Source organism: Cellulomonas sp. JZ18, assembly GCF_009720485.1.
Lineage (GTDB): Bacteria > Actinomycetota > Actinomycetes > Actinomycetales > Cellulomonadaceae > Cellulomonas.
In genome coordinates this window covers 2,583,799-2,640,081 of the sequence record NZ_CP045245.1, presented here as the reverse complement: position 1 = coordinate 2,640,081, position 56,283 = coordinate 2,583,799, and the positions used below count along the sequence as shown (strand labels likewise).

Here is a 56,283-nt window from a genome sequence, read left to right as displayed (position 1 = left end):
TCGAGCAGACCGAGGACGACCGTGGCGGAGCGCTCCGCGGCGTCGTCGACGTGCGCGTCGAAGTCGACGCCCGCGATCGGGCCGCACAGGTCGGAGATGCCGCGCACCGAGAGGAACGGCACGCCGAACAGGTGGGCGGCGTGCGCGAGGGCCGCCGACTCCATGTCGCACGCCAGGGCGTCCGGGAACGCTGTCCGCAGCGGCTCCACGCGCTCGGCGTCGACGAACACGTCGCTCGACAGGATCGTGCCGGTCCGCACCGTCAGGCCGTGCGGGTCGGCGGCGGCCGCGGCGGCGAGCAGCCCCGGGTCGGCGTCGTAGCGGGCCGGCATGCCCGGCACCTGGCCGAGCGCGTACCCGAAGACGCGCGCGTCCGCGGCCCCGTACACGGTCGACGCCCCGACGACGACGTCGCCCACCCGGACCTGCAGGCCCATGCCGCCGGCCGACCCCGCGCTGACGACGAGCCGGGGCGCGTGCTCGGCGAGCGCGAGCGCCGCGGCGGTCGCCGCGTTCACGAGGCCGATGCCGCACGTGACGAGCAGCACCCGGGCCTCGCCGACGTGCAGCAGCCGGCGGCGGGCGCCCGCCACCTGCGTCTCGTCGTCGACCGACGTGGCGCGCTCGAGGAACGGTGTCGCCTCCACGCCCATCGCCGTGACGACGACGGCGTCGACGCTCACGCGTCGGCCTGCGTGGTGACCTGCGCCCATCGGGCGCGCTCGGCGAGGAACGCGCGCGCGACCTCCTGCGCGCCCTCGAGCGTGTGGTTCGCGCCCCAGCCGCACTGCACCTCGTTGGCGGCCGGCACCTCCTGCGCGCCGAGGACGTCCTGCAGGGTGGCGGCCACGAGGTCCTCCACGTCGTCCTGCGTCCAGCGGCCCTCGAGCATGAGGTAGAACCCCGTCTGGCAGCCCATGGGGGAGAAGTCGAGGACGCGGTCGCTGTGGTTGCGCGAGTGCTCGGCGAACAGGTGCTCCAGCGAGTGCACGGCGGGCATCTCCAGGTGGCCCTGGTTCGGCTGCGCGAACCGGACGTCGAACTTGCTGATGACGTCGCCGTGCGGCAGCTCCTTGAGGTCGGCGAGCCGGATGTACGGCGCGGCGACCGTGCGGTGGTCGAGGTTGAACGACTCGACGTTCATGCGAGGGGTGTCCACGCCTCCAGTGTGCGCGATGCGGGCGGGTGCGCACCCGGCGGTCCGGTGCGCGGGCGGCAGCGGCCAGGCGCGCAGCGCCGGTCCCCCAGGAGAGGACCGGTCCCTCGGGTGAGGACCGGTCCCTCAGGCACCGGTGTCGTCCGTGCCCTCGTGCTCGGTCACCGCCGCGTCGAGCGCGGCGAGGTGCCCCACCTCGTCGAACGCGGTGAGCAGCCACGCCCCGTCCTCCCGGTCGAGCCGGGTGACGGACGCGTTGCGGACGCTGCGCTCGCGCACGACCGCCATGAGCGCGTCCTCGGTCATGTCCTCGAGCACGTACCGCAGCAGCATCACCACCGCGTCGTGCGCGACGACCAGCACCCGCCGCCCGTCGTCGCGCTCGGAAAGGTCGCGCAGCGCCGCGCGCAGGCGCAGCGCGACGTCCGCCCACGACTCACCGCCCGGGGGCCGGTGGTACATCTTCCCGAGCAGGCGCCGGCGCTCCGCCTCCTGCGGGTGCCGCGCCTCGACGCCCGCCCGCGTCAGCCGGTCGAGCACGCCGAGCTCACGGTCGCGCAGGCGCTCGTCCAGCCGCACGGGCAGGTCGAGACCGGCCGCGTCGAGGGCCGCGGCCGCTGTCTGGCGCGTGCGCAGGTACGGCGAGCACCACACGACCTCCGGACGCTCGTCGCCGCGGAGCCCGCCGAGCCACGCGCCGAGGGCGCGTGCCTGGTCCAGGCCGCGGTCCGACAGGGGCGTGTCGGCGTCGCGGGTGCCGAGGTCGACGACCTCGGCGCCGGTCCGCTCGGCGCGTGCCGCCGCGAGGTTGCCGACGCTCTCGCCGTGCCGGACCAGGACCAGGGACGCGGGCGCGCCGGTCACCACCAGTCAGCGGCCGCGGTTCTCGAGCGCGGGCAGGATCGTCGTCGGGATCGCGTACGCCAGGCCGAAGGTGAGGATGCCGGCGGTGCCGATGGCGATGCCGGCGAAGCCGTCGGTGTCGAAGCCCCAGGCGATGAGCGCGAACGAGCCGAGGAACAGCACGAGCGCGAGCACGCCGCTCGCGGCCCGGCTGGGCGCCTCCGGGGCTGCGTCGTCGTGCCGGCCGTGGGTGTCGTACGCCATGGGTCCTCCCGGTGCTCCGGCCGCGGTCCGCCCGCGCGCCGCCCACCAGTATCCCCGGGCCGGGCGCCCTCCGGCATCCGGCGGCGCGTCGTCGGGCGCGGCGGTGCTGGTCAGCGCATCGGCAGGGCGCGCGGGGCGCGCGGCCCGTACGCCGGCATGCGGCCCCGGTACGCGAGCTCGAGCAGCACGAGGACGCGCTGGCGGTGCCCGCGCCACGGCTCGAGCAGGCGCAGCATGCCGGCGTCGTCGGCGCGCCGGCCGGTCAGGGCCCAGCCGACGAGGTGGCACAGGTGCGCGTCCCCGACCGAGACCGCGTCGGGGTCGCCGAGCGCGCGCGACGTGACCTCCGCGACCGTCCACGGGCCGATCCCGCGCACGGTGCGCAGGCGCCGCGCGAGCTCGTGCGGCGGCAGGTCCGCGCCGAGGGCGTGCGCGACGCCGGCGACGCGCCGCACGGTGTCGGAGCGCTGGGCGTCGACGCCGGCACGCCGCCACTCCCACACCGGCAGCGCGGCCCACGCGGCCGGTGGCGGGGCCACGCGCAGCGCGGTCGGGGCGGGTCCGGGCGCCGGCGTGCCGTGGGCCGCGACGAGCCGGCGCCACGACGCCTTGGCGTCGAGGGCGACGACGCGTTGCTCGAGCACCGCGGTGACGACCGTGTCCCACACGTCGCCGCTGCGGGCGAGGCGGACGCCCGCGTGCGTGCGGCGGGCGCGCGCCACGGCAGGGTGCAGGTGGTCGGCGAAGCCCGGGCGTCGTCCAGCAGGCCGAGCAGCCCCGGGACGTCCGCCAGCGCCTGCGCGGCGCCGGCGCCCCAGGCGTCGGCGCGCACCGCGCCCCCGGCAGGACGCAGCCGCAGGGTCGCGGTCCCGGCCGGGCGGCGCACCGCGTGCCACACGGTCCCGTCCGGGTCGCGCGACCAGGTGGGGTCGCCGGCCCCGCGGCGCAGCCGTCCCACGGTGCGCGCGACGTCGACGTCGGGCGGCAGCGGGACCAGCGCGTGCACGTCGCCCGTCGCCGGGGCGTGCGCGGCGGTGGCGGGGGCGGTCGGCACGTCACCAGGATGCACCCGCCGGCGACGGGTCCGGCACGTCCCGGCGGGTCGGGCTCGCCGATCGCGGTGGGGACGGGCAGACTGCGCGCGTGGTGGGCGACGGTGCGGACCGGCCCGGCGCCGAGCGCGCCGGGCGGCTGGTCGTGCGGCGGGAGGGGTCCACGCTGCGCGTCCTCCTGCACGGGGCCGTCGACCTGCTGGTCCGCGAGCAGGACGCGCCCGCGCTGTGGCCCCACCTCGACGACCCGGACGTGCGCGACGTCGCGGTCGACGCCTCGGACGTCACGTTCCTGGACTCGAGCGGGCTCTCGGTGGTCGTGCGGCTCGTGCGCGACGCGACCGAGCGCGGGCTGGCGATGCACCTCGAGGCGCTGAGCCGCCCCGTGGAGGAGCTGCTGGACCAGACCGGCGTCCGGGCGTGGATGGAGGACCTCGCGGCCTCGGCGCCGCGCGCCCGGGGCGGGCAGAGCCGAGGCTGATCAGCGCCCGCGCAGGCGGTCGATCGCCCGGCGCTCGCGCTTGGTCGGACGGCCGGCTCCGCGGTCGCGCACCGCCGCGACCGCGACCTGCTCGCGCGGCGCCGGCGCAGGGGAGCGGTCCAGGTACGAGGCACGTGCGACCTCGGCGGACACGCGCTTGACGAGCAGCCGCTCCACGACGACGCGCCGCTCGCGCGCACCACCGCGCACGACGACCTCGTCGCCCGGCACGACCTGGGTCGCGGGCTTGGCGCGCTCGCCGTTGACGCGCACGTGCCCGGCGCGGCAGGCGGCGCCCGCCGCGGACCGCGTGGGGAACAGCCGCACGGCCCACGTCCACGCGTCGACGCGCACGCGACCCTGGGGCTCGGCCACCTCGTCCTCCTCGCTCGACGACCGTCCCAGCCTGCCACGCGTCCGCGGCGGGGCCGCACCGGCCGGTGAAACGCTTCGACGCTGCCTCCGCGGTGCCCGGTCCCGGCACGCTGCCCGTGGGTGGACCCGCCCGCACCCGCCCGCCCCGCCCGCACCCGCACCCGCACCCGCCGGCCCCGTCCGCCGCCGCGGCTCCCGTCCGCGGGTGCGGGGGCCCGGCCCGTCCGCGAGGAGGCGTCCATGCCGACCCCACCCCTGCGCCGCGCGGCCGCGGCGCTCTGCGCCCTGGCCGCGGCGCTCGTGACCGCCGCGCTGGCCGCCGTGCCCGGGACGGCCGCGGCACCGGCCGCACCGCCGCCGGCCGCCGCCGTCGGCACGCCCGTGCGGGTCATGCCGCTCGGCGACTCGATCACCGGCAACCCCGGGTGCTGGCGCGCGCTGCTCCACCGCGACCTCACCGCCGCCGGGTACGCGGTCGACATGGTCGGGTCGCTGCCCGCCCAGGGGTGCGGCGTCCCGCACGACGGGGACAACGAGGGGCACGGGGGCGCGCTCGTGACGACCGTGGCCGCGTCCGGCGAGGCGGCCCGCTGGTTCGCGGCGGCGCGCCCGCAGGTCGTGCTGCTCCACTTCGCCACGAACGACGTGTGGAGCGCGCGCACGCCGGACCAGGTGCTCGACGCCTGGACGACGCTCGTGCGCCAGGCGCGCGCGGTGGACCCGCACGTCGTCCTCGTCGTCGCCCAGATCATCCCCGTCGCCCCGCCCACGTGCGCGCAGTGCCCGGAGCGCACCCGCGCGCTCAACGCGCGCGTGCCCGCCTGGGCGGCGGCGACCTCCACCGCCGCGTCGCCGGTGCTCGTCGTCGACCACTGGACCGGCTGGGACCCGGCCCGGGACACCACCGACGGGGTGCACCCCCACGAGGGCGGCTTCGCCCGCATGGCGGCGACCTGGTACCCCGCCGTCGTGCAGGCCCTGCGCATCGCGCGCGGCCAGGACCCGGGCCCGACGCCCACCGTCACGTCCGGCCCGACGGCGACGCCCACACCCACTCCCACCCCCACGGCGACGCCCACCCCCACGGCGACGGCCACCCCCACGCCGTCCGCCACCGCACCCTCGCCGGGCGACGAGGGCTGCCGCGCCACGACCACCGTGGTGAGCACCTGGCCCGGCGGCTGGGTCGCGACCGTCCGCGTGACCGCGGGCGCCGCACCGGTCGCCGGCTGGCGGGTGCTGCCCGTCGGCGGCCCGGCACCCGCCGTCGCGCACGCCTGGAACGCGAGCGTCGACGGCAGCGGCTTCACGAACGCGGCGTGGAACGGGGCGCTCGGGGCGGGCGCGAGCACGGAGCTCGGGTACCAGGGCCGCGGCAGCCCCACCACGACGCGGCTGCGGTGCGTGGCGACGCCCGCGTCGGCGGGGTGACGCACGCGGGGGACGGGTGCGGGGGACGTCGCGGGCGGACGTACCGTGGTCGGCATGAGCTCTGCCGCCACCGTCCGTCCGTCCGTCGTCGCCGTCACCGGCGGGTACGTCGTGCCCGTCGTCGGCCCGCCCGTGGAGGGCGGCACCGTCCTCGTCGAGGACGGGCGCATCACGGCGGTGGGCGCCGACGTCGCGGTGCCGGACGGGGCCCGGGTCGTCGACGCGACCGGCAGGTGGGTGCTGCCGGGCTTCGTCGAGGGGCACGGTCACGTCGGCCTGCACGAGGAGGGCGAGGGCGTCGCGGGCAACGACACGAACGAGATGACCACGCCGAACACGGCCGCGGTCCGGGCGATCGACGCCGTCAACGTCGACGACGAGGGGTTCCGCGACGCGCTGTCCGGCGGTGTCACGTCGGTCGTCGTCAAGCCGGGCTCCGGCAACCCGATCGGCGGTCAGTCGGTCGCCATGAAGACGTGGGGCGGACGGACCGTCGACGAGCAGGTGATCTCCGCCGCGGTGTCGGTGAAGTCCGCCCTGGGCGAGAACCCGAAGCGCGTGTACGGGGAGCGCAAGCAGCTGCCGTCGACCCGGCTGGGCACCGCCCTCGTCATCCGCGAGGCGTTCGCCAAGGCCCGTCACTACGCCGCCGCGCGCGCCGCGGCCGAGGCGAAGGGCGAGCCGTTCGCGCCCGACCTGGCGCTCGAGACGCTCGCCCGCGTGCTCGACGGCGAGCTCGTGTGGGACCAGCACACGCACCGGCACGACGACATCGCCACCGCGCTGCGCCTCGCGGACGAGTTCGGCTACCGCCTCGTCATCAACCACGGCACCGAGGGGCACAAGCTCGCCGACGTCCTGGCCGAGCGCGACGTGCCGGTGATCTTCGGCCCGATGTTCACGAGCCGGTCGAAGGTCGAGCTGCGCGACCGCGCCATCGGCAACCTCGCCGCGATCGCCGCCGCGGGCGTGCGCGTCGCGATCACCACCGACCACCCCGTGGTGCCGATCAACTTCCTCGTCCACCAGGCGACGCTCGCGGTCAAGGAGGGGCTGCCGCGCCAGACCGCGCTCGAGGCGCTGACGGTCAACCCGGCGTCGTTCTTCGGCCTCGAGGGGCGCGTCGGCGCGCTCGAGCCGGGCCGCGACGGCGACGTCGTCGTGTGGTCCGCGGACCCCCTCGACGTGCACGCCCGCGTCGAGCACGTCCTCATCGAGGGCCGCACGGTCTACACGTGGGACGCCGAGGCGGGCGTCGGGCGGGTCGTCGAGCGCGCGGAGCGGTTCACCGCCTGACGTCCCGGTACGGACGCCGACGGCGCCGCCCCCTGGGGGACGGCGCCGTCGGTGTCCGTGCTCCGGCGGGTCAGCGGCGCAGCTCGAGGTAGCGCGCGATGAGCCCGCGGGTGGACGGGTCCTGCGCCTCCAGCGCCGCCGCGTCGCCCTGCACGGCGGGGGCGATCTCGAGGGCGAGCTTCTTGCCGAGCTCGACGCCCCACTGGTCGAACGAGTCGATGCCCCAGACGACGCCCTGCGCGAACGTGATGTGCTCGTACAGCGCGATGAGCTGGCCCACGACCGACGGCGTCAGCGCCGGCGCGAGGATCGACGTCGTCGGCCGGTTCCCGGAGAACACGCGCGCCGGGACGATCTCCTCGGCCGTGCCCTCGGCGCGCACCTCGTCGGCGGTCTTGCCGAACGCGAGCGCCTTGGTCTGCGCGAAGAAGTTCGCGAGGAACAGGCCGTGCACGTCGGTGTCGCCGTCGCGCAGCGGGTACGCCGGGTTCGCGACCGCGATGAAGTCCGCCGGGATGAGGCGCGTGCCCTGGTGGATGAGCTGGTAGAACGCGTGCTGGCCGTTGGTGCCGGGCTCGCCCCAGAACACCTCGCCGGTCTGCGTGGTGACCGGCGTGCCGTCCCAGCGGACGGACTTGCCGTTCGACTCCATGGTGAGCTGCTGCAGGTAGGCCGGGAAGCGGTGCAGCTGCTGCGCGTACGGCAGCACGGCGTGCGTGTGGGCACCGAGGAAGTTGACGTACCAGACGTTGAGCAGGCCCATGAGGAAGGGCACGTTCTGCGCCAGGGGAGCGGTGCGGGTGTGCTCGTCCACCGCGTGGAAGCCCTCGAGCAGCTCGCCGAACGCGTCGGGCCCGATCGCGATCGCGAGCGACGTGCCGATCGCCGAGTCGACCGAGTAGCGCCCGCCGACCCAGTCCCAGAAGCCGAACGCGTTCGCAGGGTCGATGCCGAAGTCCGCGACCTTGTCGAGCGCGGTCGACACGGCCACGAAGTGCTTCGCCACGGCCTCGCGGCGCGCGTCGTCGGAGTCCTCCAGGTGCCCGGCGGCGGCGAGCCGCTCCCACAGCCACTGCCGTGCCAGGCGCGCGTTCGTCAGCGTCTCCAGCGTCGTGAACGTCTTCGACGCCACGATGAACAGCGTCGTCGCCGGGTCGAGGTCCGCCGTCTTCTGGGCCATGTCGGTCGGGTCGATGTTCGACACGAACCGCACCTCGAGGCCGTCCTGCACGTACGGCTCGAGCGCCTCGTAGACCATCACCGGGCCGAGGTCGGACCCGCCGATCCCGATGTTCACGACGGTGCGCACGCGCTCGCCCGTCACCCCCGTCCACTCGCCCGAGCGCACCTGCTCGGCGAACGCGGACACCCGGCCGAGCACCTCCTGCACGTCGTCGTCGACCTGCTGGCCGTCCACGACGAGCGGCGGCTCGGCGTCCGCCGGGCGGCGCAGCGCCGTGTGCAGCACCGCGCGGTCCTCGGTCACGTTGATGTGCTCGCCCGCGAGCATGGCGGCGAAGCGGTCGGCCAGGTGCACCTCCTCGCCGAGGCGCACGAGCAGGGCCAGCGTCTCGTCGGTGACGAGGTTCTTCGACAGGTCGACGGTGAGGTCCGCGAGCCCGAACGTGAGGCGGCTCGCGCGCTCCGGGTCGGCGGCGAACCAGCCGCGCAGGTCCGGGCGGAGGGTGCTCTCGTGCTCCGAGAGGGCCTGCCAGGCGCTCGTGGTCGTCGGGTCGATGGGCGGCGTGGGCACGGGAGCCTCCGGTGGGTGGGTCGGACGTGCGAGGGCCGGCGCGCGCCGCGGCGCGGGCGACGGGCGGCCACCGCCCACCGTAGTGACGCCGTGCGCCCGGTCGCACGGGACGTCCGGCCGCGCGTGCCTACAGTGGCCGCATGAGCCGCCTGCCCGTCTGGCCCGTCGCCGCCGCGACCCTCGTCCTCGGCTTCGCGCTCGCGCAGGGCACGGGCGTGCGGGCGCTCGGCGGGGCGGTGCTGCTGGGCGGCGGCGCGTGGTGCGCGTGGCGTGCGGTCGGGCGCGCGGGGGCCGTCGCCGCGGTGGTCGTGCTCGTGGTCGCCCTCGCCGCGTTCGTCCTCGCGCACGTGGCGGCCGACGTGCTGGGACCGTGGCCGTCGGTGCTGCTGGCCGCGGCCGTGCTCGGCGCGACGACGTGGTCGCTCGTCGACCGGGCCCGACCCCGGACGCGGGGCGCCGCCGGGGCGACGCCCCGCGTCCGGTGAGACCGCGTCAGCGGTAGGTGACCGACGCGGTGCTGTAGCCGCAGGCGGCGCTGGGGCCGGAGCCGACCTTCGACGGCTCGCCCGACGTGACGCCCTTGTACTCCTCGCAGACGACGATCTTCCGCGAGGGGTCGCCCACGATCGTCACGCCCGTGAGGGTGGCGCGGTCGCCGAGGTTGGAGTTGATGCCGACGAGCGACTTGCCGGGTGCGGTGACCCGCACGTCCTCGACGCGCACGGTGCGGGCGTACTGCTTCGAGCAGTTCCCGCACGAGCGGTAGAGCTTGCCGAAGTCGCTCACCTGGAAGTTCCGGATGACGAACGTGCCGGGGCCGTTGTGCTGGAACACCTTGTCCGACGCGCCGCGGGCGCCGCCGCCGACCACCGTCATGGTCTGCGAGGCCGAGGTGCCCTTGAACGTCGCGGCGTCCTCCCCGACGTTCTCCCACCACACGTTCTCCAAGGTGCAGGTGCCCAGGCAGTGGATGCCGTCGCCCGCGCCCTCGCCGAGGATGACGTTCCTCAGCACGGCGCCGTCCGCGAGCTGGAACATCGGCGGCTGCGACTCGCCCTGGTCGCCGGACGAGATGCCGTGGTAGCGCACGAGGCCGAGGTCGCGGGTCCCCGAGACCGTGATCGTGGCGGAGACCTTCTGCTCGCCGGTCGCGGTCGGCCACGCCGGGAACGTGCCCGGGGCGCCCGTCGGCGACGGCGAGGACGTCGGGCGCGGGGTCGCCGTGGCGGTCGGTGCGGGCGACGACGTGGGGCGCGGGGTTGCCGTGGGCGAGGTGGTGGGTGCCGTGGTCGGCGCGCCGGTGGCGACCTTCACGAGCTCCCACTGCTGGTGGTACGACTTCGCGTCGGTGCCCTGCGTGATCGCCGCACCCGCCGCCCTCGACGCCCCCGCGACCTGGAGCACCTTGTCCGAGTGCTCGAGGACGAGCCGCACGTACGACGACTGCGCCACGAGGCGCACCTGCTGGTGGGCGGCGTCCGCGTCGGTGGCCTGGCGCACCGCGGCGCCGTCGGCCGTGGACGCGCCCGCGACCTCGACGACCTTGCCGGACTGCCGGTTCTGCAGGCGGTGGCGCCCGTCGCCGGACGCGACGAACCGGAACTGCTGCGCGGCCGCGTCGGTGCGCGTGCCCTGTTGCAGCACGGCGCCGGCGGCGAGCGAGCCGTCGCGGACCTCGAGGACCTTGTCGCTCTTGCGGCTGACGAGCACGTACCAGGCGGACGGGTCGACCGTGGCGGCCGACGCGGTCACGGCCGTGACGAGACCGAGCGTGCCGGCGACCGCCACGGTGAGGGCCGCGGCGACGGCGGTGCGCCACGGACGGCGCGAGGAGGAGGGGACATGAACTGCCTCTCGGTGGGAAGCGCTTGCTGGACCAGTCGACCATGTCGGACGGATCGGACAAAACCCCGGAGTATGACGGTTCGATGAGAGCTGCGGGCACGCGCACGTGCGTGTGACCTGCGACGCTGCGACGATCGGGGGTGATGCGGACGGCGTGGGGGAGCGGCGGGCTCGTGTGCTGCGGGCTGACGACGCTCGACGTGCAGCAGACCGTCGAGGCCCTTCCCGGGCCGGACGAGAAGGTCGTCGCCGAGGACCTGGACGTCACGTTCGGCGGCCCCGCCGCGAACGCCGCGGCGGTCGCGGTCGCGCTCGGCGTGCCCACCCGTCTCGTGACGGCCCTCGGCGCCGGGCCGCTCGCCGACGTGGCCCGGGCAGGGCTGGTGGAGGCCGGCGTGGAGGTCGTCGACCTCGCCGCGGGGCGCCACGGCGTGCTGCCCGTCTCGACCGTGCTCGTCACGCGGGCGACGGGTGCCCGGGCGGTCGCGTCCGTGAACGGCGCCCGGGCGGGCGAGGTCGTCGCGGACGGCCCCGTTGACGCGCTGCTCGACGGCGCGGGGGCCCTGCTCGTCGACGGGCACCTGCCCGGTGTCGCCACCGCGATCGCGGGCGCCGCGCGCCCGGCCGGCGTCCCGGTGCTCCTCGACGGCGGCAGCTGGAAGCCCGGGACCGAGGCGCTGCTCGGGCTCGTCGACCTCGCGGTGCTGTCCGCCGACTTCCGGCCGCCGTCCGCCCCGGCCGCCCCGGCGCGCCCGGAGGACGTCGACGCGCTGCTGGACGCCGTCGCCGCGCACGGCCCGCACTTCGTGGCCCGCTCGGCCGGTGCCGGGGCCGTCCGCGTGCGCGAGGTGCGCGCGTCGTCCGTGCACCGGACGTCGGTGCGCCCGGCGCACCTGCTGCCCGGTGCCGTGGTCGACACGCTCGGCGCGGGGGACGTGCTGCACGGCGCCATGGCGGCGGCCCTCGTGCGCGGCGCCACGCCGCTCGTCGCGCTCGCCGAGGGGGTGCGCTGCGCGACGCTGTCGGTGGAGCACCGCGGCGCCCGCGGGTGGCTGGCCGCCCTCCGCGCCGGCTGACCGCGTCGGACGGCCGCGGGCCGGGGTCGTCGTGCGGTGCGTCCGCGCCGGGCGTCGCCGGGGTGCTACGGCCTTGTGAACCAGCGGTCACGATGTGATCACGGTCACGACACCTCCTTGACGCGCTTTTGTAAGGAAGGTCTACTAACAAACGTGACCACGACGACGCGGCCCGGCGGCAGTGCGGCCAACCCGGTGCGCCGGGGGCTGCGCCCCACCACCAAGGTGCTCCCCGAGCACGCCCGCGCGCACAACCGGTCGCTCGTCCTCGGGCACCTGTTCCACGAGGGGCCCTCGTCGCGCGCCGACATCGCGCGGAGCACGGGGCTGACGCGCGTCACGGTCTCGGACCTCGTCGCGGCGCTCCTCGGGGAGGGGCTCGTCGCGGAGCTCGGCGTGCGGTCGGAGGGACGGGTCGGCAAGCCGGCGACGCTCGTCGGCCTGCGGTCGGCCGAGCACCACGTCGTGGCCGTCGACCTCACCGACGACGCGACCGTGCTCGGGGCGGTCATGACGCTCGACGGCGAGGTCGTCACGCGCGTGCACGAGCCCACCGCCGGCACCACGGGCACGGCCGCCGTCGACCTGGTCGAGGACGTGTGCCGCCGGCTCCTCGCGGCCACCGCGCGGCCGGTCGTCGGCGTCGGCATCGCCTCGCCCGGCGTCATCGACGAGGCGGGGGTCGTCCTGCAGGCGCCGAACCGCGGCTGGTACGACGTCCCGCTCGCGTCCGGGCTCACCGCCGCCCTGGGCGTGCCGGTCCACGTCGCCAACGACGCGAACACGCGCGCCCTGGGGGAGTACACGTTCGGCGCCGCCGACCCCAGCACCATGATCCTCACGGTCGGCCAGGGCGTCGGCGCCGGCCTCCTCGTCGACGGTGCGCTCGTGCGCGGGCGCGGCCACGCGGCCGGGGAGATCGGCCACGTCACGGTCGTCGACGCGGACACCCCCGGCGAGGACGCCCAGGCGTGCGCGTGCGGCCGCACCGGCTGCCTCGAGACCGTCCTCAGCGCCCCGGCCCTGCGCCGCCGCGTCGCCGGCCTCTCCCCTCAGGACTCCGACGCCGCGCTGGCGTCGGTCGGACGGATGCTCGGGCGCGCCCTGGCACCCGTCGTCAGCGCGCTCGACCTCGCCGAGGTCCTGCTCTCCGGTCCGCCGGAGCTGCTGGACGGACCCCTGCGCGAGGCGGCGCTCACGACCGTGCGCGACCGCACCATGCCCGTCATCGGGCAGGGCCTGCGGCTGCGCGCGGCCACCCTCGACGAGGACGCGGCGCTCGCCGGCGCCGCCGTGCTCGTCCTGTCCGGTCAGCTCGGGATCACGTGACGGTCCCGCGCTGACAGGCCGGCCCGGGGCCACGTGACGACCCCGGACCGACCGTCATCAGGTCGGCAGCTACCCCCGGCGTCGTCGGCGTGACGACCGCCTCGCTCATGGGAGGAACTCCAACGTGAAGATCCTACGTTTCGCGGCCGTCGGCCTCGCGGCGGCGCTCGCGCTGACGGCGTGCTCGTCCGGCTCGGCCGGCTCCGGCGGTACCGACGCGGGCTCGGAGGGGGCCGAGATCCGCGTCTGGCTCGTCGGCACCGACACGCCCGACGAGGCGCGCACCTACCTCAAGGAGACGTTCGAGGAGCAGAACCCGGGCTCCACGCTCGTCGTGCAGGAGCAGGCCTGGGACGGCCTCGTCGACAAGCTGACGACGTCGCTGTCCGGCTCCGACAGCCCGGACGTCGTCGAGGTCGGCAACACGCAGGCGCCGACGTTCACCTCGTCCGGCTTCTTCGCCCCGCTCGACGACATCGCCGAGGAGCTCGGCGGCGACGACCTGCTGCCCGGGTTCGTCGAGTCCGGCACGTGGGACGGCACGTTCTACGCGGCCCCGTACTACGCCGGCTCGCGCGTGGTCTTCTACAGCCAGCAGATCCTCGGGGACCAGCCGGTCCCGACGACGCTCGACGAGTACGTCGCCGCCGCGAAGGCCGCCACGACGGACACCCACTCGGGCGTCTGGTTCCCCGGCCAGGACTGGTACAACATGCTGCCCTTCGTCTGGGAGAACGGCGGGTTCGTCGCCGAGCAGGAGGGCGAGGAGTGGAAGGCCGGCTTCTCCTCCGAGGGCGGCATCGCGGGCCTGCAGCAGGTCCAGGACCTGTTCCTCAACGCCTCGCGCGCGCCGAAGGACGGCGACGAGACGAACCTGCAGGTGCCGTTCTGCGAGGGGACGACGACGTTCCTCTCGGCGCCGAGCTGGCTCAAGTGGTCGATCCTCGCGGAGGCCGACGCCGACGTCCCGGGCTGCCCCGAGACCTACGGCGCGGACCTGCACGCCTTCCCGCTTCCCGGCAAGGACGGCGGTGCGGCGCAGGTGTTCGCCGGCGGGTCCAACGTCGCGGTCGCGGCCAAGTCGGCGAACCCCGACCTGGCGAAGAAGGCCCTGACGATCATGCTCTCGGACGAGTACCAGACGATCCTCGCCGAGAACGGCCTCATCCCCGCCAAGGTGTCGCTCGCCGACGCCCTGCCGGACGACGAGATCACGGCCGCCGCGGCGGCCGCCGCGGCGAACGCCCGGCTGACCCCGGCCACGCCGCGGTGGGGCGACGTGGAGGCGCAGAAGGTGATCCAGGACGCGCTCGTGCGCATCGCGCAGGGCGAGGACGTCCCGACCGTCGCCGAGGAGCTCGACAGCACCATCGAGTCGATCCTCAACGGCTGATCGCGTGCGCCGGGTCCCGCCCCACGCGGGGTGGGGCCCGGCGCCGGCGGGAAGGACCCCCATGAGCTCCACGACGCTCCCGGCCGCACCGCCGTCGGCGGCACCGGCCCCCGCGCCTCGCGCGCGGTCACCCCGGCCCGGCTCCTGCCGTGGCTCCTGCTGGCCCCGAGCCTCGCCGCGCTGCTGGTCGTGACCGGCTGGCCGCTGGTGCGGATGGTGTGGCTGTCGTTCCACGAGTACGAGCGGGCCCAGCTCATGGGCGTGCCGGCGCCGTGGGTCGGCGTGCAGAACTACGTCGACACCCTCACCGACCCCCGCTTCTGGACCGTCACGCTGCGCAGCTTCGGCCTCATGGTCGCCTGCGTCGTCCTGACCATCACGCTCGGCACCCTCGTCGCGCTGCTGCTCATGCGGCTCGGGCGCGTCATGCGGCTCGTGCTGTCGGTCGGGCTGCTGCTCGCGTGGGCCATGCCGCCCCTGGCGGCGATGCTCGTGTGGGGGTGGATGTTCGACACCCGCTACGGCGTCGTGAACCACGCGCTCACGGCCCTGACCGGCGAGAGCTGGATGGGGCACCCGTGGCTCATCGAGCCGCTGCAGTTCTTCGCGGTCGCCACGCTCGTCATCGTGTGGGGTGCCATCCCGTTCGTCGCCTTCACGCTGTACGCGGGCCTCACCCAGGTCCCGCACGAGGTGCTCGAGGCCGCGCAGATCGACGGCGCCGGGGCCCGCAAGCGCTTCTTCCGCATCCAGGTGCCCTACGTGCGCGCCATCTACACCGTGCTGATCGTGCTCTCGATGATCTGGGACCTGAAGGTGTTCACGCAGATCTTCGTGCTGCAGGGCATCGGCGGGGTCAAGTCCCAGACCAGCACGCTGGGCGTCTACATCTACGAGATGGGCATGGCGCAGGGCCACTACGGGGCCGCGAGCGCCATCGCCGTCGTGTTCACCGTGATCATGCTCGCGATCTCCGCCTACTACGTGCGCGCGACCATCAAGGAGGAGGAGCTGTGAGCATCGCCGCCGCCGGCGCCGCGCCGGCCGTCAGCGCGGACGCGCGTCCCGTGGCCGTGCCCGCCGTCGTCGCCCCGCGCCGCCGCTCGCGCCGTCGCCGGGTGTCGTCGTGGGGCTGGGGTCTCGTCGCCGTGCTCGTGGCCGCCGCGTTCGCGTTCCCCGTCTACTGGATGGTCAACACGTCGCTGCTGCCGACGAACGAGATCATCGGCCCGCGCGTGCACTTCTGGCCGGACCAGTTCACGCTGCGCAACTACGAGACGGCGATCTTCGACCAGGTGCGCGCGCCGTTCCTGCCCGCGCTCGGGACGTCGCTGACCGTGACGTTCCTCGTGCTCGTCGCGTCCATGCTGTTCGCGTTCGCCGGGGCCCTGGCCGTGACCCGGTTCCGCTTCCGGGGACGCCGTGCGTTCGTGCTGTCGATCCTCGTCGTCCAGATGATCCCGGGCGAGGCGATGATGATCAGCATCTTCCAGCTCGTCGACGGGTGGCGGCTGCTCAACACCGTGGTGGGGCTGGGGATCGTCTACCTGGCCGGCGTGCTGCCGTTCACGCTGTGGACGCTGCGCGGCTTCGTCAACGGCGTGCCGGTCGAGCTCGAGGAGGCCGCGATGATCGACGGCTGCTCGCGCGGCCGCGCGTTCTGGCGCGTGACGTTCCCGCTGCTCGCACCGGGCCTGGTCTCCACGGGCGTGTTCGCGTTCCTGCAGGCGTGGAACGAGTTCATGATGGCGCTGATCATCATGACGCGGCCCGAGCAGATGACCCTGCCGGTGTGGCTGCGCACGTTCCAGCAGGCGACGCGGGCGACGGACTGGGGTGCGCTCATGGCCGGCTCGGTGCTCGTCGCGGTGCCCGTCATCGTCTTCTTCCTGATCGTGCAGGGGCGGATGACCGGCGGGCTCGTGTCCGGAGCGGTCAAGGGCTGAGCGATGGACACCACCACCCTCGGCGCCGCGGGGTCGCCCGCCGTGCGCGCCACGCTCCCCGTCGACGCCCCCGACGGCGTGCGCGCGGACGCCCGGGCGGCCCGCGCACCGGGCTGGTCCGTCGGCGTCGACGTCGGCGGCACGAAGGTCCTCGCGGTGCTGCTCGACCCCGACGGTCGCGTCGTGCGCACGCACCGGTCGCGCACCGTGCCGGGCCCCGACGGCCTGCTGGACGGCGTCACCACCGCGGCGCGCTCGCTCGCGGTCGCGCACGGGCTGCCGCTCGAGCGGCTCGCGGGCGTCGGCGTCGGGGTCCCCGGGGTCGTCGACCCCGTGACCGGCACCGTGGAGCACGCGGTGAACGTCGGCGTCGCGGCCCCGTTCGCGCTCGCCGCCGCCGCGTCCGCCGTGCTGGGCGCCCGTACGCCGGTGCGCGTCGAGAACGACCTCAATGCAGCCGTGCTGGGCGCCGCGCACGCCGTGCCGGAGCCCGACCACCCCGGCGACGCGCGCGACCTCGCGTTCCTGGCGCTCGGCACGGGTGTGGCCGCGGGCCTGCTGCTCGGCGGGCGGCTGCGGCGCGGGACGCACCGCGCCGCGGGGGAGATCGGCCACCTCACGCTCGTGCCCGACGGGCTGCCGTGCACGTGCGGGCAGCGCGGGTGCGCGGAGCAGTACGCGTCGGGCAGCGCGCTCGACGCCGCGTGGCCGTCCCCGGACGCCCGCCCCGCACCGGCCGTGCTGTTCGAGGCCGCGGCGGCGGGCGACCCCGAGGCCGTGGCGGTGCGCGACCGGTACGCCTGGGCCGTCGGCGCGTGCGTGCGCGTGCTGGTCCTCACGTGCGACGTCGACCGCGTCGTCGTCGGCGGCGGGGTCGCCGGTGTGGGGGAGCCGCTGCTCGTGGCCGTGCGGGCGGCGCTGGACGCGGACGCGGCGGCCTCGCCGTTCCTCGCGTCGCTGCGGCTCGCGGACCGCGTGCGGCTCGCGCCCCCCGACGTGCCGGTCGGCGCGGTCGGTGCTGCGCTGGTCGGGCGGGGGAGGTGGTCTGATGGAGGTCGTGATCGCGCCCGTGCCGGAGCTCGCGCGGCTCGCGGCCGACGCGGTGCAGCGGCTGCTCGCGGCGCGGCCGACCGCGGTGCTGGGGCTCGCCACCGGGTCCAGCCCGCTGCCGGTGTACGACGAGCTCGCGCGCCGGCACGCCGAGGAGGGGCTGTCGTTCGCGCGCGCCCGCGCGTTCCTCCTGGACGAGTACGTCGGCCTGCCGGCCGACCACCCCGAGCGGTACCGCACCGTCATCGAGCGCGAGCTGGTGTCCCGCGTCGACCTCGACCCCGCGGCCGTGCTCGGGCCCGACGGGCTCGCCGACGACGTCGCGGGCGCGTGCGCCGCCTACGAGCGCGCGATCGCCGACGCCGGCGGGGTGGACCTGCAGCTGCTCGGCATCGGCACGGACGGCCACGTCGCGTTCAACGAGCCCGGCTCGTCCCTCGCCTCGCGCACGCGCGTCAAGACGCTCACCCGCCAGACGCGCGAGGACAACGCCCGGTTCTTCGGCGGTGACGTCGACGCGGTGCCCACCCACTGCCTCACCCAGGGGCTCGCGACGATCATGTCGGCGCGGCACCTCGTGCTCGTCGCGCACGGGCGCGGCAAGGCCGAGGCGGTGCACCAGCTCGTCGAGGGGCCGGTCAGCGCGATGTGGCCGGCGACCGTGCTGCAGATGCACCCGCACGTGTCGGTGCTGGTGGACGAGCCGGCGGCGAGCCGGCTGCAGCTCGCGGGCTACTACCGGGAGACGTGGGCGTCGAAGCCGTCGTGGCAGGGGCTGTAGGGCGGGTGCTGCAGGGCGGGTGCTGCAGGGCCGTGCCCGGCGCCGGTCAGGGGGCCAGCAGGACGCCGCGCACGAGGTCGAGCGCCTCGTGCGGGCTCAGGCCCGCCGCCCGGGCCGCCTCGGCGTAGGCGACGGCCGCGGCGCGCGGCGCGGCGTCGGCCGGCACGACACCGGCGGCCACGACCGTGCCCGCGCGCCGGCGGGTCACGACGACGCCGGCCGCCTCCAGCTCCCGGAAGGCGCGCGCGACGGTGCCGGGCGCCACGCCGAGGTCCGTGGCGAGCGCGCGGATCGTCGGCAGCCGGTCCCCGGGACGCAGCCGTCCGGCCGCGACGTGCGCCACGACCTGCGCCCGCACCTGCTCGTAGACCGGGACCCCGGAGTCGAGGTCGACCTCGAGCCGCGCGCTCACGGCGCCGTGGGGAGGGGGACGACGGGCGCGGCGGCGTCCCGGGCGGCACGGTGCAGCGCGATCGCGGCGACGACGAGCGCCACGACCCCGACCGCCGCGCCGGCCACCAGGACCGCGGTGCCCGCCGCGACCACCGCCGGCGCGCCGTGCCACGTCTCGACGCCGTCCACGACGGACGGCCACGGCGTGGCGACGACGCGCAGCGTCCCGCCGGCGACACCGAGGACGCCGGCGAGCGTGCCGCCGAGGACGAGCTGCGTCCCGGCGAGGGCGCGCCCGGCGGACGCCCGCCGCAGCCGGGCGTCGTCCTCGTCGGTCGTGGCGGCGACCACGGGCCGCGCGGTGACGAGGCGCAGCACGCCCTCGGCGGCGGCGAGCACGACGAGTGCCGCGGCGGTCAGGGGCAGACCGTACGCCCAGCCGGGGTACGGTCCCGCACCGGACGTGGCGTCCGGCGAGAGCCGCAGCGCGACGGACCTGCCGTCCGGCGCCGCCGTCAGGCCGAGCACGAGCGTCGCGAGGGCGAGCCCGCCCGTCCAGCCCCACGTCAGCCGGCGGAGGGCTCGCGGTGCGACGTCGCGCACGCGCCGGGGCCGCAGCGGTGCTCTCCGGATCGCCCCGTCGGGTCGTGGCCACGTGCGCTCGCCCACCGCGGCCACGAGGAGGAACGCGAGGCCGGCGGCGGCGGGGACGGCGCCCAGGAGGAGCCCCTGGCGGGGCCCGGGTGCGGCGAGGGCGGGCGCTGCGAGCGTCACCAGCAGCATGGCCCCCACGCGAGCGTCGTCACCACGCCGGCGTGGCGGCGTGCGCGGCGGTGCGCGGCGGGCGCGGCGTGGACGTCGACGGCGCCCGGAGGTGCCGCCGGCGCCCGCGTCGCGGCCGCGAGGCCCGCCGCGACGGCGAGCGCCAGGCCCAGCCCGAGCAGGGCGACGAGCACGAGCAGCAGGTAGTGCGACATCGGACCTCCTGTGTCAATGTGGCAAAACATTGATACACAGTTGTGGTGCGCGTCAACCGCCACGCGCGCCTGGGTGCCCCCGGAGGTGTCCGACCCGGCACGTACGATGGAGGCCATGAGCGACCCCACCCCGCCGCCCACCGGTCCTGACGACCCGTTCGGCCCGGACGCCCGCGGGGCGACCTCGGTCCTCGAGCGCGAGGAGACGACCGAGCAGGTCGAGCCGGGCGACCACGAGCGCTTCGCGCACTACGTGCGCAAGGAGAAGATCATGGAGTCGGCCATGACCGGCCGGCCCGTGATCGCGCTGTGCGGGAAGGTGTGGGTGCCCGGTCGCGACCCGAACAAGTTCCCGGTCTGCCCGGTCTGCAAGGAGATCTACGAGGGTCTGCGCGAGCCGCAGGACGGCGAGGGCGACTCCGGCTCGGGCGGCGGTGGGGGCCGCGGCTTCTTCGGCTTCGGGCGGGGCAAGGGCTCCGGCTCGGGCGGCGCGTGAGCGCCGGACGCCGCCCCGCCGTCACCCACACCCCGCAGCACCCCTCGTCGTCGGCCGCGTCGCAGCTGCCGCCGGCCTTCCCGGCGCGTGCGCCGTGGGGCGCTGCGGGGAGCCTGCGGGCCTGGCAGGCGGAGGCGCTCGAGCTGTACCGCGAGCGGTCGCCGCGCGACTTCCTCGCGGTGGCCACGCCCGGCGCGGGCAAGACGACGTTCGCTCTGCGGATCGCGACCGAGCTGCTCGAGGCGCGGGTCGTGCGTCGCGTCACCGTGGTCGCGCCGACCGAGCACCTGAAGAAGCAGTGGGCGGACGCCGCCGCCCGCGTCGGCATCCGGCTGGACCCGCGGTTCAGCAACGCGCAGGGGCGGCACGGCGCCGGGTACGACGGCGTCGCCGTCACGTACGCGCAGGTCGCGAGCAAGCCGGCCCTGCACGCCGCCCGCACCGGCGCGGAGCGCACCCTCGTCATCCTCGACGAGGTGCACCACGGCGGTGACGCCCTGTCGTGGGGCGACGCGGTGCGCGAGGCGTTCGAGGGCGCCACGCGCCGGCTCGCCCTGACCGGCACCCCGTTCCGCTCGGACACCGCGCCCATCCCGTTCGTCACCTACGCGCCCGACGCGCAGGGCATCCGCCGCTCGCTCGCGGACTACACCTACGGCTACGGCGACGCGCTGCGCGACCACGTCGTGCGCCCCGTGCTGTTCATGTCGTACTCGGGGTCCATGCGCTGGCGCACCCGCGCGGGCGACGAGGTCGCCGCGCGGCTCGGCGAGCCGCTGACCAAGGACATGACCGCGCAGGCGTGGCGCACCGCGCTCGACCCGAACGGCGAGTGGATCCCCTCGGTGATCACCGCCGCGGACCGCCGCCTCACGGAGGTCCGCCGGACCGTGCCGGACGCCGGCGCGATGATCATCGCGACGGACCAGACGGACGCGCGCGCCTACGCGGGCCACATCGCCCGGATCACGGGGGAGTCGCCGACCGTCGTCCTGTCCGACGACGACGGCGCGAGCGACCGCATCGAGGAGTTCGCCGCGGGCGACTCGCGCTGGCTCGTCGCGGTCCGCATGGTCTCCGAGGGCGTCGACGTGCCGCGGCTCGCGGTGGGCGTCTACGCGACGAGCACGGCGACGCCGCTGTTCTTCGCGCAGGCCGTCGGACGCTTCGTGCGGGCCCGCCGCCGGGGCGAGACGGCGACCGTCTTCCTGCCGAGCGTGCCGCAGCTGCTCGAGCTCGCCTCGACCATGGAGGTCGAGCGCGACCACGCGCTCGACAAGCCCACGAAGGACGACGCCGACCCCGAGGCCGCGCTGCTGGCCGAGGCCCAGCGGGACCGCTCCGGACCGGACGCGGTCGGCCAGGACGGCGTCGCGGGCACGTTCGAGGCGCTCGAGGCGCAGGCGTCGTTCGACCGCGTGCTGTTCGACGGCGGCGAGTTCGGCACGGGCGCGGAGGTGGGCTCGGAGGAGGAGCTCGACTTCCTCGGCCTGCCGGGGCTCCTCGACGCCGACCAGGTCGCGACGCTGCTGCGCCAGCGGCAGGCCGACCAGCAGGGGGCCCGCCGGGCGCGCGGGCAGGAGGCGGCCCCGCCGCCGGAGATGGACCACCGCCAGCAGGCGGAGCTGCGCAAGGAGCTCGCGCAGCTGGTCGGTGCGTGGGCACGGCGCAGCGGGCAGCCGCACGCCACCGTCCACGCCGAGCTGCGCCGCCGCTGCGGGGGGCCCGAGGTCGCGCTCGCGGCGCCGGAGCAGCTGCAGGCGCGCGTCGCGATGCTCCGCGGGTGGTTCGTCGGCCGCCGCTGACGCGCCCGCGATCCGGTCCGTCTCGGCATCCGGACAATGAGACGGGGATGAGATCGCAGGTCAGGACGCTGGACGCGTGCCCACATAGCAGTAGGTCTTGACACCGCAAGTCGACCGTTCGAGGTGCCGGACGCCCCCGGGGCTGCCAGGCTCTTCACCGTGACAAAGCGGACCCGGGTTCCCCCGGGGCCATCGCACACGGAGCCCGGCGTCCACGGTCGCCGGCACCAGAAAGAGGTGTCCACATGCCCGCATGGCTCATCCTCATCCTCGTCGGCGTCGTCCTGCTGATCCTCGGCGTCGCCGGCATCGGCGAGTTCCTCATCTGGATCGGCGCCATCGTGCTCGTCGTCAGCCTGATCCTCGGCCTCGTCGGCCGTGGTCGCGGACGCGCGAGGATCTGAGCAGCCCCGCTCCGTCGGCGCCCACGGGCGCGGACGTGAGCGGACCGCGGTCGGCCGCTGCGCCGACCGCCACGGACACCGGGCCGGGACGCGACACGCGTCCCGGCCCGCGTCGTGCCCGGCGGCGCCCCCGGTCAGCCCAGCCGGAGCTCGACCGTCGGCACGGCGGCCTCGTCCGCCGACAGCCGCCGCGCACCCCGCGGGAGCTCGTCGCGCGACGCGCGGTGGCGCCGGGCCGCCGCGCGGACCCCGTCGGCGCCGGTCGTGCCCGGCACCACCTCGCCCTCGACCACGAGCGGCACGTGCAGGGGCCGCAGGTCCGGCGCCGGCTCCCGGCCCTGCGCGTCCGCCCACGCGACGACGGCGTCCTCCGGCCCGGTGACCAGCACCTCCTCGACCGCACGGCCGTCGCGGTCCAGCCGCCGCGCCGCGGACTTGCGCCCGCCCAGGCTCGTCTTGGAGCGCGAGGCCTTCGCCACCGGCTGCAGGACGCCCGCCGCGTCCTCGCGGGCCACGAGCTTGTAGACCATGCCGCACGTCGGCGCCCCGGAACCGGTCACCAGCGAGGTGCCCACGCCGTACGAGTCGACCGGCGCGACGGCGAGCGCCGCGATCGCGTGCTCGTCGAGGTCGGAGGTGACGACGATCTTCGTCCCCCGCGCACCGGCCGCGTCGAGCTGGGCCCGCACCTCGTGCGCGAGCACCGCGAGGTCGCCGGAGTCCAGCCGGACGGCGCCCAGCTGCGGTCCCGCCGCGGCCAGCGCGTTCTCCACCCCACGCCGCACGTCGTAGGTGTCGACGAGCAGCGTCGTCCCCGTGCCCTGCGAGGCGACCTGGGACGCGAACGCCGACGGCTCGTCGTCGTGCAGCAGCGTGTACGCGTGCGCGGCGGTGCCGATCGTCGGCAGCCCGTAGCGGCGGCCCGCCTCGAGGTTGCTGGTGGCGGCGAAGCCCGCGACGACGGCCGCGCGCGCGGCGGCCACCGCCGCCTGCTCGTGCGCCCGCCGCGCGCCCATCTCGAGGCACGGCCGGTCGACGGCGGCGCTGGTCATGCGGGACGCGGCCGACGCGACCGCGGAGTCGTAGTTGAGGACCGACAGCACGAGCGTCTCGAGCAGCACGGCCTCGGCGAACGTCCCCTCGACGACGAGCACCGGCGAGGCCGGGAAGAACACCTCGCCCTCGGCGTACCCGACGGCGGAGCCGGTGAACCGGTAGCCGGCGAGGAACTCGAGCGTCGCGTCGTCCACGACGCGCTCGTCCGCGAGCCAGTCGAGCTCGGCCCTGCCGAACCGGAACGTCTCGAGCGCCTCCAGCACGCGACCGGTGCCGGCGAGCACGCCGTACCGGCGGCCGTTGGGCAGCCGGCGGCTGAAGACCTCGAACACGCAGCGCCGGTGGGCGGTGCCGTCGGCGAGGGCGGCCTGGAGCATCGTCAGCTCGTAGCGGTCGGTGAGCAGGGCCGTGCTGGCCGTCGGGGCGGCCGGGGGTGCGACGGCGTCGCGCTCGCGCGTGTCGGTCATGGCGTCAACGTAGACGCGAGGGGACCGGCGCACACGCGCGCCGGGCGTCTCGGGGGACGTCGCGCGCTGGGGAGGCCGGCCGGGCGCACCTACAGTGGGGGCGTGCCCGCCCCGACCGCTGTGCCCGACACGACCGTCGAGGCCGACGAGGCCACCGGGCTCGCGGACGCCTGGGTGACCATCGTCTGGAACGACCCCGTGAACCTCATGTCGTACGTGACCTACGTCTTCCAGACCTACTTCCGCTACCCGCGGGAGAAGGCCGAGCGGCTCATGCGGCAGGTGCACGAGGAGGGGCGGGCCGTCGTGTCGACCGGCAACCGCGAGGCGATGGAGGTCGACGTGCAGGCGATGCACGGGTACGGCCTGTGGGCCACGCTCCAGCGCGGGGGCGAGTGATGCGCGCGTTCCGCCGGCAGAAGGGCCGGTACGTGGCCCGCCTGGACCCGGGCGAGCGGGCCGTGGTGGCGTCGGTCGTCGCCGACGTGGCCGAGCTGCTCGGGGCGGGGCGCTTCGAGGACGGCCCGCCCGCCGGCCAGGGGCGGGACCGGGTGCCCGCCCCGGCGACGCGACGACCGGGGGCCCCTGGAGCGTGCGCACCGCGCCGCTGCCGCCGCCCGACGACCCGGCGGTCCGCCGGCTCCTGCCCGACGCCTCGCGCGAGGACCCCGAGGTCGCGGCGGAGTTCCGCCGGCTCACCGAGGACGACCTGCGCGCCCGCAAGATCGCCCGGCTGCGCTGCCTGTGGACCGCGCTCGTGCACGGTGAGCCCGGGTGGCCGCAGGACGCGTTCGTCGTCGCCCCGGCGTCGGCGGACGAGGTGGCGGCCACCCTCACCGACCTGCGGCTCGTCCTGGCGGACCGCCTCGAGATCCGCACCGACGCCGACTCCGAGGCGCTCTACGACGGCCTCGCGACGGCACCCGAGGACGACGTGCGCACGTACCTCGCGTCCGTGTACGGCGCACTGTCCTGGCTCCAGGAGTCGCTGCTCGCTGTGATGCTGGCCGCACACGACGCGCGGCCGCCGGGCGGGGCACGGTCCGACGACTAGTCTCGGACGCGTGAACGACGCCCCCATCGGCATCTTCGACTCCGGCGTCGGCGGGCTCACGGTGGCCCGTGCGGTGCTGGACCAGCTGCCGACGGAGTCGACCCTGTACATCGGCGACACGCTCAACGGGCCGTACGGTCCCAAGCCGCTCGCGGCGGTGCGCGCGCACGCGCTCGAGGTCATGGACGACCTGGTGGACGCGGGCGTGAAGATGCTCGTCATCGCGTGCAACAGCGCGTCGTCGGCCGTCCTGCGCGATGCGCGCGAGCGGTACACCCTGCGTCGCGGGCTGCCCGTGGTGGAGGTGGTCCTGCCCGCGGCGCGCCGTGCCGTCGCCGCGACGCGCAACGGGCACATCGGCGTCATCGGCACCCGGGCGACCATCGACTCGCGCGCGTACGACGACGCCTTCGCGGTCGCGCGCGTGCAGCTGACCACGCAGGCCTGCCCGCGGTTCGTCGAGCTCGTCGAGGCCGGCGTCACCTCGGGCCCCGAGGTGCTGGACGTGGCGCACGAGTACCTCGCCCCCGTGCGCGCGGCGGGCGTCGACACGCTCGTCCTCGGCTGCACCCACTACCCCCTGCTGACCGGGGCGATCTCGTACGTCATGGGCGACGACGTCACGCTCGTCTCGAGCGCGGAGGAGACCGCCAAGGACGTCTACCGCCAGCTCGTCGCGCACGACCTCGAGCGCGACCCGTCGTCGGGGCCGCCCACGCACCGGTTCCTCGCCACGGGCGACCCGGTGGCGTTCACCGCGCTGGCACGGCGGTTCCTCGGGCCCGAGGTCGACGTCGTCGAGCCGCGCGCCGCGCTGCGGGGGGTCCTGCGATGAGGCTCGTCGTCGTCGGCTGCGCGGGCTCGTTCCCCGGTCCCGACTCCGCGGCGTCGTCCTACCTCGTGCAGGCCGAGGACGCGGACGGGCGCACGTGGTCGGTCGTGCTCGACCTCGGCAACGGCGCGCTGGGCCCGCTGCAGCGGTACGGGGACCCGACGGCGCTGGACGCCGTCGCGCTCTCGCACCTGCACGCCGACCACGTGGCCGACATGGCGGTGCTCGGGGTCCTGCGGCGCTACCGCCCGGACGGTCCGCTGCCGCCGCTGCGCGTCCTCGGTCCCGAGGGCACCGTCGAGCGCATCGCGCAGATCGCCGGCAAGGACCCCGCGACGGACACCGGCGAGCAGTTCGACGTGGGCACGTGGGTCCCCGGACGGCCCGTGACGGTCGGGCCGCTCACCCTGGAGCCGGTGCCCGTGCTGCACCCCGTCCCGGCGTTCGGCGTGCGCGTCAGCGGCCCCGCCGAGGACGACCCGTCCCGCACCGTGGTGCTCGCGTACAGCGGGGACACCGACGCGTGCGAGGGGCTGGACGCCCTCGCGGCCGACGCGGACGTGCTGCTCGCCGAGGCGGCGTTCCACGAGGGTCGCGACGACGCGGTGCGCGGCGTCCACCTGACGGGTCGCCGTGCGGCGCAGGCCGCGGTGCGGGGGCGCGCCCGGCACCTGGTCCTCACGCACGTCCCGGCCTGGAACGACCCCGAGCGCACCCTCGCGGAGGCGGCCGCCGTCTACGACGGCCCCACGACCCTCGCCCACCCGGGCCTGACGGTCCGCCTCTGACCCACCGAGCCCCCTCGTGCCGCGAGCGCGCCACTCGTCGCGCGAGCGCACCACTCGTGTCCGGTGCGCTCGTCCGACTTGTGGCGCGCTCGCCTAGCCCGCGCGCTGCCGCCGCCCATCGGCGGGGCCGGCGCCCCTGCGAGCGCGTCCCTGATCCACTCGGCGCGCTCCCCTCGTGCCGCGAGCGCGCCACTCGTCACGCGAGCGCACCACTCGTGTCCGGTGCGCTCGACCGGGGAGTGGTGCGCTCGCGGGGGCTGTGGACGGAGGTGGGCGGCCGTGCGGCGACGGTGGCACCGTCGCGGAGTGGACGTGGAGAGCAGCCGGACGGTGCCCGTGCCGGCGTTGGTGCACGTGGGAGCGGCCTCGGTCGGACGTCGCGGGCGCAGCTACGACGACGTCGTCGGGCCGCTGCGCAGGGGTGAGCTGCACCGGGTGCGCCGCTCGGCCTACGTACCCGCGCAGGAGTGGGCGGGCTGGGACGTCGTGGAGCGGCACCGCGCCCGGATCGGCGCGGTCGTCGCGGCGGCACAGGAGCCGCCGGTGCTGTCGCACTGGTCGGCCGCCGTGGTCCACGGACTGCCTCTCGTCGGACGGCCGGACGACCGGGTGCACGTCGTGCGGGCGTCAGCGGACGGTGGCCGCTCCCGAGGGGACGTGGTCCGCCACGCCACCGCGGTGCCGGTGGAACCGGTGCTCGTCGCCGGGCTGCTCGTGACGCCCGTCGCACGCACGGTCGTGGACCTGGCGCGCCGTGGCGGCGTGGTCGCGGGCGTGGTGGCCGGCGACCACGCCCTGCGTGCAGGGCTGGCGGACCGTGAGGCGCTCCAGGACGAGCTGCACCTGCTGCAGCGGGGGTCCCGCGGCTCGCGCGTCGCGCGGCGCGTGGTCGATCTGGTGGACGCACGAGCGGAGTCGGCCGGGGAGTCGCTGAGCCGCGTGCGAATGGACGAGGCCGGCCTGCCCGCGCCCGTGCTGCAGCACGTCGTGACCGACGCGCACGGGTTCGCCGGGCGCGTGGACTTCTGGTGGCCCGCCGCGCGGGTCGTCGGCGAGTTCGACGGGCGCCTGAAGTACCGAGGCGACGTCGAGGACCCGGCCGAGGCGGTCTGGCGCGAGAAGGTCCGCGAGGACCGCATCCGCGCCACCGGCGTCACCGTGGTCCGCTGGACGTGGCAGGACGCGTGGACGGGCGCCCCCATGATCGGCCGCCTCCGTCGAGCGGGCGTCGGATGACGCCGAGCGCGCCGCTCGCCGGGCGAGCGCGCCTGTCGTGTCCGGTGCGCTCGTCCGGGGAGTGGTGCGCTCGGCGGGGGAGTGGTGCGCTCGGCGGGGGCGGACGGGGGCGTGGTGCCGGGGCGGGGGCACGTAGGGTCGGGGGCATGGGTGCTCCGACGTCTGACCTCCCCCTGCGCGCCGACGGGCGGCGCGCCGACCAGCTGCGGCCCGTGACGATCACGCGGCGCTTCCTCGAGGCGGGGGAGGGCAGCGTGCTCGTCGAGTTCGGCGGCACGAAGGTGCTCTGTGTCGCGTCCTTCACCGAGGGGGTGCCGCGCTGGCGCAAGGGCTCCGGCGAGGGCTGGGTGACGGCCGAGTACGCGATGCTGCCCCGCGCGACCAGCAGCCGGTCGGACCGCGAGTCGGTCAAGGGACGCGTCGGCGGGCGCACGCACGAGATCTCGCGCCTCGTCGGGCGGTCGCTGCGTGCGGTGGTCGACGTCGCCGCGCTCGGCGAGAACACGATCGTCCTCGACTGCGACGTGCTGCAGGCGGACGGCGGCACACGCACCGCCGCCATCACCGGCGCCTACGTGGCGCTCGCGGACGCCGTCGCGTGGGCGCAGCGCAAGCGCCTGGTCAAGCCCGGCAAGCAGGTGCTGACGGACTCCGTGGCGGCGGTGAGCGTCGGCGTGGTCGGCGGCCGCACCGTGCTCGACCTGCCCTACGAGGAGGACGTGCGGGCGGAGACCGACATGAACGTCGTCGTCACCGGATCCGGCACGTTCGTCGAGGTGCAGGGCACGGCCGAGCACGCGCCGTTCGACCGCGCCGAGCTCGACGCGATGCTCGACCTCGCGCTCGCGGGCACCGCCGAGCTGGCCCGGCTGCAGGCCGCCGCGCTCGCGGCCGAGCCCTCCGACGGCTCCGCCACGCGGGCCGCGCAGGGCACGGGGGTGACGGCGTGAGCGTCCCCGCGGGTGCCCGGCTCGTCCTGGCCACGCACAACCAGCACAAGATCGGTGAGCTGCGCGCCATCCTGGCGCCCGCACTGCCGGGCCTGCCGCCCGAGGCGGTCGTCGGCGCACGGGACGTCGGTGCGCCGGAACCGGTCGAGGACGGCGTGACGTTCGCCGAGAACGCGCTCATCAAGGCCCGCGCGCTCGCGGCGCACACCGGTCTGCCGGCGGTCGCGGACGACTCCGGGCTCGCCGTCGACGTGCTCGGCGGCGCCCCCGGCATCTTCTCCGCCCGCTGGTCCGGGCGGCACGGCGACGACGCCGCCAACCTCGCGCTCCTGCTCGCACAGCTCGCGGACGTCCGTCCCGAGCACCGCGGGGCGCGGTTCGTCTGCGCGGCGGCGCTGGTGACGCCGGACGGGACGGAGCACGTCGAGCTCGGCACCCTCGAGGGCACGCTCGCGACGGCCCCGCTCGGCGCGGGGGGCTTCGGCTACGACCCCGTCCTCGTGCCGGCCGGCGACACCCGCACGTGCGCGGAGCTGACGCCCGAGGAGAAGAACGCGATCAGCCACCGCGGCCGGGCCTTCCGGGCGCTCGTGCCGGCGGTCGTGGCGGCCCTGGGCGGATGAGTGAGGCGGGGGCCCCGGCGCGTCCCGGCGAGGTGCAGCTCGTCGCCGAGGGCGTGACCTTCGGCTACCCGGGGCGGCCCGTGCTCGACGCGCTCGACCTGACCGTGTCGGCCGGGGACCGCATCGGGCTGGTCGGCGAGAACGGCGCGGGCAAGTCGACGCTGCTCGCGGTCCTGGCCGGCCGCCTGCAGCCCCAGCAGGGCCGGGTGCGCCGGCAGGGGACGCTGGCCGTCGTCGAGCAGGACCTCGACGTGCGCGCGGGGGAGACGGTCGGCGCGCTGGTGGACGCCACGCTCGCGGCCGCCCGGACGGCGGCGGACGAGCTGCAGGCCGCGATCGACGCGTTCGACCACGACGGGGGCGACGTCGCGTGGCTGTCGGCCGCGATCGCCCGGTACGAGCACCTCGCGGCGTGGGACGTCGACCGCCGCGTCGACGAGGCGCTGGCCCGCTTCGGGGCTCCGCGCGACCGCGACCGCCGGCTGGACGAGCTGAGCGTCGGCGAGCGGTACCGCGTGCGCCTGGCGTGCCGCATCGCCGAGCGCAGCGACCTGCTGCTGCTCGACGAGCCGACGAACCACCTCGACGCGGCCGGCATCGACCACCTCACCGAGCGGCTGCGCGGATGGCACGGCGGGCTCGTCATCGTCACGCACGACCGGCGCCTGCTCGACGACGTCATGACCGCGATCCTCGACATGGACCCGTCGATGGACGGGCGGCCCGTGCTCTACGGCGCCGCGCGGTACGCGGACTACCGCTTCGCGCGGGACCAGATGCTGCGCCGCTGGCGCGCGCGGTACCGGGCGGAGCGCAAGCGCGCGGACGTGCTCGCCGCGCGGCTCGACGCGTCCTACGAGGGCCTGTCCGACGAGTGGCGCCCGCCGAAGGGCTCCCAGAAGCACCGCCGCGGGACGCGCGCGCGCACGCACGTGAAGGCGGCGGACCGGCTCGTGCAGCAGCTGGAGCGCGACGCCGTGGAGGTGCCGGTGCCGCCGCCGACGCTGACCTTCCCGGACCTGCCGTCCGTCCCGCCCCACTGGCCCGGGGCCCGCTGCTCGACCTGCGCGCCCCGCGCGTCGCGGGACGGCTCGACCTGCCGGGCCGCCGGCTCGAGGTCCCGCCCGCGGGCCGGCTCCTCGTCACCGGCCCGAACGGGTCGGGCAAGTCGACGCTGCTCGCCGCGCTGGCCGGCACCGTCCCCCTCGACCGTGGCTCGCGCGCGGTCGGGCCGCACGTGCGCCTGGGCGTGCTCGGCCAGGAGGGGCCGGCGGAGCACGTGGCCCCGCCGGCCACGGGGGAGGCGCCCCCGACGGCGTTCGACGCGTACGCCAAGCACGCGCTGCGCCTGCTCGAGTCGGGGCTGCTCGACCCGGAGCGGCTCGTGCCCGTCGCGTCGCTGGGCCTGCTCACGGAGGAGGACCTCGAGCGGCCGCTGCGCGAGCTGTCCCTCGGGCAGCGCCGGCGCTTCGACCTCGCGTGCGCGCTGCTGTCGGCCCCGCACGTGCTGGTCCTCGACGAGCCGACGAACCACCTCTCGGTCGGCCTGGTGGACGAGCTCACGGCGGCGCTGCGCGCGACGTCCGCCGCCGTCGTGGTCGCGACGCACGACCGCGCCCTGCGCGCCGACCTCGCGGACTGGCCGCAGCTCGCGCTCGGCTGACCGAGGGCCGGGGGCCGGGCCCGAGCCGGGACCCAGGCCTCGCGCGGACGGTCCCGGTCGACAGGTCAGGGCAGGCGTCCCACCCAGGCCATCGCCTGGCGCAGCAGCAGCCCCTGGCCGCCGTTCATCTCGACCTGCACGGCCTCGGTGCAGACCTCCTCGGGCGTGAGCCAGGCGAGGTCGAGCGCGTCCTGCTGGGGCCGGCAGTCGCCCGTGACGGGCACGACGTAGGCGAGGGACACCGCGTGCTGGCGGGGGTCGTGGTACGGCGTCACGCCGGGGGTCGGGAAGTACTCGGCGACGGTGAAGGGCTGCGGCGACGCGGGCACCTGCGGCAGCGCCATGGGGCCCAGGTCCTTCTCGATGTGCCGCAGCAGCGCGTCGCGCACGCGCTCGTGGTGCATGACCCGGCCCGAGACGAGCGCGCGGGACATGACGCCCTCGGGCGTCACGCGCAGCAGCAGCCCGACCGCGACGACGTCGCCGGACTCGTCGACCCGCACGGGCACGGCGTCGACGTAGAGGACGGGGACCTGGGCGCGGACGGTGGCGATCTGCTCGGGGCTGAGCCAGCCGGCGGGACGCTCGGGGTCGCGGGGGAACTCGGCGGACGCGGTCACCGTGCAGTTCTACCGCGTGCCGGCCCGTGCGCCGACCAGCGGCACGCGGGCGTCCGTCGGGCGGTCCGCGTCACAGCGCCGGGGAATACCGCGGCGCGCGCGGGCGCTGTACCGCACGCAACCGCCAGGAGGAGAGAGCACATGGCCACGACAGCGCTGACCGCCGACACGATCGCGGACACCATCAAGGACAACGACATCGTGCTGGTGGACTTCTGGGCGTCCTGGTGCGGGCCCTGCCGCATGTTCGGCCCCGTCTTCGAGGCGTCGTCCGAGCAGCACCCGGAGATCGTGCACGCGAAGGTCGACACCGAGGCCGAGCAGCAGCTCGCCGCGGAGCTCCAGATCACGTCGATCCCCACGCTCATGGCGTTCCGCGACGGGATCCTCGTCTTCAACCAGGCCGGCGCGCTGCCCGCGCCGGCGCTCGAGCAGGTCGTCACCGCGGTGAAGGACCTGGACATGGACGAGGTGCGTGCGCAGATCGCCGCCCGTCAGGGTGCCGACGCACAGGTCTGAGACCGCGCAGGTCCGAGACCGCGCCGCTCGCCACGAGCACCGTCCCGAGGGGCGTCCGCCGACACGGCGGGCGCCCCTCGGCGCGTCCGAAGGCAGCGGGTCGGCCGTTCCGGATGCGGACCGCGCCGACGCCGACCTACCGTGGTGAGATCGCTTCCACGCCGTGCGCGACCAACGGGGGTCCGCCGGGAGCGAGACGGGCCGACGACGGAGTCGACCCGGTGAGACGGCGGCGCCGCCGCCCCCGGAGGGCGCCGCCAGGGGGTTTCTCGATGCACATCACGTCCTTGCCACCTGGCACCACCATGCCCTCGTCCCCCTCCTCGGGAGGGCGTCCGCGCCGACGGGCGCGCGGCTCCACCGCCGCGCTCGCGGCCCTCGCCGTCGCCGCGGCGGGCGGGCTCGTCCTCGTGCCGCAGGCCGCGTCGGCCGCCGAGGTCGTGCCCGTCGGTGCGGGCAGCTACGCGGCGACGCCGGTCGGGCCCACGCCGGAGGGGTGCGACGCCGTCGAGGCGGACCCGCGGTCCGCGCTGACGGACGACGCCCCGCAGGGTGCGGTGCCGACGAACGACTGGTGGTCCTCCCTGCTGTACAAGCGGCTGGAGTGCCGCACGTCCCAGCCGCTGCACGCCCATCCCGTGTCGTACCAGCCGACGACCGGTGGGCTCGGCCTGTCGACGCCCCGCGAGGCGACGCTGTCCGGCACGCCCGGCGGGATCGGCGAGTTCCACTTCCCGTACACGGAGGACGTCGTCGTCGGGGTCGAGGGCCTCGACGCGCCGACGGTGCAGGTCGCGGACTGGTCGGACTGGACCGTCACGCCGTCGTGGTCCGACGGCGAGCAGTCGCTGCGCGCGACGATCGGGCACGGCCTGCCGGTGAGCTGGTACCACGTGGACGGCGGCGACGCGGTGCTGACGTCCGGCGCGCAGGTGCGCGTGTGGTCGCGCGACGGCGCCACGCTCGGGTTCACCGCGAACGGGCACGACTACGTCGCGTTCGCCCCGTCCGGCGCGTCCTGGACCGTGGACGGCTCGACGCTGCGCTCGTCGCTGGCGGGCAAGGGCTACCTCGCGGTCGGCGCGCTCGCCACGGACGCGTCCGCGACGGACGACCAGCGCCGTGCCGCGCTGCGCGCGCTCGCGCCCGTCGCGTTCGCCGAGGTGACCGACACGCGCGCGGACTACTCCTACCAGCCCGCCGAGGGTGAGGTCGTGACGACGTACCGGCTCACGACGACGCCGCTGGAGGGCAGCGCCCGGGGCACGCTCGTCGCGCTCTACCCGCACCAGCAGCGCTACGTCGACGACGTGGCCGGCGGCAGCGCCTTCGGCACGTACCCCAGCGCACGCGGCACCATGACCGCGTACGTGGACGCGACGGAGTTCACCACCCGCACGCCCTTCACGGGGGTCCTGCCGGAGGTGCCGGCCGTCGCCACCGCCACCGGCGACGCCCGCGCACGCCTCGACGCGCTCCTCGACGAGGTCGCGGACGACCCGATGCCCGTCCTGCGGGCGGACACCTACTGGACCGGCAAGGCCCTGGGACGCGCCACGCGGATCGTCGAGATCGCGGACCAGCTGGGCCGCACGGACCTGCGGGACGCCGCGCTCGCCCGCATCCAGGCGACCCTGACGGACTGGTTCACGGCCGACGAGGGCGAGACCGGCCAGCTCTTCGCGTACGACGCGCGGTGGGGGACGCTCATCGGGTACCCGGGCTCCTACGGCTCGGACACCGAGCTGAACGACCACCACTTCCACTACGGCTACTACGTCGCGGCGGCGGCCACGCTCGCGCGGTTCGACCCGCAGTGGGCCTCCGACGAGGAGTACGGCGGCATGGTCGACCTGCTCGTGCGCGACGCCAACGGCTACGACCGGGACGAGACCCGGTTCCCGTACCTGCGCGACTTCGACGTCTACGCGGGGCACGACTGGGCGTCGGGGCACGGTGCGTTCGTGGCCGGGAACAACCAGGAGTCGAGCTCGGAGGGCATGAACTTCGCCGGCGCCCTCGTGCAGTGGGGCGAGGCGACGGGCGACCGGGCCGTGCGCGACGCGGGTGCGTACCTGTACGCGACGCAGGCCGCGGCCATCCAGGAGTACTGGTTCGACCAGGCCGAGGCGATCCCCGACGGCTTCGGGCACTCGGTGCTCGGCATGGTCTGGGGCGACGGCGGCACGTACTCGACGTGGTTCAGCGGCGAGGCCGAGATGATCCAGGGCATCAACACCCTGCCCATCACCGGCTCGCACCTGTACCTCGGCCTGCGCCCGGACGACGTGGTGGAGAACTACGCCGAGCTGGAGGAGGTCAACGGCGGCCCGCCGACCGTGTGGCAGGACATCCTGTGGAGCTACCTCGCGCTGGGTGACGCGCCCCGGGCCCTGCGGCTGCTCACGCAGAACCCGGGGTACCCGGTCGAGGAGGGCGAGTCCCGCGCGCACACCTACCACTGGATCGCGAACCTGGCGGCGCTCGGCACCCTCGACGCGTCCGTGCACGGCGACAGCCCGCTGTCGGCGGTGTTCACGCAGGACGGCCGGCGCACCTACGTCGCGGCCAACGTGACGTCGCGGACGCGCACCGTGACCTTCTCCGACGGCACCAGCGTCGAGGTGCCCGCGGGGCGCACCGTGACCACCGGCGCGCACCGGTGGAGCGGCGGCGGTGCACCGGGCGGGCCGGTCCCGACGACGTCGCCCTCGCCGACGGCGTCCCCGTCGCCGACGACGTCGCCGACCACGTCCCCCTCGCCGACGGCGTCCCCGACGCCCACCGCGACCCCGACGCCCACGCCGACCGCGTCGCCGACCCCCGCGCCGGGCTTCGAGCTCGCGCTCGGGACGTCGGGACGTCTCGTGCCGGCGCCCGGGGACGACGGGACGCTCACGGTGCCGGCCGCGGTCGGCATCGACACGGCCGTGGAGCCCGCGGGTGCGCTCGTCCTGCAGGCCACCGGCCTGACCGGCCGGGCGACGGGTGCCGCGACGGCGTTCGACCTCGGCGTCGACGCCGGCACGACCGTCGGCAACGCCACGCGGGTCTCGGTGTCCTACGACCTGACCGGGGACGGGACGTGGGACCGCGTCGAGGTGTACCGCTACCTCGCGACGGACCCCCTGCCCGGCGTCGAGCGCTACACGCAGGCGGCCGGGCTCGAGCGCGCGACGGGTGCGCTGGGGGACCTGCGGGACGGCACCGTCCGGGTCGCGCTGTGGAACGCGATCGGGTCCGCCACGAGCACGGTGACGACGGGCGACTCGGTGCTCTCCCTGCCGTTCCGCTGACCGTGACCGGGGCCTGACCCGGACGACGGCACCCGGACGACCACCCGGACGACGGCACCGACGCCGCGGCGCCCCAGGGCCCGCGGCGTCGGTGCCGCGCCGTCCCCGCTCGTGGTGCGGGAGGCGGGAGTCGAACCCGCACGCCCTCTCGGGCACCAGGACCTAAACCTGGCGTGGCTGCCGTTTCACCACTCCCGCGGCCGGTCGAGTGTGGCACACGCGGGTGCGCGGCCACCCGGGCCGGTCAGTCGATGCCGAGGTCGCGGCGCAGCTTGGCGACGTGCCCGGTGGCCCGCACGTTGTACTGCGCGAGCGCGACCGTCCCCTCGGGGTCCACGACGACGGTCGAGCGGATGACGCCGACGACGGTCCGCCCGTAGTTCTTCTTCTCGCCCCACGCGCCCCACGCCTCGAGCACCGCGTGCGACGGGTCCGACGCGAGCGGGAACGTCAGGTGCTCCGCCGCGGCGAACGCCGCGAGCTTGTCCACCTCGTCGGGGGAGACGCCGACGACGGCGTACCCCGCACCCTGGAGGGACGCCAGCGAGTCCCGGAAGTCGCACGCCTGCGTCGTGCAGCCCGGTGTGCCCGCGGCCGGGTAGAAGTAGACGACGACGCGCTGCCCGCGCAGCTGCGAGAGCGTGACGGTGCCGCCGTCGGCGGTCGGCAGCGTGAAGTCGGGGGCGGTGTCGCCGACGGCGAGGCGGGGCACGGGTGCTCCTCGGTGGGGGTGGGGACGGGACGCCGACCACCCTACGTGCGGCGGGTAGCGTCGGACGCGTGAGCGCACCGACCCCGTCCCGCACCGGCGACCTGCCCATCCGCATGCTGAACGACCGCCTCCTCGTGGCCGTGGAGGGCGACCCCGCCGAGCGTCGGTCGAGCGCGGGCATCGTCATCCCCGCGACGGCCGCCGTGGGCAAGCGGCTGGCGTGGGCCGACGTGGTCGCGGTCGGCCAGCACGTCCGCCAGGTCGAGGTCGGCGACCGCGTGCTGTTCGACCCGGAGGACCGCGCGGAGGTCGAGCTCGACGGCAGCACGTACCTGCTGCTGCGCGAGAAGGACGTGCACGGCGTCGCGCAGCCGCGGGGGACCGGTGAGGGAACCGGTCTGTACCTGTGACGTTGTACCGGCTGGGTGCGCGAGGGGCTACGACGCGTCGCACGAGGCGCATGATGGAGGCAACGACGACCCGGGACGAGGTGGCGACGTGGACGTGGGACGGACGGGCCCCGACGGGCCGACCGTGGACGACGGCGCGGTGACGCCCGCCCCGACGACGGACGGGCAGGACGCCGGGACCACCGGCACGCCGGGCGAGGACGTGCCCGCGTCGGTCCAGGCGCTCGAGGAGGCGGTCGGCCTGCACGGCGTCGACGCCACGCAGCACGCGCAGGAGCTGCTGGCCGAGCACGTGCCGCTCACCCTGCTCGTCGACCTCCTCGCACCCACCGGCGACACCTCCGCGGACCTGCTCGCGGACGAGGGACTGCCCGCGGACGCCTGGTGGGACGGCGACGACGGCCGGCCGGACGCGGCCACCGGGTCCAGCGGGTCCGCAGGGGCCTGACCTGCGGCAGCGGGCCGCCGTCCGCGGCCGTCCCGGCGCGTGAGGGTGGTCACACAGGGGGCTGACGGGGGCCTTCCGGTTCGCTCCCGGCGCCCCGGTGCTGCTAATCTCGTCGAGCCGCGCGCGCCTCTAGCTCAATTGGCAGAGCAGCTGACTCTTAATCAGCGGGTTCTGGGTTCGAGTCCCAGGGGGCGTACCAGCCACGAAGCCCCGCCAGGTCCTGACCTGGCGGGGCTTCGTCGTACCGGCCCGGCCCGTCGTGTGCCGGCCCACGTCCCCACCGCCCACGTCCCCGTGGTGCACGCGACCGGCGGCTGGGACGCTGCTGGGGGGTGCCGCGCGGCACCCGGACGGCGACGGGGAGGCAGCGTGGGCAGCGAGGTGCAGGAGTTCGACGTCGTGGTGCTCGGCGCGGGGGCGGTGGGGGAGAACGCCGCGGACCGCGCCTCGCGGACGGGTCTGTCGGTGGCGCTCGTCGAGTCGCAGCTCGTCGGGGGCGAGTGCTCCTACTGGGCCTGCATGCCGTCCAAGGCGCTGCTGCGCGCCGGGGACGCGCTCGCCGCGGCCCGGGACGCGCCCGGTGCCGCCGCCGCGGTGACCGGGGACGTCGACGTCGCCGCCGTGCTCGCCCACCGGGACGAGGTGACGTCCCACTGGGACGACGCCGGGCAGGTCTCGTGGGTCGAGGGGGCCGGGCTCACCCTGCTGCGCGGGCAGGCGCGCTTCACCGGGCCGCGCGAGCTCGTCGTGACGCACGAGGACGAGGACACCCGTCTCGTCGCACGGTGCGCGGTCGTCGTGGCGACGGGCTCGGCGGCGGACGTCCCGCGCGCCGGCGGGCTCGGCGACGTCCGGCCGTGGACCAGCCGCGAGGCGACGAGCGCGCACGTGGTGCCGTCCCGTCTCGCGGTCGTCGGAGGTGGCGTCGTCGCCGTCGAGATGGCCACGGCCTTCGCGGACCTGGGCAGCACCGTGACGGTGCTCGTCCGGGGCGACCGGCTGCTGCCCCGGGCGGAGCCCTTCGCGGCGCAGGCGCTGGCGGACGCCCTGGCCGCCCGCGGGGTGCGTGTCGCGTTCGGTGCGTCGGTCGTCGCGGCGGCGCGGGACGACGACGGCGTGCACCTGACCGTCGAGCACGGTGGGCCGGACGGGTCTGGTCCCGCGGGCGACGGGCCGCGCCGCGAGCAGGTCGACGCGGACGAGGTGCTCGTCGCCACCGGCCGACGGCCGAACACCGAGGACCTCGGCCTCGAGAACCTGGGGCTGCGCCCGGGGGACGCGCTCGAGGTCGACGACGCGCTGCAGGTGCGGGGCGTCGAGGGCGGCTGGCTGTTCGCGGTGGGCGACGTCACGGGCCGCACGGGCACGACGCACCAGGGCAAGTACGACGCGCGGGTCGTCGGTGACGTGGTCGCCGCCCGGTTCGACCCGCGCCCGGACGGCGCGGAGCCGGGGCCCGGGGTGCCGCGCGGGCTGTCCCGGCACGCCGAGGCGCAGGCCGGTCCGTGGAGCCGCTACCGGGCGACCGCGGACGCCGCGGCCGTGCCGCAGGTCGTGTTCACGCGACCGCAGGTGGCGTGGGTGGGACGGACGGAGGCCGAGGCGCGCAGTGCCGGGCTCGACGTGGCCGTCCTCGGGTACGACCTGGGGTCGCTGGCGGCGGCGAGCGTCACGGGCGAGCACTACGAGGGGCGCGTGCAGGTCGTGGTCGACCGGGCGCGCGACGTGCTCGTGGGGGCCACGTTCGTCGGGCCGGACGTCGCCGACATGCTGCACGCGGCGACCGTGGCGGTCGTCAGCGAGGTGCCGCTCGACCGGTTGTGGCACGCCGTGCCGTCCTACCCGACGCTCAGCGAGGTGTGGTTGCGGCTGCTGGAGCAGGACGGACGCTGACCGCTCCGCCGCCCGGGGCCGGCGCGTCACGCGACGCGCCGGCCTCGGCCGGCAGGAACCGTGAGCGGTCCTCACTCCTGCCCGGTCTCACTCCTGCCGGTCCTCACTCCTGCCCTGTCCTCACTCCTGCCGGTCCTCACTCCTGCCCTGTCCTCACTCCTGCCGGTCCTCACTCCTGCCCTGTCCTCACTCCTGCCGGGTCCTCACTCCTGCGCGGACGCGAGCGCGCCGTCCGAGGAGAGCACGAGACCGATGGCGGCGTCGCCCTGCCGCAGGGCGGTCGCGATGAGGGAGAGCTCGAACGACCGGAACTCGGCGATGTCCAGACCGTAGGTCTCCTCGAGCCCGACCTGGCAGAACGGCCGCTCCGGGCACTCGGGCGGACCGGCCAGCACGAGGCCGCCGCAGGTCTCGGCCAGGTCGGACAGCGTGGCGACGTCGTGCTCCTGCGCGAACTCGGCGGTCACGGCGAAGGCGTTCTGGTCCTGGGCGTCGGACGGTGCGCCGACCACGAGGCCGCTCTGCTCGGCGAGCGGCGTGAGCGCGGCGACGGTCTCGTCGACGTCCGCGCTCGCCCCGGCCTCGGCGTCGGGACCGTTCACCTGCGCGCTGAGGTAGGTCGTGAGCGTCGCCGCGTACTCGGGGACGACCGCCAGCGTGCCGTCCTGCAGCGCGGGCAGGTACGTCTCGCGCGAGCCGATGCTCTGCGCCTGGGCGTCGAAGCCCGCGCTGCGCAGCACCTCGGCGTAGATCTCGGCGAGCGTCAGGCTCTCGGAGAAGTTGGCCGCACCGACGGTCAGGGCGGTGCCCGCACCGGTCTGCTCGTCGGCGGCGAGGCCCTCGTCCGCGACGAACTCCCGGGCGACCTCGCTGGACGTGCGCCGGTCGATGTCCACGGCCTTGTTCAGCTCGATGAGCCGGTCCGTGTCGAGCGCCGCCGAGACGCGGTCCAGCAGCTCGACGACGACGGGGTGCTGCTGCGCGACCTGCGCGTTGACCGCGGGGATCACGTTGTCCGCGTTCTGAAGGCCCTGGTCGTCCTCGAGCACGACCAGGCTCTCGCCCGCGACGGGCTCGCAGGTGGTGAGGCCGGAGCTGCTCGTGGAGGTCGGCTCGGCCCGTCCGCCGCCGGAGCCGGGCGCACCGCACCCGGCGAGGGCCAGCGTGGCGACGGCGAGCGCGGCGAGCGTGCCGGTGCGGGTGCGCCGTGTCGTGCGCATGGGGTGCTCCTGTCGGTGTGGTGGCCGCGGGTCGACGGCCGGGACGTGCGGGATCTGGTCGGGGTCGCGGTGGGCGCCGCGTGCGGGGGTCCGCCGGTGCGCCGCGGACCGCGGCGGGACGGCCCGGTGCGTGACGGGGCGTGTGCGTGAGGGGGCGTCAGGACCCGGGACGGGGCCCATTCGACCGGCCGCCGCTGCCGGCGGCAACCGGAGCTCGTGCCGGTCTGCGGCCGCGGCGCCGCGCGACGTGCCGTGCGGCACGGTCCCGCGCGCGCAGGCCGGCCGGCGTGACCGCCCGCTCGGCCACCGCCAGGGCCGCCTCCACGAGCAGGCAGAGGGCGGCGACGAGCACGCCCCCCGCGAGGGCCTGGCCGTAGCGCTGCGTCCCGAAGCCGGTGACGACGACCGTGCCGAGGCTCGTGCCGCCGACGAGCGCCGCGAGCGGCACGGTGGCCAGCACCTGCACCGCGCCCGTGCGGATGCCGGCGGCGACGAGCGGCACGGCGTGCGGGACCTCCACCGACCACAGCACGCGGGCGGGCGACATGCCGACGCCCCGTGCGGCGTCCCGGACGGCCGGGGGCACGCCGGCGACGCCCGTGACCGCGTTGGCGAGCACGGGCGGCACCGCGAACACCGCGCACGCCACGGCGGTCGCCCCGTTGCCGAAGAACCCGCTGGCCGCGAGCAGCATGAGCAGCGCGAGCGTCGGCAGCGCGCGCGTCGTGTTGGCGACCACGACGGCGACGGTGGCGCCCCGTCCGCGGTGGCCCAGCCACAGCCCGAGGGGGAGCGCGACGGCGACCGCGAGCAGCACGGCGACCGCCGACACCTGCAGGTGGTCGACCGTCAGCGCGAGCACGCCGCGCCGGCCCGTCCAGTTGAGCGGGTCGTTGAGCCAGCGCACGGCCTCGGTCAGGACGTCCACGCCGCCCCCGTGCCCGCCCGCCGGCGCGCCGCCGCCGGGGTGCGCGCGCCTGCGCCCTCCCCGGCCTCGCTCCCGTCCGTGGCCCCGGCGCCGTCGCCGGCGCGGTCAGCGGCCGGCGGCGCCGTGCCGTCGGCGCCCCGGGACGCGCGCCGCCACGGCACGAGGAGCCGGCCGAGCGCCGCGAGCAGCAGGTCGGCGGCGAGCGCGAGCAGCAGGCACAGGAGCGTGGCCGTCACGACCTCGGCCCGGTAGTTGCTGCGGAAGCCGCGGAACATCAGCTGCCCGAGCCCGCCGTAGCCGACCACCACGCCCACCGTCACCAGCGCGACCGTGCTCACCGTCGCGAGGCGCAGGCCGGTCACGACGGCGGGCAGCGCCTGCGGCAGCTCGACCGCGAGCAGCGTGCGGGTGCGGCCGTAGCCCATGCCGCGTGCCGCGTCCCGCACCGCCGGGTCCACGCCCTGCAGGCCCGCCAGCACGTTGCGTACCAGCACCAGCAGGGCGTACAGGACCAGCCCGATGAGCACGGTCGTGCGTCCGATCCCCGTGTACGGGGCGAGGACGGCGAACAGCGCGAGCGAGGGGACCGTGTACAGGACCCCGGTCCCGGCCAGGACCGCGCCCGCGACCCGGGGCCGCACGTGCGCGAGGGCCGCGAGCGGCAGGGCGAGGGCGAGGGCGAGGAGCACCGCCTGCGCCGTCAGGGTCGCGTGCTGCTCGAGGTGGCGCAGCACGTCCTGCCCGTTGCGCTCGAGGTAGGTCCACGAGAGCCACGGGTTCGCAGGGGCGGCGCCGACCGCACCGGGAGGCACGCGACGACCGTAGCCACGGGGTCCGACACGCGCCCGCCGTCCCGCGGCCGGCAGGGGGTGCCCGTGGCGGGCCCGGTCGCCGTCGTCGGTGGCCGGCAGTAGCGTCCCTGCCCGTGACGGACGACGACGGTCGTGCTCCGGCCATCCGGTTCGAGCGCGTGCGCAAGGAGTACGCGGGGTCGGTCGCCGTGGACGACCTGTCGCTGACGGTGCACGAGCACGAGCTCCTCGTGCTCGTCGGCCCGTCGGGCTGCGGCAAGTCGACGACGCTGCGGATGGCGAACCGCCTCGTGGAGCCGACGTCGGGACGCATCCTGCTCGGCGACGAGGACGTCACCCACGCCGACCCCGTGCGGCTGCGCCGTCGCATCGGGTACGTGATCCAGGACGTGGGGCTGTTCGGCCACCGCACGGTCGCGCAGAACGTCGCGACGGTCCCCGGGCTGCTCGGCTGGGACCGCGCACGCACGCGGCGGCGCGTGGGCGAGCTGCTCGAGCTCGTCGGCCTCGACCCGGACCGCTACGGGCGGCGCTGGCCCCACGAGCTCTCCGGTGGCGAGCGGCAGCGGGTCGGCGTCGCGCGCGCGCTCGCGGCGGACCCGCCGGTGCTGCTCATGGACGAGCCGTTCGGGGCCGTCGACCCCGTCGGCCGCGCCCGCCTGCAGACGGAGTTCCTGCGCCTGCAGCGGGAGCTCGGCACCACGGTGATGATGGTCACGCACGACGTGGACGAGGCGGTCCGGATGGCGGACCGTGTCGTCGTCCTCGCCGCCGGTGCCCGGGTCGAGCAGGTCGCCCCGCCGCTGGAGGTCCTCGCCCGGCCGGCGTCGCCCGCCGTGGCCGACCTCGTGGGCCGCGGCCGCACGGCCCGCCTGCTGGCGCTCGGCCGGCTCGCGCGCGAGGACCTCGACGCCCCGGGGGACGCGACCGGTCCGCACGGGGGCGGGGTGCTGCGCGTCGGGGACGAGCTGGGCGACGTCGTCGCGGCGCTCACCCGCGCGCTGGACGTCACCGGCACGCCGGTGCTCCCCGTGCTGGAGGGGGACCGGCTCGTCGGCTCGGCCGGCGCGCAGGTCGTCCTGCGTGCGCTGCACCGGCTGACCGCCGAGGGCGAGCGGCGCCCGGCCCCGGCGGAGCAGGGACCGGCGGCGACCTGACCGGGCCGGTGTCACCGCCCGGCCGTCACGCGGTCACACGCCGTGGGTACAGTGCCCCTCGTGAGCGAACCGACGGCACGCCTCGCCCTGGCCACCTGCGCCGAGCTGCCCGACCTCGATGCGGACGACCACCCGCTGCGGGCCGCGCTGGCGGACCGCGGCGTGCCGACGGACGCCGTGGTGTGGGACGACCCGACGGTCGACTGGGGCGCCTACCCGCACGTCCTCATCCGGTCCACCTGGGACTACAGCGACCGGCCCGCGCAGTTCGCCGACTGGACGCGTCGGGTCGAGCGGACGTCGACGCTCCTCAACCCGGCCGACGTCGTGACGTGGAACATCGACAAGACGTACCTGCGCGACCTGGAGCAGCGCGGCATCCCGATCGTGCCGACGATCTGGCTCGACCCCGAGCGGCAGATGAACGCCCGCGCGATCCACACGCGGTTCCCGGCGTTCGGCGACTTCGTCATCAAGCCCACGGTGAGTGCCGGGTCACGCGACACGGGCCGCTACGACGCCGGCGAGACCCCGTCGCGCTCGCTCGCGATCACGCACGCGAAGAACCTGCTCGCGGTGGGCCGGCACGTGATGCTCCAGCGCTACCTGACCCGGGTGGACACGGAGGGTGAGACGGCGCTCGTGTACGTCGACGGGGAGTTCAGCCACTCCGTCCGCAAGGCGCCCCAGCTCGAGGGGCCCTACCGCGCCGCCGACGCCGAGGGTGTGCTGCACCGGGACGAGGCGATGACCGCGCGGGACGCCACGGACGTCGAGCGCGCCCTTGCCGACCGCGTCGTGGCGACGCTGGCGGAGGTGTTCCCCGACCGCGCACCGCTGCTCTACACGCGCGTGGACCTCATCCCCGACGACGAGGGCAACCCGGTCGTGCTCGAGGTCGAGCTCACCGAGCCGTCCCTGTTCCTCGCGCACGCGGACGGTGCGGCGGAGCGGTTCGCGGACGCGGTCGCGGCGCGCCTGTGACCGGCCCCACCCCGCCCACGGGTCTCCCGGTGGCGAGACGCACGCCCGGCACCCGCTACACTTTCCGTCGGCCCTCCGCGTGAGCGAGGGGTTCTCGGTGCGCCCCGGGCGCACCCGATGGTGGCTATAGCTCAGTCGGTAGAGCACCTGGTTGTGGTCCAGGGGGTCGCGGGTTCAAGTCCCGTTAGCCACCCGTGTGAGGCAGGGCGTCGGTCGTCGGACCGGCGCCCTGCGTCGTCCCGGCCGTCGTACGGGCCGTCGTCCCGCGCAGCGCCGTCCCGCGCAGCGCCGTCCCGCGCAGCGCCGCGGGTCCGGCTCGGCGCCCGGCTGCGCAGCCGGGCGCCGCGCGTCCCGGCGCTCACTCGGCCAGGAAGCCCCGCTTCACGCTCGTGGCGACCACGTCGGCAGCCGCACGGCGCGCCGTCGCCGAGTCGGGCCCCGGGGCCGGCGGCAGCAGCGCCGCCCGGTAGTAGCGCAGCTCGTCGATGCTCTCGAGGATGTCGGCCAGCGCACGGTGCCCGCCGTTCTTGCCGGGGCGGCGAAGTAGACCCGCGGGTACCAGCGGCGCGCCAGCTCCTTGATCGACGAGACGTCGACGACGCGGTAGTGCAGGTGGTTGACGAGCTCGGGCATGTCCCGGTCGAGGAACGTCTTGTCCGTGCCGACGGAGTTGCCGGCGAGCGGCGCCTTGCCGGGCTCGGGCACCCACTGCCGCACGTAGTCCAGCACCTGCCGCTGCGCCTCCTCGAGGGTGACGCCGTGCTCGAGCTCCGGCAGCAGCCCGGAGGTCGTGTGCATCGTGCGCACGAAGTCGCCCATCTGCGCGAGCGCCGCCGGCGGGGGGCGATGACGACGTCCACGCCCTGCCCGAGCACGTTGAGCTCGGAGTCGGTGACGACGGCCGCGACCTCGACGAGCGCGTCGTGCTGCAGGTCCAGGCCCGTCATCTCGCAGTCGATCCAGACGATCCGGTCGGCGCTCGTCTGCGCCGCGGCGCTCGTGGCGGCGGCGGAGGCGTCGGTGCGGTCGCTGCTGGCGGACGTCCCTGGGGTGCTCACGCCGCACAGCGTAGGCGCGCGGCGTCAGCGACCGTGTGACCGCGGTCCGGAGGACCACCCGTCCGGGGTCTGCGCGCGCCTGTCGTCGGTGTCCTGCGGGGGCGGCGGCACGGTCGACGCGAGCGCCGCGGCGACGACCACGAGCACCGCCGCGGCGGCGGCGAGGGCGGTGGCCGACCTCCCCGTGATCCCCGTCCAGTGCAGCGCACCGAGCACGGCGCCTCCCGTCAGCGCCCCCAGTGCGAGGCGCCCGGCCCACCGCAGGGCGGCGGCGGCGAGACGACGGGGCCACGGTGCCGCCGGCTGCGCCCCGGTCGCGTGGCGGCCCATCAGACGGGCTGCCGGCGTCGGACGGGTCGGGCCATGGCGTCATGGTGGCACGGGCGGCGGCGCGCCGGGGTCGTCCGGTCGCCGCTGGGCGAGCACGGCGCAGACGTCGGGCCCGTGCTGCTCCGCCACGCGTCGGACGAGGTCAGACCCCCGGGGAGCGGGGACGGGGGCGGGCGGGCGCCGGGGGCGCGCACGAGCCCGGCGTCGGACCATCGCCCCGGGTGCGGGTCCCCTGCACGAGCACGGCCCTCGCCCGGTGTCCGGGCGAGGGCCGTGGTGCGGCGGGGTGCGTGGGCCGGGCGCTCACGACGTGAGCGTCCACTCCCGGCGGTGCGCGGGACGGGGGCGATCCGGCGGGCGACCGGTGGCGTCCGCGCGGCGTACGGCGCGGCGCTGCTCGCGCGTGCGCAGCCGGGCGGAGGCGGTGAGCCGCTCGCGGTGGTCGGAGCGGACGGCGTCGTAGGTGCTGAGCGGGTGCACGGCTGCCTCCTGGGCGTGCGGCGGCGCACCCCGGGGTCCGGGGTGGTCGCGAGCGGGTGTCGGTGGTGCCATCCCACCAGCGCGGACGCGCGGTGTCACCGCATTTGTCCGGGGCACAGGCGGCGCACCGGCGTGGTGCGGCGGCCCGCAGGAGGCGGCCGAGCGCGTCGCCGGCCTGGGCGCCCCCGGCAGGACTCGAACCTGCAACCGACGGATTAGAAGGCCGTTGCTCTATCCGTTGAGCTACGGGGCCGACGCCGACCACCTTAGTGGCGGGGGCGGTGCGGGCGCCCGGTGCGCGGCCTCGCCGTCGCGGGGGCGCCACGGTTCCCGAGCCGTCACCCGCGTGCCGCGTTTGGCCTGGTCACGGAAGGGACCGAGAATGGGTGCGTGAGCGCTCAGCCCGGCATCGTGCCCGCCCGGACGTCCGCGCCCACGTCCGGGCGCCCGGCCGGCGCGCCCGCGTCCGGGTCGGCCGCCGCGGACCTCCTCGCGCGGCCCCTGGCCCAGACGTCCCTGCTCGACGCCGTCCGCGACCTGCGGCGCGACGTGGAGGCGACGACGTTCCCGCTCGAGCTGGACGGCATCGAGGAGGCGCGCGCGTCGCGTGCCCGTCTCGTGGACCAGCTCGGCGAGCACCTCGTGCCGCGCCTGACCGAGCTGTCCGCACCGGCCGTCGTGGTGGTGGCCGGCTCGACGGGCGCCGGCAAGTCGACGCTCGTGAACTCGCTGGTGGGACGCGAGGTGACCGCGGCCGGCGTGCTGCGGCCGACGACGCGCGAACCGGTCCTCGTGCACCACCCGCTGGACACCGACCTGCTGTCGCACCACCCGGTGCTGGAGAGCGTCGAGGCCGTCGCCGTGGACACCGTGCCGCGCGGCATCGCGCTGCTCGACGCACCCGACCTGGACTCCGTGCTCGAGTCCAACCGCGCGTCGGCGCACCGCCTGCTCGAGGCCGCCGACCTCTGGCTCTTCGTCACGACGGCGGCCCGCTACGGCGACGCGCTGCCGTGGCGCGTCCTCGAGGCCGCGGTCGAACGCTCCACGTCGATCGCGATGGTCCTCAACCGGGTCCCCGCCGCGAGCCTGCCGACGGTGCGCGGCGACCTCCTCGACCGTCTGCGTGCGCACGGGCTCGGCGGGTCGCCGCTGTTCGTCGTGCCCGACGTCGGTCCGCACGAGGGGCTCCTCGAGGCGCGCGTCGTGGCGCCCGTGCTGCGCTGGCTGACGATGCTGGCGGGTCCGGACCGGGCCCGGACGGTGGTGGGCCGGACCCTGCGCGGGGCGCTCGCGGCGCTGCGGCCCTGGGTGGACGAGCTCGCGGAGGCCGTGCAGGACCAGGCGGACGCCGCGGAGCGGATCGCGGCCGTGCTCGACGACGCCGCGGCCGGTCCGCGCGAGGAGGCCGAGCGCACGATCTGCGCGGGCGCCGTCGCCGACGGTGCGGTGCGCGCCCGGTGGACCGGTCTGACCGCCAAGGGGGAGCCCTTCGCGCGGCTGGTGCGGCGCTCGGGCCGCGTGCGCGGCGGGGCCCGTCTCGCGCGCAGCCGGGCCGCGGCGGTCGAGCCGGTGCTCGCCGACCTGACCGAGTCCGCGGCCGCCGTCCTCACGGCCGTCGGCGAGCGCGCGGGGACGACCCTGCGCGCCGCCCTGTCCGGTCCGGACGCCCCGCCCGGTGCGCCGTCGCTGCTCGCGCTGTGGCCCGCCGGGGACCAGCCCCGTGCCGGTGCCGCCGAGCGGGCCGCGCGGGCCTGGACCGCGGAGGGCGCCCGAGCGGCGCGCGCCGCGCTCGTCGCGCCGGCCGCGGACCCGCAGGCCGCCGCCCGGCGGCGGGACGTCGCACGGGCCGTGGGCGAGGACGGGCTCGCGGCGGTCGCGCTCGCGGCGGCCGCCGGGCTGGAGGAGGCCGCCGACGCCCTGCGCGTCCTGCTCCCCGACGTGGCCGACGCCCTCGCGGAGGAGCTGCGCGCCGACCTCGTGCGCCGCGCCCGCGCGCAGGTCGACGTGGAACGGGCGGGGGCCGACGAGGCGCTCGCCGACCCGGACCTCGCCGCCGACGCGTCCTCGCGACTGCGCCTGCGCCTCGCCGTCCTCAAGGGCTGACATGAGCACGGACGACACGAGCCCGGTCGCCGTCCCGCCGCCGGTCCCGGCGGTGCTGCCGGCGGCGGTGCCCGCCGCCCCGGGAGCACTCGTGCCCGCGGACCCCGAGCCGGAGCTCGGTGACGACGTCGCGGGCGTGGACGGCAGCGAGGTCGGCGAGGTCGGCGCGGTGCGCGGTGCCGACACGGCCGCGCTCGCAGCCCGTGTCGACGCCCTCGAGGGGGCGCTGACGGTCGGCGGGACGCGCTTCGACCCCGTGGTGGTCGACGCCGTGGGGGCGGCGGTCGAGCGCGTGCGCGAGCGGCTCGCGCTCGGTGTCGACCACACCGTGGTGGCGCTCGTCGGCGGCACGGGCTCGGGCAAGTCGAGCCTGTTCAACGCGGTCAGCGGGCTGCGGTTCGCGGACGTGGGCGTGCGACGACCGACGACGTCGCGCGTGACCGCGTGCGTGTGGGGTGCCGACGGCGACCCGCTGCTCGACTGGCTCGGCGTGGACCCGGACCACCGGATCCAGCGCGAGAGCGTGTTGGACGCCGACCACGAGGCCGCGCTGCGCGGCCTGGTGCTGCTCGACCTGCCCGACCACGACTCGATCGCGCCCGAGCACCGCGAGGTCGTCGACCGCGTGCTGCCGCAGGTCGACCTGCTCGTGTGGGTGGTCGACCCGCAGAAGTACGCCGACGACGCGCTGCACTCGGGCTACCTGCGCCGGCTCGCGGGGCGTGACGCGTCGATGCTGCTCGTGATGAACCAGCTCGACGCCGTGCCGCCGGACGTGCGGGAGGACCTGCTCGCCGACGTGCGGCGCCTGCTCACCGAGGACGGGCTGCCCGACGTGCCCGTCCACGGCGTGTCCGCCGTGACGGGCGAGGGCGTGCCCGACCTGCGGGACGCCCTCGCCGAGGTCGTGGCGCGGCGCTCGGTCGCGGCGGTGCACGCGGACCAGGAGGTCGCCGCCGCCGCACGGCGTGCCGCGGACCAGGTCGGCTCGCGCGAGCCGGCGCCGTCGCAGCTCGCGCTCGGCACCGTGGTGGACCGGCTCGCGTCGGCCGCCGGGCTGGCCGCCGTCGCGTCGGCCGTCGCCGCCGTGGTGCGCGGCGGCGCCTCGGGACCGCCACGGCTGGGCGACGTGCACGCCGACGGCGTGGGCCTGGCCCGGTCGGCGTGGCTGACCGCCGTCACGCAGGGCCTGCCCGGGCGGTGGGCGGAGGACCTGCGCGACCGGGTGGCCACGCCCACGGAGCTGCGGCTGGCCGTCCGGGACGCGCTGACGCAGGTGACCCTCACGGCGCGCGCCTCCGTGCCGGCACGGGTGCTCACGGTCCTCGCGCTCGTGCTGGGCGTGCTCGGCGCCGTCGCTGCGGGCCTGGTCGTGGCCGACGCCGCGGGCGCCGCACCGGGCTGGGTGCCGCCGCCGGTGGTGGCGGTCGCGCTGCTCGCGGCGGCCGTCGTCCTCGCGGTCGCCGCGGCCGTGGTGCGCCGGCGGTCGGCAGCCCGGCGCGCCGAGCGGGTGCTCGCGGACGGCAGGTCCGCGCTGGAGTCCGTGGCCCGGGTGCGTCTGCTCGCCCCGACGCAGGACGTGCTCGCCGAGCACCGGCACGCGCGCGAGCTGGTCGAGCAGGCCGCCGCGGACGCACGGGTGGCCTGAGCCGTCCGGGCGCGTGCCGAGCCGTCCCCAGCCCGCCGGACCCGCCCGGTGCTCCACCGCCGCGCGTCCCGCCGTCCCGTCGCAGCGCTGTGCCTCCGCACGATGGCGCCACACGCCCCGCGCTCTGCGGGGCCACGGCAGACAGGACAGCTCATGGGCGCACACACCCAGGACGTGACGGTCGTCGGCTGGGTCGGCTCGGACGTGCGGGCCTACCACCTCGACGGCGGCGGGACCCCCTACGCGCAGTTCCGGCTCGCCTCGACGCGGCGCGTGTACGACCGCGACACGGGCACGTACCGGGACGGTCCGACGGTCTGGTGGACGGTGAAGGTCTGGCGGCAGGTCGCGGACAACGTGGCCCGGTCGCTGCGCAAGGGCGACCCGGTGGTCGTGGTCGGCCGCGTCGGCACGTCGGAGTGGGCGTCGCCCGACGGCGCGCGCACCGAGCTCGTGCTGGAGGCGGTCGCGCTCGGGCACGACCTCGTGTTCGGCTCCACCGGGTTCCGGCGGAGCACGGCCGGCACCCGCGCGGCGGCCGGTGCGCGGCCGGAGGAGGCAGCGGGGACGGCGGCGGGGGACCTCGCGACCGACGGCGACGCGCCCGCCGCGCTGACGGAGGACCCCTGGGCGCAGGCACCGGCTCAGCTGCCGCCGGACCCGGGGCCGCAGGTCGACGACGAGGCGGGCGCGGCGGCGGGTGCCGCGCGCCCGCAGGACCGTCTCGCGCTCGTCGGACGCGGGTGATCGCCTAGGCTGGTGGACCGGCAACCGACGACGCCGCAGGTCGGCGCGCGACCGGGCACGGACGCACGTCCCGCCCCCCGCGCCCCGACCGGCGGCGTCCCCACCGAAGCGACCCGAGGCGGACGAGCAGTCAGTGGCTGAGTTCATCTACTCCATGTACAAGGCGCGCAAGGCGCACGGCGACAAGGTCATCCTCGACGACGTCTCTCTGAACTTCCTCCCCGGCGCGAAGATCGGCGTCGTCGGCCCGAACGGCGCGGGGAAGTCGACGATCCTCAAGATCATGGCGGGGCTGGACCAGCCCTCGAACGGTGAGGCGCGCCTGTCCCCGGGCTACACCGTCGGCATCCTCCAGCAGGAGCCGCCGCTGAACGACGACAAGACGGTCCTCGGCAACGTCGAGGAGGGTGTCGCCGAGATCAAGGGCAAGCTCGACCGCTACAACGAGATCTCGGCCCTCATGGCCGACCCCGACGCGGACTTCGACGCGCTGCTCGCCGAGATGGGCCAGCTGCAGGAGGCGATCGACGCCGCGGACGCGTGGGACCTCGACGCCCAGCTCGAGCAGGCGATGGACGCGCTGCGCTGCCCGCCGCCGGACGCGGACGTGAAGGTCCTCTCCGGTGGTGAGCGCCGTCGCGTCGCGCTGTGCAAGCTCCTGCTCGAGAAGCCGGACCTGCTGCTGCTCGACGAGCCGACGAACCACCTGGACGCGGAGTCCGTCCTGTGGCTCGAGCAGCACCTGCAGCAGTACCCCGGCGCCATCCTCGCGGTCACCCACGACCGGTACTTCCTCGACCACGTCGCGGAGTGGATCTGCGAGGTCGACCGCGGCCGCCTGTACCCGTACGAGGGCAACTACTCGACGTACCTGGAGAAGAAGCAGGAGCGCCTGCAGGTCCAGGGCAAGAAGGACGCGAAGCTCGCCAAGCGCCTCAAGGACGAGCTCGAGTGGGTCCGCCAGAACGCGAAGGGCCGGCAGACGAAGTCGAAGGCCCGCCTGGCCCGCTACGAGGAGATGGCGGCCGAGGCGGAGCGCACGCGCAAGCTGGACTTCGAGGAGATCCAGATCCCGCCGGGCCCGCGCCTGGGCAACGTCGTGCTCGAGGCCAAGGACCTGGTCAAGGGCTTCGACGGGCGCACGCTCATCGACGGGCTCAGCTTCACGCTGCCGCGCAACGGCATCGTCGGCGTCATCGGCCCGAACGGCGTCGGCAAGACGACGCTGTTCAAGACGATCGTCGGGCTCGAGCCCCTCGACGGCGGCGACCTGAAGATCGGCGAGACGGTCTCGATCTCGTACGTCGACCAGAGCCGCGGCGGCATCGACCCGAAGAAGACGCTGTGGGAGGTCGTCTCCGACGGGCTCGACTTCCTCAAGGTCGGCAACGTCGAGATGCCGTCGCGCGCGTACGTCGCGGCGTTCGGCTTCAAGGGCCCGGACCAGCAGAAGCCGGCGGGCGTGCTGTCGGGTGGTGAGCGCAACCGCCTCAACCTGGCGCTCACGCTCAAGCAGGGCGGCAACCTGCTGCTGCTCGACGAGCCGACCAACGACCTCGACGTCGAGACCCTCGGCTCCCTGGAGAACGCGCTGCTGGAGTTCCCCGGCTGCGCCGTGGTCGTCTCGCACGACCGCTGGTTCCTCGACCGCGTGGCGACGCACATCCTCGCCTACGAGGGCACGGAGGAGGACCCCGCCCGCTGGTACTGGTTCGAGGGCAACTTCGCCTCGTACGAGGAGAACAAGGTCCAGCGGCTCGGCCCGGAGGCGGCACGTCCGCACCGCGTCACCCACCGCAAGCTGCGGCGCGACTGACGGGCGGACGACCCGTGAGCGACGACGCGCCCGTCCTCCCCGGCACCCCGGACCCGCAGGGTCCGGCGGGGTGGCGGGCGCGTCGGACGCCGGGGCGGCGCCGGGCGACGCCGGCACGCCCGGCGGTGGCACGGGCACGCGCACCGGCGCCGGCACCGGCGGCCTCGTCGAGGCGCTCGAGGTGCTCGGTCTGCGGCTGCGGCAGGTGGACCTCGCGCTGGAGGGCACCGGGGTCGACGAGGCCCGCGCGGTGCGCCGCCAGGTGCTCGAGCAGCTCGACGACTACCTGCTGCCGCGGCTGCGGGCGGAGGCGGCCCCGGTCCTCGCCGTGCTCGGCGGGTCCACGGGCGCCGGGAAGTCGACGCTCGTGAACTCGCTGCTCGGCCAGGAGGTCTCCTCCGCGAGCGTGCTGCGCCCGACGACGCGGTGGCCGGTGCTCGTGCACCACCCGCTCGACGGCCGGTGGTTCACGACGGACCGGGTGCTGCCCGGCCTCGCTCGTCTGGTCGGCGGGGGAGCGGCGGCGGGCGGCGGCGCCGGCGAGCAGGGACAGGCGGGTCTGCGGCTCGTCGCGAGCGACGCGGTCCCGCAGGGCCTCACGCTGCTGGACGCCCCCGACATCGACTCCGTCGTCGACGAGAACCGCGCACTGGCCCGCCAGCTCCTCGGAGCGGCGGACCTGTGGCTGTTCGTCACCACCGCCGCCCGCTACGCCGACGCGGTCCCGTGGGAGCTGCTGGGCACGGCCGCGCAGCGGCGCGTCGAGCTCGCGCTCGTCCTCGACCGTGTCGACCCCGGCGAGGAGGACGCCGTGCGCGAGCACCTCGCGTCGATGCTCGCCGAGCACGGGCTCGCGGGCACGCCGGTGCTCGTCGTGCCCGAGGCCGAGCCGCAGGACGGCCTCCTGCCCGACTGGGCGGTCGCGCCCGTCGCGGAGTGGCTCACCCGCCTCGCGGCGGACCCGGCGGCCCGGCGCGGTGTCGTCGAGCGCACCCGGGACGGCCTCGTCGCCGACCTCGTGGTCCGCGCGGGGCTGGTCGCGGACGCCGCCGACGCGCAGGAGGCCGCGGACGCCCGCCTGCGCGCCGCCGTGGAGGCGGCGTACGCGGCGGCGCTGGTGGACGTCGAGCGCGCCACGTCGGACGGGCGCATGCTGCGGGGCGAGGTGCTGGCACGCTGGCAGGACGTGGTGGGGACCGGCGAGTTCATGCGCTCCGTCGAGGAGCGCGTGGCACGGTGGCGCGACCGCCTGACGGCCGCCGTGCGCGGCCGCCGCGCGCAGGAGCCCGCCCTGGCGGAGGCGATCGGGCGCAGCCTCGACGCCGTCGTGCTGGACGCGGCGGAGCAGGCCGCCGAGCGCGCGCACGCCGCCTGGCGGGCCGACCCCGCCGGCGCCGCGCTGCTCGACGGGCTCGCGCTGTCGCGCTCCTCGGCCCGGCTGCGCGAGGACATCGCGGCTCAGGTGCGCGCGTGGCAGGACGACGTGCTGCAGCTGGTCGCCGACGAGGGCGGTGACCGCCGCACGCAGGCGCGTGCCCTCTCGTTCGGGGTCAACGGCCTCGGCGCGGCGCTCATGCTCGCGGTGTTCGCGTCGACGGGCGGTCTCACGGGTGCCGAGGTCGGCATCGCGGGCGGCACCGCCGTGCTCGCCCAGCGTCTGCTCGAGGCGGTGTTCGGCGACGACGCGGTCCGCCGGCTCACCCGCACCGCGCACGAGCGGCTCGTCGCCCGCGTGGGCGCCCTGCTCGACGCGGAGGCGGCGCGGTTCACCGCGCAGCTCGACGCGCTCGGCACGGCGGACGCCGGCGGCGGCGCCCTGCGCGCCGCGGCCTCGCGCGTGGCGTCGGCGCCGCTGCCCGGCGCGCAGGGCGGCCGGACCGGCGAGCCCCGGGTCGCCGCGGCGACGTCCGCCGGCGCGCCCGCGGGCCGCCTGCGCGGGGTCGGTGCGCTGCCGCCCCGAGCCGCCGGCGGGCCGGCGGGGTCACCCGACGCGGGGGAGCGCACCGGCGAGCGGGAGCGCGGCGTGCGCGGGTGGTGGCGTCGTCTCGTCGGCGGCGACGAGGACGCGCGGTGAGCGGACCGGGGCTGGCGGAGCGCACGGACGCGCTCGCCCGGTGCCTGCAGCTCGCCGGCGACCGGCTCGACGGCGCGGTCGTCGCCGAGGGGGAGCGCGTGGTGGCGCAGGTCCGCGAGCGCCTCGCGCTCGCCCCCGCGACCACGGTGGCGGCGCTCGCGGGGGCGACCGGCTCGGGGAAGTCGTCGCTGTTCAACGCGCTCGCCGGCGCGGACCTCGCGCGTCCCGGGACCCTGCGCCCGACGACGTCACGCCCGCTGGCGGCCGTGGCGGCGGACGAGGACGTGCACGCGCTGCTGGACTGGCTCGAGGTGGGGGACCGGCGCGCGCTGGACCACGGCACGGGCGCCGCCCGGGGACTGCCGACAGGCCTCGTCCTGCTGGACCTGCCCGACCACGACTCGGTCGTCACCGAGCACCGCGACACCGCCGAGCGCCTGTACGCGCGGGCGGACCTGCTCGTGTGGGTGCTCGACCCGCAGAAGTACGCCGACGCGGTCCTGCACGAGCGCTACCTGCGCCCGCTCGCGCGGCACGCCGACGTCATGGTGCTCGCGCTCAACCAGGCCGACCGTCTGGCCGCGGACGACCGGACGACGTGGCGGGAGGACGTCCGCCGGCTCGCCGCACGGGACGGCCTGGGCGACGTCGAGACGGTCCTGGTGAGCGCGAGGACCGGGGAGGGCGTCGCGGAGCTGCGGGCGCTGCTGGCCCGGGCGGCGCAGCGTCGTCGGGCCGCGGCGGACCGGCTGAGCGCGGACGTGGAGGACGTGGCCGTGCGCGCGGTCGCGGCGCTGGACGGGGGCGCCGAGCGCCGCCGCGACCTGCCGTCGCCCGACGCGCTCGTCACGGCGCTCGAGCAGGCGGCGGGAGTGCCCACGGTCGTCGACGCGGTCCGCCGGTCTGCGGCGCGACGCGTACGGGCCCGCACGGGCTGGCCGCCGTTGCGCGTGCTCGCCCGGCTGCGTCCCGACCCGTTGCGCCGGCTGCACCTGCGCCCCGGCACCCCGGACGCCGACACCGCGGACCGCACGTCCCTGCCGCCGGCGGGCCCGCAGGTGCAGGCGCACGCCGCCAACGCCGTGCGCCGGTGGCGCGACGACGCGACCGCGGGGCTGCCCGACGCGTGGGTCCTCGGGGTCCGCGACGACGTGCGCACGGACGGGCTCGGTGACGCCCTGGACGCGGCGGTCGCCGGCACGACGCTGCTGCCGGCGCGGGCGCCGTGGTGGGCGCGCGCCCTCGACGTGCTGCAGTGGGTCGGCGTGACCGCCGCCGTCGCGGGCCTGCTGTGGCTCGGCGTGCTCGCCGGGCTGGCGTACCTGCGGCTGCCCGAGCCGTCGACCCCGCAGTGGGGGCCCCTGCCGGCGCCGACCGCGCTGGTGCTGGGTGGACTGGTGCTCGGCCTCGTCCTCGCGCTCCTCGGTGCGGTCGGCGCCTGGGCCGAGGGTCGGCGGCAGGCCGCGCGGGCCCGCCGGCGGCTGCGCACCGCCGTGGCCGGCGTCGCCGACGCGCGCGTCGTTGCGCCCGTGGCGGCCGAGGTCGAGCGGTGGACGAGCGCCCACGACGCGGCACGACGCGCCGCCGGTGCCGCCGCGGGTGGGCGCCGCCGCCGGCGCTGAGCGCGTCGCCGCGCGCAGGCCCCGTCCGCCGCCGACGTCGCGTGCGACCTGACCCGATGACGACCCCGGCGCCCCGCCGGGACGACGCGCCGCCACGTGCGGCGGGAGGAGGACGACGGATGGCACGGCTCGAGGTGCCGGTGCAGCTGCGCTGGTCGGACATGGACGCGTACGCGCACGTGAACAACGTGGAGATGCTGCGCCTGCTCGAGGAGGCGCGGATCGAGGCGTTCTGGCGCCACCCGGTGGGCCCGGACGGCACGCGGCCCGACGGCGCGTGGTCGACCGCGGTGCTCGACGCCGGGCCCGGCGCCGGCCTGTCCACGCTCGTCGCCCGCCAGGAGATCGAGTACGTGCGGCCGCTCGGCTACCGGCGTGCACCGGTCGTCGTCGAGATGTGGATCGGGCACCTGGGCGGCGCCAGCCTGGACGTCTGCTACGAGGTGCGCGACGCCCCGGCCGCCGTGGAGGGCTCGCAGGTGTACGCGCGGGCGGTCACGACGCTCGTCCTGGTGGACGCGCGCACCGGGGCGCCGCAGCGCATCGGGCCGGAGCAGCGGGCCGCGTGGGAGCAGTTCGTCGAGGAGC

At 76.4% G+C, this 56,283-nt stretch carries 53 protein-coding genes, 4 tRNA genes and 3 pseudogenes (2 of these 60 cut by a window edge); 38 read left to right on the top strand and 22 right to left on the bottom strand.

Annotated features, from left to right (window positions below):
* From mtnN to GC089_RS11975, 5 genes are all read right to left on the bottom strand, one after another.
* Positions 1 to 683, bottom strand: the 5' portion of a protein-coding gene (gene mtnN, locus GC089_RS11995) for a 5'-methylthioadenosine/S-adenosylhomocysteine nucleosidase (protein ID WP_230684774.1). The gene continues 25 nt to the left of window position 1, outside the view; the window shows 683 of its 708 coding nt (coding positions 1–683); it begins with the start codon at positions 681 to 683; its stop codon lies off the left edge, out of view.
* A complete protein-coding gene (locus GC089_RS11990; protein ID WP_155379190.1) occupies positions 680 to 1,144 on the bottom strand; it encodes an S-ribosylhomocysteine lyase in 465 nt (154 codons plus the stop codon). Before GC089_RS11990 ends, mtnN begins: the two co-directional genes overlap by 4 nt.
* Before the next feature lie 138 nt (positions 1,145 to 1,282).
* The gene (locus GC089_RS11985; RefSeq protein ID WP_230684773.1) at positions 1,283 to 2,020 is read right to left on the bottom strand and encodes a histidine phosphatase family protein; all 738 of its coding nucleotides are present in this window, start codon (positions 2,018 to 2,020) and stop codon (positions 1,283 to 1,285) included.
* Positions 2,021 to 2,026: 6 nt separating this feature from the next.
* Positions 2,027 to 2,263: a hypothetical protein gene (locus GC089_RS11980; protein ID WP_155377856.1), complete on the bottom strand. Its 237-nt coding sequence runs from the start codon at positions 2,261 to 2,263 to the stop codon at positions 2,027 to 2,029.
* Positions 2,264 to 2,373: 110 nt separating this feature from the next.
* The gene (locus GC089_RS11975) at positions 2,374 to 2,985 is read right to left on the bottom strand and encodes a DNA-3-methyladenine glycosylase (RefSeq protein WP_230684772.1); all 612 of its coding nucleotides are present in this window, start codon (positions 2,983 to 2,985) and stop codon (positions 2,374 to 2,376) included.
* Positions 2,986 to 3,406: 421 nt separating this feature from the next.
* Here GC089_RS11975 and GC089_RS11970 point away from each other — a divergent pair, with 421 nt between their 5' ends.
* Entirely contained in the window at positions 3,407 to 3,796 is a 390-nt protein-coding gene (locus GC089_RS11970) for an STAS domain-containing protein (RefSeq protein WP_155377855.1), read from the top strand.
* On the opposite strand, the gene GC089_RS11965 is transcribed toward GC089_RS11970, so the two are convergent.
* Positions 3,797 to 4,171 carry an RNA-binding S4 domain-containing protein gene (locus GC089_RS11965; protein WP_155377854.1) on the bottom strand — a complete coding sequence of 125 codons (375 nt, stop codon included), beginning with the start codon at positions 4,169 to 4,171 and terminating at the stop codon, positions 3,797 to 3,799. It lies immediately after the preceding gene.
* 240 nt (positions 4,172 to 4,411) lie between these two features.
* Here GC089_RS11965 and GC089_RS11960 point away from each other — a divergent pair, with 240 nt between their 5' ends.
* Positions 4,412 to 5,602, top strand: coding sequence for a GDSL-type esterase/lipase family protein (locus GC089_RS11960; protein WP_155377853.1), 1,191 nt, complete (start codon positions 4,412 to 4,414; stop codon positions 5,600 to 5,602).
* 54 nt (positions 5,603 to 5,656) lie between these two features.
* Positions 5,657 to 6,898, top strand: a complete 1,242-nt coding sequence (locus GC089_RS11955) for an amidohydrolase (RefSeq protein ID WP_155377852.1) — start codon at positions 5,657 to 5,659, stop codon at positions 6,896 to 6,898.
* 70 nt (positions 6,899 to 6,968) lie between these two features.
* Here GC089_RS11955 and pgi read toward each other — a convergent pair whose 3' ends face one another.
* Complete coding sequence (pgi, locus tag GC089_RS11950) at positions 6,969 to 8,651, bottom strand: glucose-6-phosphate isomerase (RefSeq protein ID WP_155377851.1); 1,683 nt, start codon at positions 8,649 to 8,651, stop codon at positions 6,969 to 6,971.
* A gap of 140 nt (positions 8,652 to 8,791) precedes the next feature.
* On the opposite strand from pgi, the gene GC089_RS11945 reads away from it, so the two are divergent.
* Positions 8,792 to 9,136, top strand: coding sequence for a hypothetical protein (locus tag GC089_RS11945; protein ID WP_155377850.1), 345 nt, complete (start codon positions 8,792 to 8,794; stop codon positions 9,134 to 9,136).
* A gap of 7 nt (positions 9,137 to 9,143) precedes the next feature.
* Here GC089_RS11945 and GC089_RS11940 read toward each other — a convergent pair whose 3' ends face one another.
* The gene (locus GC089_RS11940) at positions 9,144 to 10,403 is read right to left on the bottom strand and encodes a pectate lyase (RefSeq protein WP_230684771.1); all 1,260 of its coding nucleotides are present in this window, start codon (positions 10,401 to 10,403) and stop codon (positions 9,144 to 9,146) included.
* Positions 10,404 to 10,639: 236 nt separating this feature from the next.
* Here GC089_RS11940 and GC089_RS11935 point away from each other — a divergent pair, with 236 nt between their 5' ends.
* The 7 genes and pseudogenes from GC089_RS11935 to nagB all read left to right on the top strand — a co-directional run bounded on the left by GC089_RS11935 (position 10,640) and on the right by nagB (position 18,071).
* Complete coding sequence (locus GC089_RS11935; RefSeq protein ID WP_155377848.1) at positions 10,640 to 11,572, top strand: PfkB family carbohydrate kinase; 933 nt, start codon at positions 10,640 to 10,642, stop codon at positions 11,570 to 11,572.
* A gap of 153 nt (positions 11,573 to 11,725) precedes the next feature.
* On the top strand, positions 11,726 to 12,901 hold the full coding sequence (locus GC089_RS11930) for an ROK family transcriptional regulator (protein ID WP_155377847.1): 1,176 nt from the start codon (positions 11,726 to 11,728) through the stop codon (positions 12,899 to 12,901).
* Between the two features lie 124 nt (positions 12,902 to 13,025).
* Positions 13,026 to 14,294 carry an extracellular solute-binding protein gene (locus GC089_RS11925; protein ID WP_155377846.1) on the top strand — a complete coding sequence of 423 codons (1,269 nt, stop codon included), beginning with the start codon at positions 13,026 to 13,028 and terminating at the stop codon, positions 14,292 to 14,294.
* A gap of 30 nt (positions 14,295 to 14,324) precedes the next feature.
* Positions 14,325 to 15,311 carry a carbohydrate ABC transporter permease gene (locus GC089_RS11920; RefSeq protein WP_230684770.1) on the top strand — a complete coding sequence of 329 codons (987 nt, stop codon included), beginning with the start codon at positions 14,325 to 14,327 and terminating at the stop codon, positions 15,309 to 15,311.
* Entirely contained in the window at positions 15,308 to 16,240 is a 933-nt protein-coding gene (locus tag GC089_RS11915) for a carbohydrate ABC transporter permease (protein ID WP_370513995.1), read from the top strand. Before GC089_RS11920 ends, GC089_RS11915 begins: the two co-directional genes overlap by 4 nt.
* A 3-nt stretch (positions 16,241 to 16,243) precedes the next feature.
* Positions 16,244 to 17,152 (top strand): annotated as a pseudogene (locus tag GC089_RS11910) (ROK family protein); the annotation flags it as partial.
* Between the two features lie 136 nt (positions 17,153 to 17,288).
* Positions 17,289 to 18,071, top strand: coding sequence for a glucosamine-6-phosphate deaminase (gene nagB, locus GC089_RS11905; RefSeq protein WP_155377845.1), 783 nt, complete (start codon positions 17,289 to 17,291; stop codon positions 18,069 to 18,071).
* A 46-nt stretch (positions 18,072 to 18,117) separates the two neighbouring features.
* Here nagB and GC089_RS11900 read toward each other — a convergent pair whose 3' ends face one another.
* The 3 genes from GC089_RS11900 to GC089_RS11890 are packed head-to-tail and all read right to left on the bottom strand — an operon-like array spanning position 18,118 to position 19,441.
* Complete coding sequence (locus tag GC089_RS11900) at positions 18,118 to 18,483, bottom strand: GntR family transcriptional regulator (RefSeq protein ID WP_155377844.1); 366 nt, start codon at positions 18,481 to 18,483, stop codon at positions 18,118 to 18,120.
* On the bottom strand, positions 18,480 to 19,247 hold the full coding sequence (locus GC089_RS11895; protein ID WP_155377843.1) for a hypothetical protein: 768 nt from the start codon (positions 19,245 to 19,247) through the stop codon (positions 18,480 to 18,482). The genes GC089_RS11900 and GC089_RS11895 overlap by 4 nt, the downstream gene beginning before the upstream one ends.
* The gene (locus GC089_RS11890; protein WP_155377842.1) at positions 19,235 to 19,441 is read right to left on the bottom strand and encodes a hypothetical protein; all 207 of its coding nucleotides are present in this window, start codon (positions 19,439 to 19,441) and stop codon (positions 19,235 to 19,237) included. Before GC089_RS11890 ends, GC089_RS11895 begins: the two co-directional genes overlap by 13 nt.
* Positions 19,442 to 19,556: 115 nt before the next feature.
* Here GC089_RS11890 and GC089_RS11885 point away from each other — a divergent pair, with 115 nt between their 5' ends.
* The 3 genes from GC089_RS11885 to GC089_RS18450 all read left to right on the top strand — a co-directional run bounded on the left by GC089_RS11885 (position 19,557) and on the right by GC089_RS18450 (position 22,146).
* Complete coding sequence (locus GC089_RS11885) at positions 19,557 to 19,937, top strand: DUF3039 domain-containing protein (protein WP_155377841.1); 381 nt, start codon at positions 19,557 to 19,559, stop codon at positions 19,935 to 19,937.
* Positions 19,934 to 21,742 carry a DEAD/DEAH box helicase gene (locus GC089_RS11880; RefSeq protein ID WP_155377840.1) on the top strand — a complete coding sequence of 603 codons (1,809 nt, stop codon included), beginning with the start codon at positions 19,934 to 19,936 and terminating at the stop codon, positions 21,740 to 21,742. The genes GC089_RS11885 and GC089_RS11880 overlap by 4 nt, the downstream gene beginning before the upstream one ends.
* A 245-nt stretch (positions 21,743 to 21,987) precedes the next feature.
* On the top strand, positions 21,988 to 22,146 hold the full coding sequence (locus GC089_RS18450; RefSeq protein ID WP_168800592.1) for a hypothetical protein: 159 nt from the start codon (positions 21,988 to 21,990) through the stop codon (positions 22,144 to 22,146).
* 134 nt (positions 22,147 to 22,280) lie between these two features.
* On the opposite strand, the gene GC089_RS11875 is transcribed toward GC089_RS18450, so the two are convergent.
* Positions 22,281 to 23,669 carry a nicotinate phosphoribosyltransferase gene (locus GC089_RS11875; RefSeq protein ID WP_155377839.1) on the bottom strand — a complete coding sequence of 463 codons (1,389 nt, stop codon included), beginning with the start codon at positions 23,667 to 23,669 and terminating at the stop codon, positions 22,281 to 22,283.
* A gap of 102 nt (positions 23,670 to 23,771) precedes the next feature.
* Between GC089_RS11875 and clpS the strand changes: the two genes are divergently transcribed.
* From clpS to GC089_RS19755, 8 genes and pseudogenes are all read left to right on the top strand, one after another.
* The gene (gene clpS / locus GC089_RS11870) at positions 23,772 to 24,068 is read left to right on the top strand and encodes an ATP-dependent Clp protease adapter ClpS (RefSeq protein ID WP_196250690.1); all 297 of its coding nucleotides are present in this window, start codon (positions 23,772 to 23,774) and stop codon (positions 24,066 to 24,068) included.
* 193 nt (positions 24,069 to 24,261) lie between these two features.
* The gene (locus GC089_RS11865) at positions 24,262 to 24,723 is read left to right on the top strand and encodes a DUF2017 family protein (RefSeq protein WP_155377838.1); all 462 of its coding nucleotides are present in this window, start codon (positions 24,262 to 24,264) and stop codon (positions 24,721 to 24,723) included.
* 10 nt (positions 24,724 to 24,733) lie between these two features.
* A complete protein-coding gene (gene murI, locus GC089_RS11860) occupies positions 24,734 to 25,558 on the top strand; it encodes a glutamate racemase (protein WP_155377837.1) in 825 nt (274 codons plus the stop codon).
* Positions 25,555 to 26,343: an MBL fold metallo-hydrolase gene (locus tag GC089_RS11855; protein ID WP_155377836.1), complete on the top strand. Its 789-nt coding sequence runs from the start codon at positions 25,555 to 25,557 to the stop codon at positions 26,341 to 26,343. Before murI ends, GC089_RS11855 begins: the two co-directional genes overlap by 4 nt.
* Before the next feature lie 312 nt (positions 26,344 to 26,655).
* Positions 26,656 to 27,579 (top strand): hypothetical protein, encoded by a 924-nt coding sequence (locus tag GC089_RS11850; RefSeq protein WP_155377835.1) that lies wholly within the window; start codon positions 26,656 to 26,658, stop codon positions 27,577 to 27,579.
* A 146-nt stretch (positions 27,580 to 27,725) separates the two neighbouring features.
* Positions 27,726 to 28,529 carry a ribonuclease PH gene (rph, locus tag GC089_RS11845; RefSeq protein ID WP_155377834.1) on the top strand — a complete coding sequence of 268 codons (804 nt, stop codon included), beginning with the start codon at positions 27,726 to 27,728 and terminating at the stop codon, positions 28,527 to 28,529.
* Entirely contained in the window at positions 28,526 to 29,152 is a 627-nt protein-coding gene (rdgB, locus tag GC089_RS11840) for an RdgB/HAM1 family non-canonical purine NTP pyrophosphatase (protein ID WP_155377833.1), read from the top strand. Before rph ends, rdgB begins: the two co-directional genes overlap by 4 nt.
* Positions 29,149 to 30,815, top strand: a pseudogene (locus GC089_RS19755) (ABC-F family ATP-binding cassette domain-containing protein). Before rdgB ends, GC089_RS19755 begins: the two are co-directional and overlap by 4 nt.
* A 65-nt stretch (positions 30,816 to 30,880) precedes the next feature.
* Here GC089_RS19755 and GC089_RS11830 read toward each other — a convergent pair.
* Positions 30,881 to 31,435, bottom strand: coding sequence for an NUDIX hydrolase family protein (locus GC089_RS11830; RefSeq protein ID WP_155377832.1), 555 nt, complete (start codon positions 31,433 to 31,435; stop codon positions 30,881 to 30,883).
* Positions 31,436 to 31,576: 141 nt separating this feature from the next.
* On the opposite strand from GC089_RS11830, the gene trxA reads away from it, so the two are divergent.
* The gene (gene trxA / locus GC089_RS11825; protein WP_155377831.1) at positions 31,577 to 31,954 is read left to right on the top strand and encodes a thioredoxin; all 378 of its coding nucleotides are present in this window, start codon (positions 31,577 to 31,579) and stop codon (positions 31,952 to 31,954) included.
* Between the two features lie 305 nt (positions 31,955 to 32,259).
* Complete coding sequence (locus tag GC089_RS11820; RefSeq protein ID WP_155377830.1) at positions 32,260 to 35,250, top strand: glycosyl hydrolase; 2,991 nt, start codon at positions 32,260 to 32,262, stop codon at positions 35,248 to 35,250.
* 112 nt (positions 35,251 to 35,362) lie between these two features.
* Here the strand turns inward: GC089_RS11820 and GC089_RS11815 are convergent.
* A tRNA-Leu gene (locus GC089_RS11815) sits at positions 35,363 to 35,448 on the bottom strand.
* Between the two features lie 46 nt (positions 35,449 to 35,494).
* A complete protein-coding gene (bcp, locus tag GC089_RS11810) occupies positions 35,495 to 35,962 on the bottom strand; it encodes a thioredoxin-dependent thiol peroxidase (RefSeq protein WP_155377829.1) in 468 nt (155 codons plus the stop codon).
* Between the two features lie 113 nt (positions 35,963 to 36,075).
* Here bcp and GC089_RS11805 point away from each other — a divergent pair, with 113 nt between their 5' ends.
* The 4 genes from GC089_RS11805 (at position 36,076) to GC089_RS18445 (ending at position 38,713) form a co-directional block, all read left to right on the top strand.
* On the top strand, positions 36,076 to 36,372 hold the full coding sequence (locus tag GC089_RS11805; protein ID WP_155379183.1) for a co-chaperone GroES: 297 nt from the start codon (positions 36,076 to 36,078) through the stop codon (positions 36,370 to 36,372).
* 88 nt (positions 36,373 to 36,460) lie between these two features.
* The gene (locus GC089_RS11800; protein WP_155377828.1) at positions 36,461 to 36,820 is read left to right on the top strand and encodes a hypothetical protein; all 360 of its coding nucleotides are present in this window, start codon (positions 36,461 to 36,463) and stop codon (positions 36,818 to 36,820) included.
* Positions 36,821 to 36,943: 123 nt separating this feature from the next.
* Positions 36,944 to 37,019, top strand: a tRNA-Lys gene (locus tag GC089_RS11795).
* A gap of 170 nt (positions 37,020 to 37,189) precedes the next feature.
* Entirely contained in the window at positions 37,190 to 38,713 is a 1,524-nt protein-coding gene (locus GC089_RS18445) for an NAD(P)/FAD-dependent oxidoreductase (RefSeq protein ID WP_196250689.1), read from the top strand.
* Positions 38,714 to 38,916: 203 nt separating this feature from the next.
* Here GC089_RS18445 and GC089_RS11780 read toward each other — a convergent pair whose 3' ends face one another.
* The 3 genes from GC089_RS11780 to GC089_RS11770 form a co-directional block, all read right to left on the bottom strand.
* Positions 38,917 to 39,933: a glycine betaine ABC transporter substrate-binding protein gene (locus tag GC089_RS11780; RefSeq protein ID WP_155377827.1), complete on the bottom strand. Its 1,017-nt coding sequence runs from the start codon at positions 39,931 to 39,933 to the stop codon at positions 38,917 to 38,919.
* Between the two features lie 157 nt (positions 39,934 to 40,090).
* Positions 40,091 to 40,861, bottom strand: coding sequence for an ABC transporter permease (locus tag GC089_RS11775; RefSeq protein WP_155377826.1), 771 nt, complete (start codon positions 40,859 to 40,861; stop codon positions 40,091 to 40,093).
* Positions 40,849 to 41,673, bottom strand: a complete 825-nt coding sequence (locus tag GC089_RS11770) for an ABC transporter permease (protein WP_370513994.1) — start codon at positions 41,671 to 41,673, stop codon at positions 40,849 to 40,851. Before GC089_RS11770 ends, GC089_RS11775 begins: the two co-directional genes overlap by 13 nt.
* Before the next feature lie 113 nt (positions 41,674 to 41,786).
* On the opposite strand from GC089_RS11770, the gene GC089_RS11765 reads away from it, so the two are divergent.
* From GC089_RS11765 to GC089_RS11755, 3 genes are all read left to right on the top strand, one after another.
* Positions 41,787 to 42,830, top strand: a complete 1,044-nt coding sequence (locus tag GC089_RS11765; RefSeq protein WP_370513993.1) for an ABC transporter ATP-binding protein — start codon at positions 41,787 to 41,789, stop codon at positions 42,828 to 42,830.
* 60 nt (positions 42,831 to 42,890) lie between these two features.
* Positions 42,891 to 43,814: a RimK family alpha-L-glutamate ligase gene (locus GC089_RS11760; RefSeq protein ID WP_196250688.1), complete on the top strand. Its 924-nt coding sequence runs from the start codon at positions 42,891 to 42,893 to the stop codon at positions 43,812 to 43,814.
* Positions 43,815 to 43,934: 120 nt separating this feature from the next.
* Positions 43,935 to 44,007 (top strand) — tRNA-His (locus GC089_RS11755).
* A 165-nt stretch (positions 44,008 to 44,172) separates the two neighbouring features.
* Here GC089_RS11755 and orn read toward each other — a convergent pair.
* The 4 genes and pseudogenes from orn to GC089_RS11735 all read right to left on the bottom strand — a co-directional run bounded on the left by orn (position 44,173) and on the right by GC089_RS11735 (position 45,935).
* Positions 44,173 to 44,761: pseudogene (orn, locus tag GC089_RS11750) on the bottom strand (oligoribonuclease).
* Positions 44,762 to 44,896: 135 nt separating this feature from the next.
* Positions 44,897 to 45,202, bottom strand: a complete 306-nt coding sequence (locus GC089_RS11745; protein WP_155377824.1) for a hypothetical protein — start codon at positions 45,200 to 45,202, stop codon at positions 44,897 to 44,899.
* A 303-nt stretch (positions 45,203 to 45,505) separates the two neighbouring features.
* On the bottom strand, positions 45,506 to 45,682 hold the full coding sequence (locus GC089_RS11740) for a hypothetical protein (protein WP_155377823.1): 177 nt from the start codon (positions 45,680 to 45,682) through the stop codon (positions 45,506 to 45,508).
* Positions 45,683 to 45,862: 180 nt separating this feature from the next.
* Positions 45,863 to 45,935 (bottom strand) — tRNA-Arg (locus tag GC089_RS11735).
* Between the two features lie 137 nt (positions 45,936 to 46,072).
* Between GC089_RS11735 and GC089_RS11730 the strand changes: the two genes are divergently transcribed.
* The 7 genes from GC089_RS11730 to GC089_RS11700 form a co-directional block, all read left to right on the top strand.
* Positions 46,073 to 47,788: a GTPase domain-containing protein gene (locus tag GC089_RS11730; protein ID WP_155377822.1), complete on the top strand. Its 1,716-nt coding sequence runs from the start codon at positions 46,073 to 46,075 to the stop codon at positions 47,786 to 47,788.
* A gap of 1 nt (position 47,789) precedes the next feature.
* A complete protein-coding gene (locus GC089_RS11725) occupies positions 47,790 to 49,436 on the top strand; it encodes a GTPase (RefSeq protein ID WP_155377821.1) in 1,647 nt (548 codons plus the stop codon).
* Positions 49,437 to 49,589: 153 nt separating this feature from the next.
* A complete protein-coding gene (locus tag GC089_RS11720) occupies positions 49,590 to 50,183 on the top strand; it encodes a single-stranded DNA-binding protein (RefSeq protein WP_196250687.1) in 594 nt (197 codons plus the stop codon).
* A 133-nt stretch (positions 50,184 to 50,316) separates the two neighbouring features.
* Positions 50,317 to 51,999, top strand: a complete 1,683-nt coding sequence (ettA, locus tag GC089_RS11715; protein WP_155377819.1) for an energy-dependent translational throttle protein EttA — start codon at positions 50,317 to 50,319, stop codon at positions 51,997 to 51,999.
* Positions 52,000 to 52,069: 70 nt separating this feature from the next.
* Positions 52,070 to 54,073 carry a GTPase domain-containing protein gene (locus tag GC089_RS11710; protein WP_230684768.1) on the top strand — a complete coding sequence of 668 codons (2,004 nt, stop codon included), beginning with the start codon at positions 52,070 to 52,072 and terminating at the stop codon, positions 54,071 to 54,073.
* Complete coding sequence (locus tag GC089_RS11705) at positions 54,070 to 55,695, top strand: GTPase (RefSeq protein ID WP_230684767.1); 1,626 nt, start codon at positions 54,070 to 54,072, stop codon at positions 55,693 to 55,695. Before GC089_RS11710 ends, GC089_RS11705 begins: the two co-directional genes overlap by 4 nt.
* A gap of 119 nt (positions 55,696 to 55,814) precedes the next feature.
* A protein-coding gene (locus GC089_RS11700) for a thioesterase family protein (protein ID WP_155377818.1) crosses the window boundary here: on the top strand, positions 55,815 to 56,283 show its 5' portion. The gene runs 26 nt beyond the window's last position; 469 of the gene's 495 nt are visible here — the first part of the coding sequence; its start codon is at positions 55,815 to 55,817; the stop codon falls past the right edge of the window.

What these genes read in the sequence shown, in the direction of transcription:
- GC089_RS11990 (WP_155379190.1), bottom strand. Translation starts at nt 1,144, where the DNA reads ATGAACGTCGAGTCGTTCAACCTCGACCACCGCACGGTCGCCGCGCCG.
- GC089_RS11980 (WP_155377856.1), bottom strand. Translation starts at nt 2,263, where the DNA reads ATGGCGTACGACACCCACGGCCGGCACGACGACGCAGCCCCGGAGGCG.
- GC089_RS11960 (WP_155377853.1), top strand. Translation starts at nt 4,412, where the DNA reads ATGCCGACCCCACCCCTGCGCCGCGCGGCCGCGGCGCTCTGCGCCCTG.
- GC089_RS11955 (WP_155377852.1), top strand. Translation starts at nt 5,657, where the DNA reads ATGAGCTCTGCCGCCACCGTCCGTCCGTCCGTCGTCGCCGTCACCGGC.
- GC089_RS11945 (WP_155377850.1), top strand. Translation starts at nt 8,792, where the DNA reads ATGAGCCGCCTGCCCGTCTGGCCCGTCGCCGCCGCGACCCTCGTCCTC.
- GC089_RS11935 (WP_155377848.1), top strand. Translation starts at nt 10,640, where the DNA reads ATGCGGACGGCGTGGGGGAGCGGCGGGCTCGTGTGCTGCGGGCTGACG.
- nagB (WP_155377845.1), top strand. Translation starts at nt 17,289, where the DNA reads ATGGAGGTCGTGATCGCGCCCGTGCCGGAGCTCGCGCGGCTCGCGGCC.
- GC089_RS11895 (WP_155377843.1), bottom strand. Translation starts at nt 19,247, where the DNA reads ATGCTGCTGGTGACGCTCGCAGCGCCCGCCCTCGCCGCACCCGGGCCC.
- GC089_RS11890 (WP_155377842.1), bottom strand. Translation starts at nt 19,441, where the DNA reads ATGTCGCACTACCTGCTGCTCGTGCTCGTCGCCCTGCTCGGGCTGGGC.
- GC089_RS11885 (WP_155377841.1), top strand. Translation starts at nt 19,557, where the DNA reads ATGAGCGACCCCACCCCGCCGCCCACCGGTCCTGACGACCCGTTCGGC.
- GC089_RS18450 (WP_168800592.1), top strand. Translation starts at nt 21,988, where the DNA reads ATGCCCGCATGGCTCATCCTCATCCTCGTCGGCGTCGTCCTGCTGATC.
- GC089_RS11875 (WP_155377839.1), bottom strand. Translation starts at nt 23,669, where the DNA reads ATGACCGACACGCGCGAGCGCGACGCCGTCGCACCCCCGGCCGCCCCG.
- GC089_RS11855 (WP_155377836.1), top strand. Translation starts at nt 25,555, where the DNA reads ATGAGGCTCGTCGTCGTCGGCTGCGCGGGCTCGTTCCCCGGTCCCGAC.
- rph (WP_155377834.1), top strand. Translation starts at nt 27,726, where the DNA reads ATGGGTGCTCCGACGTCTGACCTCCCCCTGCGCGCCGACGGGCGGCGC.
- trxA (WP_155377831.1), top strand. Translation starts at nt 31,577, where the DNA reads ATGGCCACGACAGCGCTGACCGCCGACACGATCGCGGACACCATCAAG.
- GC089_RS11820 (WP_155377830.1), top strand. Translation starts at nt 32,260, where the DNA reads ATGCCCTCGTCCCCCTCCTCGGGAGGGCGTCCGCGCCGACGGGCGCGC.
- GC089_RS11805 (WP_155379183.1), top strand. Translation starts at nt 36,076, where the DNA reads ATGCTGAACGACCGCCTCCTCGTGGCCGTGGAGGGCGACCCCGCCGAG.
- GC089_RS11780 (WP_155377827.1), bottom strand. Translation starts at nt 39,933, where the DNA reads ATGCGCACGACACGGCGCACCCGCACCGGCACGCTCGCCGCGCTCGCC.
- GC089_RS11745 (WP_155377824.1), bottom strand. Translation starts at nt 45,202, where the DNA reads ATGGGCCGCCACGCGACCGGGGCGCAGCCGGCGGCACCGTGGCCCCGT.
- GC089_RS11725 (WP_155377821.1), top strand. Translation starts at nt 47,790, where the DNA reads ATGAGCACGGACGACACGAGCCCGGTCGCCGTCCCGCCGCCGGTCCCG.
- GC089_RS11720 (WP_196250687.1), top strand. Translation starts at nt 49,590, where the DNA reads ATGGGCGCACACACCCAGGACGTGACGGTCGTCGGCTGGGTCGGCTCG.